General features: G+C 68.6%; 57 protein-coding genes and 5 tRNA genes (1 of these 62 only partly in view). 34 read left to right on the top strand and 28 right to left on the bottom strand.

Going from position 1 to position 56649, the window contains the following annotated elements:
• The coding region (locus tag RYH79_RS00005) for an MBL fold metallo-hydrolase (protein WP_370895110.1) at window positions 1-1242 on the top strand (1242 nt) is incomplete at its 5' end.
• 185 nt (window positions 1243-1427) lie between these two features.
• Here RYH79_RS00005 and RYH79_RS00010 read toward each other — a convergent pair.
• Window positions 1428-2156, bottom strand: coding sequence for an aspartate/glutamate racemase family protein (locus RYH79_RS00010; RefSeq protein ID WP_370895111.1), 729 nt, complete (start codon window positions 2154-2156; stop codon window positions 1428-1430).
• Window positions 2157-2253: 97 nt separating this feature from the next.
• Here RYH79_RS00010 and RYH79_RS00015 point away from each other — a divergent pair.
• Together RYH79_RS00015 and RYH79_RS00020 are read left to right on the top strand one after the other, a co-directional pair.
• A tRNA-Gln gene (locus RYH79_RS00015) sits at window positions 2254-2326 on the top strand.
• A gap of 44 nt (window positions 2327-2370) precedes the next feature.
• Window positions 2371-3519 (top strand): FtsZ/tubulin family protein, encoded by a 1149-nt coding sequence (locus RYH79_RS00020; RefSeq protein ID WP_370895112.1) that lies wholly within the window; start codon window positions 2371-2373, stop codon window positions 3517-3519.
• Window positions 3520-3675: 156 nt separating this feature from the next.
• Here RYH79_RS00020 and cgi121 read toward each other — a convergent pair whose 3' ends face one another.
• Window positions 3676-4239 (bottom strand): KEOPS complex subunit Cgi121, encoded by a 564-nt coding sequence (gene cgi121 / locus RYH79_RS00025; RefSeq protein WP_370895113.1) that lies wholly within the window; start codon window positions 4237-4239, stop codon window positions 3676-3678.
• A 5-nt stretch (window positions 4240-4244) separates the two neighbouring features.
• Entirely contained in the window at window positions 4245-6566 is a 2322-nt protein-coding gene (locus tag RYH79_RS00030; protein ID WP_370895114.1) for an ATP-dependent DNA helicase, read from the bottom strand.
• 187 nt (window positions 6567-6753) lie between these two features.
• On the opposite strand from RYH79_RS00030, the gene RYH79_RS00035 reads away from it, so the two are divergent.
• Complete coding sequence (locus RYH79_RS00035; RefSeq protein ID WP_370895115.1) at window positions 6754-7233, top strand: ASCH domain-containing protein; 480 nt, start codon at window positions 6754-6756, stop codon at window positions 7231-7233.
• A 2-nt stretch (window positions 7234-7235) separates the two neighbouring features.
• Here the strand turns inward: RYH79_RS00035 and RYH79_RS00040 are convergent, their stop codons facing one another.
• Entirely contained in the window at window positions 7236-8252 is a 1017-nt protein-coding gene (locus tag RYH79_RS00040; protein WP_370895116.1) for an amidohydrolase family protein, read from the bottom strand.
• 93 nt (window positions 8253-8345) lie between these two features.
• Here RYH79_RS00040 and RYH79_RS00045 point away from each other — a divergent pair, with 93 nt between their 5' ends.
• Entirely contained in the window at window positions 8346-9926 is a 1581-nt protein-coding gene (locus tag RYH79_RS00045) for a DNA-directed DNA polymerase II small subunit (protein ID WP_370895117.1), read from the top strand.
• Window positions 9927-9942: 16 nt separating this feature from the next.
• Here the strand turns inward: RYH79_RS00045 and RYH79_RS00050 are convergent, their stop codons facing one another.
• The 6 genes from RYH79_RS00050 to RYH79_RS00075 all read right to left on the bottom strand — a co-directional run bounded on the left by RYH79_RS00050 (window position 9943) and on the right by RYH79_RS00075 (window position 13266).
• Window positions 9943-10365 carry a DoxX family protein gene (locus tag RYH79_RS00050; RefSeq protein ID WP_370895118.1) on the bottom strand — a complete coding sequence of 141 codons (423 nt, stop codon included), beginning with the start codon at window positions 10363-10365 and terminating at the stop codon, window positions 9943-9945.
• Between the two features lie 75 nt (window positions 10366-10440).
• On the bottom strand, window positions 10441-10716 hold the full coding sequence (locus tag RYH79_RS00055) for a hypothetical protein (RefSeq protein WP_370895119.1): 276 nt from the start codon (window positions 10714-10716) through the stop codon (window positions 10441-10443).
• 373 nt (window positions 10717-11089) lie between these two features.
• Window positions 11090-11163: transfer RNA gene (locus tag RYH79_RS00060), tRNA-Phe, on the bottom strand.
• A 56-nt stretch (window positions 11164-11219) separates the two neighbouring features.
• Entirely contained in the window at window positions 11220-11918 is a 699-nt protein-coding gene (locus RYH79_RS00065; protein ID WP_370895120.1) for a hypothetical protein, read from the bottom strand.
• A 101-nt stretch (window positions 11919-12019) separates the two neighbouring features.
• The gene (locus tag RYH79_RS00070; protein WP_370895121.1) at window positions 12020-13000 is read right to left on the bottom strand and encodes an NAD(P)-dependent oxidoreductase; all 981 of its coding nucleotides are present in this window, start codon (window positions 12998-13000) and stop codon (window positions 12020-12022) included.
• 193 nt (window positions 13001-13193) lie between these two features.
• Window positions 13194-13266: transfer RNA gene (locus RYH79_RS00075), tRNA-Val, on the bottom strand.
• Between the two features lie 150 nt (window positions 13267-13416).
• Between RYH79_RS00075 and RYH79_RS00080 the strand changes: the two genes are divergently transcribed.
• Window positions 13417-13851: a DUF192 domain-containing protein gene (locus RYH79_RS00080; RefSeq protein ID WP_370900701.1), complete on the top strand. Its 435-nt coding sequence runs from the start codon at window positions 13417-13419 to the stop codon at window positions 13849-13851.
• Here RYH79_RS00080 and RYH79_RS00085 read toward each other — a convergent pair whose 3' ends face one another.
• Window positions 13852-14304 carry a DUF2237 family protein gene (locus tag RYH79_RS00085; protein ID WP_370895122.1) on the bottom strand — a complete coding sequence of 151 codons (453 nt, stop codon included), beginning with the start codon at window positions 14302-14304 and terminating at the stop codon, window positions 13852-13854.
• 134 nt (window positions 14305-14438) lie between these two features.
• Between RYH79_RS00085 and RYH79_RS00090 the strand changes: the two genes are divergently transcribed.
• The 5 genes from RYH79_RS00090 (at window position 14439) to RYH79_RS00110 (ending at window position 19848) form a co-directional block, all read left to right on the top strand.
• The gene (locus RYH79_RS00090) at window positions 14439-15734 is read left to right on the top strand and encodes a Single-stranded DNA binding protein (protein WP_370895123.1); all 1296 of its coding nucleotides are present in this window, start codon (window positions 14439-14441) and stop codon (window positions 15732-15734) included.
• On the top strand, window positions 15731-17533 hold the full coding sequence (locus RYH79_RS00095; protein ID WP_370895124.1) for a hypothetical protein: 1803 nt from the start codon (window positions 15731-15733) through the stop codon (window positions 17531-17533). The genes RYH79_RS00090 and RYH79_RS00095 overlap by 4 nt, the downstream gene beginning before the upstream one ends.
• The gene (locus tag RYH79_RS00100) at window positions 17533-18300 is read left to right on the top strand and encodes a metallophosphoesterase (RefSeq protein WP_370895125.1); all 768 of its coding nucleotides are present in this window, start codon (window positions 17533-17535) and stop codon (window positions 18298-18300) included. Before RYH79_RS00095 ends, RYH79_RS00100 begins: the two co-directional genes overlap by 1 nt.
• Before the next feature lie 215 nt (window positions 18301-18515).
• On the top strand, window positions 18516-19439 hold the full coding sequence (locus RYH79_RS00105; protein ID WP_370895126.1) for a coiled-coil protein: 924 nt from the start codon (window positions 18516-18518) through the stop codon (window positions 19437-19439).
• Window positions 19440-19698: 259 nt separating this feature from the next.
• The gene (locus tag RYH79_RS00110) at window positions 19699-19848 is read left to right on the top strand and encodes a PIN domain-containing protein (RefSeq protein WP_370895127.1); all 150 of its coding nucleotides are present in this window, start codon (window positions 19699-19701) and stop codon (window positions 19846-19848) included.
• A gap of 22 nt (window positions 19849-19870) precedes the next feature.
• Here RYH79_RS00110 and RYH79_RS00115 read toward each other — a convergent pair whose 3' ends face one another.
• The 3 genes from RYH79_RS00115 to RYH79_RS00125 form a co-directional block, all read right to left on the bottom strand.
• Window positions 19871-21217: an alkaline phosphatase family protein gene (locus tag RYH79_RS00115; RefSeq protein WP_370895128.1), complete on the bottom strand. Its 1347-nt coding sequence runs from the start codon at window positions 21215-21217 to the stop codon at window positions 19871-19873.
• A 288-nt stretch (window positions 21218-21505) separates the two neighbouring features.
• Window positions 21506-23464 (bottom strand): ABC transporter ATP-binding protein, encoded by a 1959-nt coding sequence (locus RYH79_RS00120; protein WP_370895129.1) that lies wholly within the window; start codon window positions 23462-23464, stop codon window positions 21506-21508.
• Window positions 23465-23564: 100 nt separating this feature from the next.
• Window positions 23565-24506 carry a D-2-hydroxyacid dehydrogenase gene (locus tag RYH79_RS00125; RefSeq protein ID WP_370895130.1) on the bottom strand — a complete coding sequence of 314 codons (942 nt, stop codon included), beginning with the start codon at window positions 24504-24506 and terminating at the stop codon, window positions 23565-23567.
• Between the two features lie 122 nt (window positions 24507-24628).
• On the opposite strand from RYH79_RS00125, the gene RYH79_RS00130 reads away from it, so the two are divergent.
• From RYH79_RS00130 to RYH79_RS00140, 3 genes are all read left to right on the top strand, one after another.
• On the top strand, window positions 24629-25918 hold the full coding sequence (locus tag RYH79_RS00130) for an MFS transporter (protein ID WP_370895131.1): 1290 nt from the start codon (window positions 24629-24631) through the stop codon (window positions 25916-25918).
• Window positions 25919-25967: 49 nt separating this feature from the next.
• Window positions 25968-27047 (top strand): ATP-NAD kinase family protein, encoded by a 1080-nt coding sequence (locus tag RYH79_RS00135; protein WP_370895132.1) that lies wholly within the window; start codon window positions 25968-25970, stop codon window positions 27045-27047.
• Window positions 27048-27170: 123 nt separating this feature from the next.
• On the top strand, window positions 27171-28226 hold the full coding sequence (locus tag RYH79_RS00140) for a PhoU domain-containing protein (protein ID WP_370895133.1): 1056 nt from the start codon (window positions 27171-27173) through the stop codon (window positions 28224-28226).
• Between the two features lie 200 nt (window positions 28227-28426).
• On the opposite strand, the gene RYH79_RS00145 is transcribed toward RYH79_RS00140, so the two are convergent.
• Window positions 28427-28798: a hypothetical protein gene (locus RYH79_RS00145; RefSeq protein WP_370895134.1), complete on the bottom strand. Its 372-nt coding sequence runs from the start codon at window positions 28796-28798 to the stop codon at window positions 28427-28429.
• Window positions 28799-28891: 93 nt separating this feature from the next.
• Window positions 28892-29914 (bottom strand): hypothetical protein, encoded by a 1023-nt coding sequence (locus RYH79_RS00150; RefSeq protein ID WP_370895135.1) that lies wholly within the window; start codon window positions 29912-29914, stop codon window positions 28892-28894.
• Between the two features lie 90 nt (window positions 29915-30004).
• Between RYH79_RS00150 and RYH79_RS00155 the strand changes: the two genes are divergently transcribed.
• Window positions 30005-30196, top strand: coding sequence for a hypothetical protein (locus RYH79_RS00155; protein ID WP_370895136.1), 192 nt, complete (start codon window positions 30005-30007; stop codon window positions 30194-30196).
• On the opposite strand, the gene RYH79_RS00160 is transcribed toward RYH79_RS00155, so the two are convergent.
• From RYH79_RS00160 to RYH79_RS00180, 5 genes are read right to left on the bottom strand one after another with little or no spacing between them, the layout of a single operon-like run.
• Window positions 30118-32265: an ArnT family glycosyltransferase gene (locus tag RYH79_RS00160; protein WP_370895137.1), complete on the bottom strand. Its 2148-nt coding sequence runs from the start codon at window positions 32263-32265 to the stop codon at window positions 30118-30120. The genes RYH79_RS00155 and RYH79_RS00160 overlap by 79 nt on opposite strands.
• Window positions 32265-33449: an ABC transporter ATP-binding protein gene (locus RYH79_RS00165; RefSeq protein WP_370895138.1), complete on the bottom strand. Its 1185-nt coding sequence runs from the start codon at window positions 33447-33449 to the stop codon at window positions 32265-32267. Before RYH79_RS00165 ends, RYH79_RS00160 begins: the two co-directional genes overlap by 1 nt.
• A gap of 23 nt (window positions 33450-33472) precedes the next feature.
• Window positions 33473-35113, bottom strand: a complete 1641-nt coding sequence (locus RYH79_RS00170) for an ABC transporter permease (protein WP_370895139.1) — start codon at window positions 35111-35113, stop codon at window positions 33473-33475.
• Window positions 35113-36450: an extracellular solute-binding protein gene (locus tag RYH79_RS00175; RefSeq protein WP_370895140.1), complete on the bottom strand. Its 1338-nt coding sequence runs from the start codon at window positions 36448-36450 to the stop codon at window positions 35113-35115. The genes RYH79_RS00170 and RYH79_RS00175 overlap by 1 nt, the downstream gene beginning before the upstream one ends.
• Before the next feature lie 2 nt (window positions 36451-36452).
• Window positions 36453-37691 (bottom strand): alpha-1 4-glucan-protein synthase, encoded by a 1239-nt coding sequence (locus RYH79_RS00180; protein ID WP_370895141.1) that lies wholly within the window; start codon window positions 37689-37691, stop codon window positions 36453-36455.
• Between the two features lie 215 nt (window positions 37692-37906).
• Here RYH79_RS00180 and RYH79_RS00185 point away from each other — a divergent pair, with 215 nt between their 5' ends.
• Complete coding sequence (locus tag RYH79_RS00185; protein WP_370895142.1) at window positions 37907-38206, top strand: hypothetical protein; 300 nt, start codon at window positions 37907-37909, stop codon at window positions 38204-38206.
• Here RYH79_RS00185 and RYH79_RS00190 read toward each other — a convergent pair whose 3' ends face one another.
• Genes RYH79_RS00190 through cca form a run of 4 tightly spaced genes read right to left on the bottom strand, consistent with a single transcriptional unit; the run spans window position 38207 to window position 41789 of the window.
• Window positions 38207-38863, bottom strand: coding sequence for a class I SAM-dependent methyltransferase (locus RYH79_RS00190; protein WP_370895143.1), 657 nt, complete (start codon window positions 38861-38863; stop codon window positions 38207-38209).
• Window positions 38860-39762 carry a thiamine-phosphate synthase family protein gene (locus RYH79_RS00195; RefSeq protein WP_370895144.1) on the bottom strand — a complete coding sequence of 301 codons (903 nt, stop codon included), beginning with the start codon at window positions 39760-39762 and terminating at the stop codon, window positions 38860-38862. Before RYH79_RS00195 ends, RYH79_RS00190 begins: the two co-directional genes overlap by 4 nt.
• A complete protein-coding gene (gene dcd, locus RYH79_RS00200; RefSeq protein WP_370895145.1) occupies window positions 39759-40352 on the bottom strand; it encodes a dCTP deaminase in 594 nt (197 codons plus the stop codon). Before dcd ends, RYH79_RS00195 begins: the two co-directional genes overlap by 4 nt.
• A gap of 39 nt (window positions 40353-40391) precedes the next feature.
• Window positions 40392-41789 carry a CCA tRNA nucleotidyltransferase gene (gene cca / locus RYH79_RS00205; RefSeq protein WP_370895146.1) on the bottom strand — a complete coding sequence of 466 codons (1398 nt, stop codon included), beginning with the start codon at window positions 41787-41789 and terminating at the stop codon, window positions 40392-40394.
• 117 nt (window positions 41790-41906) lie between these two features.
• Between cca and RYH79_RS00210 the strand changes: the two genes are divergently transcribed.
• The 6 genes from RYH79_RS00210 to ftsZ all read left to right on the top strand — a co-directional run bounded on the left by RYH79_RS00210 (window position 41907) and on the right by ftsZ (window position 45332).
• A tRNA-Asn gene (locus RYH79_RS00210) sits at window positions 41907-41979 on the top strand.
• A gap of 56 nt (window positions 41980-42035) precedes the next feature.
• Window positions 42036-42138: transfer RNA gene (locus tag RYH79_RS00215), tRNA-Ile, on the top strand.
• Between the two features lie 396 nt (window positions 42139-42534).
• The gene (locus RYH79_RS00220) at window positions 42535-42993 is read left to right on the top strand and encodes a hypothetical protein (RefSeq protein WP_370895147.1); all 459 of its coding nucleotides are present in this window, start codon (window positions 42535-42537) and stop codon (window positions 42991-42993) included.
• A gap of 67 nt (window positions 42994-43060) precedes the next feature.
• Window positions 43061-43258, top strand: a complete 198-nt coding sequence (locus RYH79_RS00225; RefSeq protein WP_370895148.1) for a hypothetical protein — start codon at window positions 43061-43063, stop codon at window positions 43256-43258.
• 54 nt (window positions 43259-43312) lie between these two features.
• Complete coding sequence (locus RYH79_RS00230) at window positions 43313-44131, top strand: S26 family signal peptidase (RefSeq protein ID WP_370895149.1); 819 nt, start codon at window positions 43313-43315, stop codon at window positions 44129-44131.
• 58 nt (window positions 44132-44189) lie between these two features.
• Window positions 44190-45332 carry a cell division protein FtsZ gene (ftsZ, locus tag RYH79_RS00235; protein WP_370895150.1) on the top strand — a complete coding sequence of 381 codons (1143 nt, stop codon included), beginning with the start codon at window positions 44190-44192 and terminating at the stop codon, window positions 45330-45332.
• Between the two features lie 81 nt (window positions 45333-45413).
• On the opposite strand, the gene RYH79_RS00240 is transcribed toward ftsZ, so the two are convergent.
• Window positions 45414-45770, bottom strand: a complete 357-nt coding sequence (locus RYH79_RS00240) for a DUF5802 family protein (protein WP_370895151.1) — start codon at window positions 45768-45770, stop codon at window positions 45414-45416.
• Between the two features lie 107 nt (window positions 45771-45877).
• Complete coding sequence (locus RYH79_RS00245) at window positions 45878-46192, bottom strand: EthD family reductase (RefSeq protein WP_370895152.1); 315 nt, start codon at window positions 46190-46192, stop codon at window positions 45878-45880.
• Window positions 46193-46364: 172 nt separating this feature from the next.
• On the opposite strand from RYH79_RS00245, the gene RYH79_RS00250 reads away from it, so the two are divergent.
• From RYH79_RS00250 to RYH79_RS00305, 12 genes are all read left to right on the top strand, one after another.
• Window positions 46365-47600, top strand: coding sequence for a hypothetical protein (locus RYH79_RS00250; RefSeq protein WP_370895153.1), 1236 nt, complete (start codon window positions 46365-46367; stop codon window positions 47598-47600).
• Between the two features lie 84 nt (window positions 47601-47684).
• Window positions 47685-48491, top strand: a complete 807-nt coding sequence (locus tag RYH79_RS00255) for an aldo/keto reductase (RefSeq protein ID WP_370895154.1) — start codon at window positions 47685-47687, stop codon at window positions 48489-48491.
• Between the two features lie 82 nt (window positions 48492-48573).
• Window positions 48574-49464 carry a ubiquinol-cytochrome c reductase iron-sulfur subunit gene (locus RYH79_RS00260; protein ID WP_370895155.1) on the top strand — a complete coding sequence of 297 codons (891 nt, stop codon included), beginning with the start codon at window positions 48574-48576 and terminating at the stop codon, window positions 49462-49464.
• Window positions 49465-49667: 203 nt separating this feature from the next.
• A complete protein-coding gene (locus tag RYH79_RS00265) occupies window positions 49668-50000 on the top strand; it encodes a DUF8113 family protein (RefSeq protein ID WP_370895156.1) in 333 nt (110 codons plus the stop codon).
• Window positions 50001-50033: 33 nt separating this feature from the next.
• Window positions 50034-50321 (top strand): hypothetical protein, encoded by a 288-nt coding sequence (locus RYH79_RS00270; protein ID WP_370895157.1) that lies wholly within the window; start codon window positions 50034-50036, stop codon window positions 50319-50321.
• Between the two features lie 8 nt (window positions 50322-50329).
• Window positions 50330-51568 carry a DUF7500 family protein gene (locus tag RYH79_RS00275; RefSeq protein ID WP_370895158.1) on the top strand — a complete coding sequence of 413 codons (1239 nt, stop codon included), beginning with the start codon at window positions 50330-50332 and terminating at the stop codon, window positions 51566-51568.
• A 77-nt stretch (window positions 51569-51645) separates the two neighbouring features.
• Window positions 51646-52008 (top strand): chemotaxis protein CheY, encoded by a 363-nt coding sequence (gene cheY / locus RYH79_RS00280; RefSeq protein WP_370895159.1) that lies wholly within the window; start codon window positions 51646-51648, stop codon window positions 52006-52008.
• Window positions 52009-52012: 4 nt separating this feature from the next.
• Complete coding sequence (locus RYH79_RS00285) at window positions 52013-53215, top strand: chemotaxis protein CheC (protein WP_370895160.1); 1203 nt, start codon at window positions 52013-52015, stop codon at window positions 53213-53215.
• A gap of 6 nt (window positions 53216-53221) precedes the next feature.
• Window positions 53222-53761: a chemotaxis protein CheD gene (locus RYH79_RS00290; RefSeq protein ID WP_370895161.1), complete on the top strand. Its 540-nt coding sequence runs from the start codon at window positions 53222-53224 to the stop codon at window positions 53759-53761.
• 45 nt (window positions 53762-53806) lie between these two features.
• On the top strand, window positions 53807-54964 hold the full coding sequence (locus RYH79_RS00295) for an outer membrane protein assembly factor BamB family protein (protein ID WP_370895162.1): 1158 nt from the start codon (window positions 53807-53809) through the stop codon (window positions 54962-54964).
• A gap of 41 nt (window positions 54965-55005) precedes the next feature.
• On the top strand, window positions 55006-55737 hold the full coding sequence (locus tag RYH79_RS00300; protein ID WP_370895163.1) for an SDR family NAD(P)-dependent oxidoreductase: 732 nt from the start codon (window positions 55006-55008) through the stop codon (window positions 55735-55737).
• Window positions 55738-55807: 70 nt separating this feature from the next.
• On the top strand, window positions 55808-56050 hold the full coding sequence (locus RYH79_RS00305) for a ferredoxin (RefSeq protein WP_370895164.1): 243 nt from the start codon (window positions 55808-55810) through the stop codon (window positions 56048-56050).
• Window positions 56051-56061: 11 nt separating this feature from the next.
• Here the strand turns inward: RYH79_RS00305 and RYH79_RS00310 are convergent, their stop codons facing one another.
• A protein-coding gene (locus RYH79_RS00310) for a bacteriorhodopsin (protein ID WP_370895165.1) crosses the window boundary here: on the bottom strand, window positions 56062-56649 show its 3' portion. Its footprint extends 159 nt past the window's final position; 588 of the gene's 747 nt are visible here — the last part of the coding sequence; the start codon falls outside the window, past its right edge; the stop codon is at window positions 56062-56064.

Consider the following 56649-nt stretch of genomic DNA (forward strand, 5'->3'; position numbering starts at 1 on the left):
ATGGAGATTCGGTTCCTCGGCGGCGCCCGCGAGGTCGGGCGGAGTGCGTTGTTGATCGACGACAGTCTCCTGCTCGACTACGGGTCGACGACGGACACGCCGCCGCGGCTCCCCGTCGGCGGCGCCCGCGGGCTCGACCCGGACGCGGTCGTCGTCTCGCACGGCCACCTCGACCACGTCGGCGCCGTACCGGCATTGTTGACCGGCCGGGACCGGCCGCCGATCCACTGGACGCCGCCGACCCGGGACCTGACGCGACGACTCGCCCGCGACACGCTGAAGCTCCACGGCCAGAGCCCGCAGTGTCCGTTCGACACGGAGGCGGTCAAGCGGCTCGGCGAGGTGTCGGTGACACACGGCTACCGGGAGTCGTTCGAGGCGGCCGGCTACGAGGTGACGCTGTTCGACGCCGGCCACATTCCCGGCTCGGCGCACGTCCTCGTCGACGACGGCGACACCCGACTGCTGTACACCGGCGACTTCCACACGGACGATCAACGGATCGTCGCCGGGACGACCGCCCGCCCGGACGCCGACGTGGTCGTGACGGAGAGCACCTACGCCGGCGTCAGTCACGACCCCCGGGCGTCCGTCGAACGGGCGTTCACCGAGGCGGTGCGCGAGACGCTCCAACGCGGCGGGACGACCGTCGTCCCGGCGTTCGCCATCGGTCGGACACAGGAGATGTTGTTGCTCTGTGCGGACGCCGACCTCCCGTGTTACGTCGACGGCATGGGGACGGAGGTGACGCGCACGTTCCGGCAGTACCCCGACTACGTCCGGGACTCGGACGCGTTGGACCGGGCGGCCGGCCACGCCCGCGAGGTGACCGGGCGCGACGGCCAGCGTCGCCGGATCGCCGACCAACCGACGACGATCGTCACCACCAGCGGGATGCTGTCTGGTGGCCCGGCGATGACGTACGTCCCGGCGATTCGGGGGACGCCGACGAACTTCGTCGCGCTCACGGGCTACCAGGTGGAGGGTACCCCCGGTCGGCGGCTGCTGGAGACCGGCAGTGCCGAACTCGACGGCCGACCGATGCGGGTGTCCGCCCGGGTCCGACAGTTCGACTTCTCCGCGCACGCCGACCACGACGGGCTCCGGTCGTTCCTGGCCGACTACCCCGACAGCGAACTGCTCGTGATCCACGGCGACGACTGCCAGGAGTTCGCGGCGGAACTGCGCGACGACGGCTACACGGCCAGCGCACCGGCGGTCGGCGACACCGTCTCCGTGTAGCTACGTCGTCAGGGCGGTCACGACGTCGTCGTCACAGTCGTCGAGCCACCTCTTAGAACGTCGCTGCCGACTGAACGTCTTCAGTCTAGTCGCGTTCAGACTGATCGTGTTCAGACTGAAGACGTTCAGTTTGTTCGCCTCCAGTCGACACGCGATCAGACTGGTCGCGTTCCGTCACGGTGTCGTCACTCGGGCAACGGTCGCTCCCCGAGACACAGTTCGACGGCGCGCTCGACGTGGTGTGCGGTGGTGTCGAACACCGGGGGCGACACGTCGTCGGGACCGATCAGCATCTCGATCTCCGTACAGCTGAGGACGACGGCCTGGGCTCCCTCCGCCCGGAGGTCGGCGACGACCTCGCGGTACAGCTCTCGGGAGTCGTCCCGAACCTCGCCGTGGACGAGTTCGTCGAAGATCACGCGGTCGACGGCTGCGCGGTCGTCGGCGCCCGGGACGACGGTGTCGAGCCCGTGGTCGGCGAAGCGGTCGCGGTAGAAGTCCGCTTCCATCGTCGTCTCCGTGCCGAGGACGCCGACGGTCTCGACGCCACGCTCCCGGATCGCCTCGGCCGTCGGGTCGACGATGTGGACGAACGGGACGGGCGCGGCGGCGACCCGGTCGGCGACCCGGTGCATCGTATTAGTCGCCAGGAACAACGCGTCCGCGCCGGCGTCGGCGATCGCCGTCGCCCGCTCGGCGAGGTACTCGCCCGCCTCGTCCCAGCGGTCGTCGTCGATCGCCGGGGCGACGGTGCCGAAGTCGACGCTGTAGACGACGAGCGGCGCGCTCGTGTGGCCGCCGCGTGCCTCGTTCACCCCCGCGACGATCCGTTCGTAGTAGTGGGTCGTCGAGGCGGGGCTCATGCCGCCGAGCACGCCGATCGTCCGGAGATCGGTCTGTGGGGCGTCGGTCACGCTCGCCGACTCGGCGCCCGGGCACCTGAGTCTGCCGACGGCGTCGGGGCGGTTCGCAAGATACAAGACGACGCCCCCGCTTCGTGCGAGTGTAGGCAGTCCCGTGGGGTAGTGGCCAATCCTGTTGCCTTCTGGGGGCAACGACGAAGGTTCGAATCCTTCCGGGACTACTCTCGGGGAACTGTTATACCGACTCGGAGTGTCGACTCTGGCAATGAGAGTCGGGCTCGTTGGCGTCGGCCGCGCCGGCGGCGCGGTCGTCGACGCGCTCGCGGCGACGGCCGAGCGGAGTCGCGTCGCGCCGGTCGACGCCGCGGTGGCAATCGACACGGACGAACAACACCTGGCAGCGCTGTCGGCGGTGCCGGAGGGGAACCGGGCCCTGGTCGGCCAGGTCGAGACGGCCGGTCGCGGGACGAACGGCGACCAGGAACGGGCCGTCGAGGTCGCCGGCGGTGCGACGGCGGAACTCCGCGCCGCGTTGGACGCGGTTCCGGCGTCGACGGACGCGGTGTTCCTGGTCGTCGGGCTCGCCGGCGGGACCGGCGGCGGGATCGGTCCGTGTGTCGCGGAACTGCTGTCGGAGACGCTCACACAGCCGTTGTACGGCGTCGGAGTGTTGCCGAGCGACGCCGAAGACGAGGCGGGTGAACACGCTGCCCGTGCGATGCGGGCGCTCCGGGCGCTGCGTGAGCCGGCGACGGACGTGTTGCTCGCGGATCTCGACCGGTGGCGGCGGACGGACGCCGACGTCGAGACGGCGTACGGTCCGGCCGACGGCGACCTCGCGGCCGCGCTGTGGTCGCTCGTCGCGGCCAGCGAGACGAGTGGGTCGGCGCCGACGCCGGAACGGACGCTGGACGCGAGCGAGGTGGTCAACACCCTCCAGGGTGGTGGAGTGGCGACGCTGGCGCGGGCGGAGAACGATCTCCCGACGGACGAGAGCGGGGGCGGCGGACTCGTGGACACGGTCAAGAACGTGTTCGGCGACGCCACCCCGGAGGTGGACGACGTGACGGCCGAACGGCTGGTCACGACGACCACGCGGGAGGCGCTCCACGCCGAGGCGTTCGTCGACGACGGCGTCGCCGGCGCGGCGCGCGCAGCCGTCGTCGTCGACGCTCCCGCTCACTACATCCTCCGAGAGGGAATCGAGCGCGCCACCGGGATCGTCGAAGACGAGACCGGCTCCGTCGCCGTCCGGGCCGGCGACCGCCCCCGCCCGAACAGCGACGTGCTCGGCGTCACCGTCTTACTGTCGGGCGTCACCGGGCTCCCACGACTGGACGAACTCGAAGCCCGCACCCGCGAGTACCTCGACGGCACCCCGGACGACCACGGCTCTGACCTCTCGGTCGACTGATCGATCCGGCGTCACGACCCCGGAGTGAAAGTGGTCGTGTGACACGCGCTCGCGCTCGGCACCACCAGAACCGCAAGACTGCACCGGGGGACGCACACCGTAGCCGTCGTGTCCAGTGGAAACCCGGGGGTCGCGTGACGGCGTCTCACTCCCGTGTCACTTCTCCACGTCGAGCAGGGCGACCCGTTCGTGGACCACCGCCGCGAGCGTTCCGTCCGTCGCGGCGAGTTCGCGGTCGGAGACGTCGAAGAACGACCGGAGTCGGTCGCTGTCCGGCGTCACCTCGCCGGGGGTGAACGACGACCGCTCGCGGAGTCGACGGACGGCCTCGTGCTCGCGTTCGGCGGTGCCGTCGTCTTCGTCGGCGGTGCCGTCGTCTCGGTCGGTCGAACCGTCGGCGTCTTCGTCGGTGCCGCGGGCGGCGACGAGGTAGACGACCGGTGTCTCGCCCTCGGAGAGCCCCATCTCCAGCGCGCGGTCGATCTGTCGGCGGCCGGCGGCGTACAGCAACACCTCGACCCCACGGTCGCGGGCGACGTTCTCCCCGCGGTCGAACGCGCGGTCCGCGAGCGTCAGTGCGCGCCGGAGGTGTGTCTCGTCGGCGACGTAGCGGGCGTCGAACCCCTGGACGGTGCAGTCCGTCGTGTCCGCGACCCTGTCGACGGCCGCGAGCGTGTCGTCCAAATCCTCGATCCGTTCGGTTCCGGTCAGTCGCTCCACGTCGATCACCCGAAGTCCCCGAACGTCGCCTGCGATCCGTCCTCGGACGCCTCCGGCTCGTCGCCGAACACCTCCGTGTCCGGCGCGCCGTCGTCCCCGGCCGTCTCGAACGTCGTCGGCTCCCCGCCGCCCGACTCTTCGGACACACCCTCCATCGACGGGTCGCGTCGACCGGCGTTCTCCAGGATCGACTCCGCCGTCCGTCGTCTGCCGTCCAGCGCCGCGAGCACGGCGGACTTGTCCGCCTCCCGGAGCTCCGCTCGGGTCTCCAGGCCCGCCTCGTACAGCTTCCTGGCGCGGACGCGACCGACGCCACGGATCCCAGTCAGCTCCAACAGTTCCTCTCGGACGCCGTCGGCCACCCGGCGTTTCGCCTCCCGGACGGACAGCGACACGCCCAGGTCCAACTCCGTCGCCAACTCCTCTGCGGCACCCAGCAGCCACTCTGCGGTGTCCACCTTCCCGCGGATGTCCCCCGGGCCGACGCCGTACCGCTCCGTGATCCGATCTTCGTCCAGTTCCGACGCCCAGTCTTCCAACAGCTTCGCCGTCTTCAGCGCCGACAGCCAGTCCTCGAAGGCCACGTCCTCGAACTCCGAGGGTGTCGAGCCCAGTAGCTCCGCCTCTCGCTCGTAGCAGATCTCCGAGAACGTCTCCCGGTCGCCGGACTTCAGGTACAGTTCGTACATGTCCGGGGTCCGGGAGACGAGGTGGTACAGCCCCAGCGCCGCCGGCTCCTCGTCGTCGTCCAGCCGACGGAGCCCGTCGATCATCTCCGCGGCCGACATCGGATCGAGGTAGAGCCGCGACACGGTGTGGCCGATCCCGGTCGCGGTCAGGGTGCCGTCGGACTCCTCCAAGAAGTCGTTGGCGAGGAGGTAGTCCACGACCGTGTCCGTCACCGCGCCGAGTCGGTCGTCGTCGTCCGTCTGGCTGGCGTACAGCGTCCGGTCCAAGAACTCCACGAGTCCCGCACGAGAGCCGGCGAAGCCGGACGCGACCGTCGACAGGACGTGTGTCCGGAGCGCCGGCTCCGCGGCCAGCTTCGACTCCACCGGCTCCGGATCCGCCCAGAGGTAGCGCTCGAACAGCTCGTCCATCGTGTCGCGGTCCTTCGCCAGCAGGACGGCCTCGCCGTACGGGTCCAGCCCCGGCCGACCGGCACGCCCCATCATCTGGTGGACCTCCAGCGTGTCCAACGGCTGCATCCCGCCGAACTCGCCGTCGTAGCGCCGCCAGTCCCGGACGATCACGCGGCGTGCGGGGGTGTTGACCCCGGCCGCGAGCGTCGGCGTCGCACAGATACACTTGACGAGTCGGTCGCGGAACGCCTCCTCCACGAGCGAGCGGTGGTCGCTCGCCAACCCGGCGTGGTGGAAGGCAGCGCCGTTCGCAACACAGTCCGCGAGGTCGTCGGAGGTGTCCGTGTCGGACACGTCCCGGATCTCGGCGGCGAGCTCTCTGAGGTCGTTGCGCTCGCCGGTCGTGAGCCGGCGGGCCGTCACCTCCGACAGCCGGCTCGCGGCCGTCTCCGCGTTTCGCCGGGAGTTGACGAACACCAGCGAGGATCCGCGATTGTCCGCCTCGTCCGTCTCGTCCAAGGCGTCGCCGACGAGCGCCGCCGTCGGCTTCTCACCGCTCCCGACCGGCACCTCCCGTTGGTCCCCGTCGGCGAAGTTGACGGCGTTGCCGTAGTGGACGCCCGTCCGGAGGTCGATCGGCCGCCAGTCCGACTCCACGAGCTCGGCGTCCAGCCACTCGGCCACCTCGCCGGCGTTGCCGACGGTCGCCGACAGCGCCACCACCTGGAGCCCGGGGTTGATCTTCCGGAGCTTCGCCAGCGTCACCTCCAGGGTCGGCCCCCTGCCGGGGTCGTCCACGAGGTGGACCTCGTCGGAGACGACACACGTCAGGTCGTCCAGCCACGGCGCGCCGTTCCGGATCAGCGAGTCCACCTTCTCCGAGGTGGCGACGATCACGTCACGCGAGCCCAGCCACTCCTCGTCGGAGTCGAAGTTGCCCGTCGACACCCCGACCTGCACGTCCAGGTCGTTCCAGCGCTCGAACTCCGCCTTCTTCTCCGCGGCCAGCGCCCGCAGCGGGACGACGTACAGCGCCGTCCCGCCGCGCCGGATCGCCGACAACATGGCGAGTTCGGCGATCAGCGTCTTCCCCGAGGCCGTCGGCACCGCGGCGACGACCGACTTCCCGTCTGCCACGCCCGCCTCGACGGCGGCAGCCTGCGGCGGGTAGAACTCCGTGACCCCCGCCGTCTCCAGCTTCTCGGCTGCCCCCTCCGGGAGCGTCGTTACGTCGGCTGGCTCCATCTACGTAGCGTTGGGCGGGTTCGTGGTTCAAATTGTCGGAGCGGATCGTGCCCTGGCGGGCGTCGTCGAACGGTGTGAAGTGACTTATGTACGGGTGGACACAGCGGGCGAGTGTGAGACTTCTCGTCGACAGGAACGCGTTCGTTCGGCACGCAGCAGACGAGACGCCGTCCGAACAGGTGCTCGAGTGGAACGACAGATGATCGCTCTCCTCGCAATCGAGCCCGAGTTTGCAGACCAGATCCTATCGGGCGAGAAGCGGTACGAGTTCAGACGGACCACGTTCGCCGATCACGATACTGTCGACTTCGTCTGTCTGTACGCCTCCAGCCCCGAGCAGCGAATCGTCGGCGGATTCACGACCGACAGAGCCGTCGAGGAGCGTCCCGGGGAACTGTGGGAACGCTTCGGCGCAGCGTCGGGAATCGCCGACAGAGCGCGGTTCCTCGACTACTTCGACGGCGCCGACACGGGGTACGCGATGCGCGTGACAGAGAGCTTCGAGTTCCCCGAGCCGATCGACCCGAACAGCCTGTTCGACGACTTCCACCCGCCGGTCTCGTTCAGGTATCTGGACGCCAACGAGGTGAGGGCGCTCAGTAACGAGATCTCGTCTGCCAGAGGAAACGGCGAGGAGATTCCGCTCCCCCGGTTCGCAGACGACTGACCTCACCCGACAACCCGCTTCACGTCCAGCCCACCGGCCCGCCGGACGACCGCCGAGACGGGTGAGTCCGTGCCGGCGAGGTTGTCGGAGTCGCCGTCCAAGACGAGCAACTGCGCCGGCCGGCCGGACTCGATCACGCCGGCGTCGGAGCCGATCGCGGCCGCGCCGTTGTGAGTCGCCATCCGCAACACCTCGCGGTCGGTCACGTCGAACCGGCGGGCGGTGTACGCCATCTCGCGGAACATCGACGGGTCGTTCACCATCACGTTGTCCGTGCCGAGCGCGACGGTCGTCGCGTCGACCAACTCCCGCAGCGACGGGGTGCCGACGCCCAACGCGAGGTTCGCCCGTGGACAGGCGACGATCGGTACGGACTGCTCGGACACGCGCTGGAGGTGCTCTCGTTCGGCGTGGACCATGTGGACGAGCAGGTCCGGCTCCAGATCCAGGGCGGGGTGGATGTCGGAGGCGTCCGGCTCGCCGGCGTGGATGGCGAACGGTCGGCCACGCTCCCGGACGGCCGCACGTCGCTCCCGGAAGTCCTCGTCCGTCGCGCCGCTGGCGCCGAAGCCGTCGGCCACGTCCAGCACCGCGGGGTCGTCACTCCCGAACACGAACGCCGACACTGCCTCCGTCGCGGCGGCCTCGTTCAGGATCTCTGCACCCGTCCGTCCGAACTCCCGGAAGTCGGCGAACGTCGCCGTCCCGGTCCGAGTCATCTGCCGACAGGTCCGGCGGATCGCCGCGACCTGTTCCTCCCGAGGGGTGTCGCGGAGCCGGCGGTGTTTCAGGCTGTCCGGGGGGACGACCGCCTCCTCCAACGACAGACCGACGGCGGCGTCTTTCGCCACCGAGTCGCCGACGTGGGTGTGGGCGTTGACGAACGCCGGCAGTATCAGGTCGGTCGAGTCGGTGGCCGTCTCCTCGACCGCGGTGATCTCTCCGTCCGCGACGACCACCCGTCCCGCCACCGGCTCGAACGACTCGCCGACGAGAATCGTCCCCTCTAGTGTCTCCATCGGGTCGTGACTCGTCGCCCGGGGCGGTAAGTGGTTTCGTCACCGGACGCCGGTGACGGCACGCTTTTGAGCGCGACCGCCCTCGTGACTGGCGTGCCACTGGAGACGCCGGTCCGTGTCGCTCGGGAACTGGCGGACCGCGGCTACGTCGCCGACCGCGGCGCCGTCACGCTGATCGCGGAGGCGGACGACCCCGCCGCGGCGCTGGAGACGGCCGTCGACGCCGCGCCCCCGGACGCCCTGAAGCTGACCGCCGACCACGTCCAACGAGCCCGCACGGACCAGCCGGCCCCGGATCCCGCCGCAGTCGACGACACACCCGCCGCTCCGACTAGATCCGACAGTGACGACCAGACGGACTCGAGTGACGCTCCACCCGAATCGGAGGGCGACTCGGAATCCCCCGACACGGAGTCGTCCGGGACGGGGTTGGAGGCGACGACCGCCGAGACGGTCGGCGACCGCGATCCGACGCCGCCGACGATCGACAACGACGTGACCGGCGACAGCACCGGCACGGGCGCGTACGAGGAGTTCGTCACGGTGTTCCGCGACCGCTACGAGCGACTCTCCGGCCAGCTCCGCGGGCGCGTCAACCACCGGCCGGCCGACACTATCGGCGACATGAGCCCCGGCAGCGAGGTGGCGATGGTCGGACTCGTCAACGACATCCGGTCGACTGCCTCCGGCCACTGGCTCGTCGAACTGGAAGACACCACCGGAACCTTCCCGGCGCTCGTGATGAAGGACCGCGAACTCGCGGACACCGTCGACGAACTCCTGTTGGACGAGTGTGTCGCCGTCGAGGGGTCGCTGTCGGACGACGCCGGCCTGATCTTCGCCGACGACATCCACTTCCCGGACGTGCCACGGACACACCGCCCGTCGACGGCCGACCGCGAGGTACAGGCGGCGTTGATCTCCGACGTCCACGTCGGCAGCCAGGAGTTCGTCGCCGACGCCTGGGAGCGGTTCGCCGACTGGCTCCACAGCCCCGCCGCCGAGAAGGTGGAGTACCTCCTGATCGCCGGCGACATGGTCGAGGGCGTCGGGGTCTACCCCGGCCAGGACGAGGAACTGGACATCGTCGACATCTACGACCAGTACCGGGAGTTCTCCGAACGGCTGAAGTCCGTCCCCGGCGACATCGAGATCGTCATGATCCCGGGCAACCACGACGCCGTCCGGCTGGCGGAGCCACAGCCCGCCTTCGACGAGGAACTACGCGACATCATGTCCGCCCACGACGCTCGGATCACCGGCAACCCCTCCACCGTGACGATCGAGGGTGTCTCCGTCCTGATGTACCACGGCGTCTCTCTGGACGAGCTGATCGCCGAACTCCCGGACGACGAGGCCAGCTACGACGACCCCCACCACGCGATGTATCAGCTTCTCAAGAAACGCCACGTCGCCCCGCAGTACGGCGGGAAGATGCGATTGGCCCCGGAGAACCACGACTACCTCGTCATCGACGACGTACCGGACGTGTTCCACACCGGTCACGTCCACAAGGTCGGCTGGGGGAAGTACCACAACGTCCTCTCGGTCAACACCGGCTGCTGGCAGGCACAGACCGACTTCCAGAAGTCCGTCAACATCGACCCCGACGTGGCTCACGCGCCGATTCTGGATCTCGACACGCTCGACATGACCGTCCGGAAGTTCGTGTAAACGGGCGCTCGGCGATTCACTCCTCTTCGTCGTCGCGGGCGTACCGCAGCGCCCACACCACGAGCGCGGCCTGCAACGGGAGCCGCCCCCACAGCGCCGCGTCCGACGGCTCTCCCACTGTGCCGGGGAGACCCAGATCCGGATCGCCGGCCGCCATGTAGACGTTGGCCGGGAACACTGCCGCCAGCAGGAGCGCGAGCCCGACCGCCGAGGCGCGTCTGGTCCGTGGGTGGAGCACGCCCAATCCGACCGCGACCTCTGCGGCCCCCGAGACGTACACCAGCGCCCGCGGCCGCGGCAGCCACGGCGGGACGATCCGCTCGAACGGCTCCGGGGCCAGGAAGTGCGCGACGCCGGCGACGAGGTAGAGGCTCGCCATCGCAACGAGCGACAACCGGTCGACGGTGTCGAGCTCGTCTGTGTCGAGTGGGAGTTGCATCCGTGTGCGAGTCGCAAGCCAATCTAAAGAGTATGCCTAACTCTACCGAGACTTGGCTTGGAGGAGGTAGCCAAATTATGAAGAGTTCACTTCGTATATGTCGGCATCTACCTCCTCAAACGCATCGTCGATCATAGGCTCAGTCGGTCCGTGTCCGATGACAGTACCCGTGTTATATATCACTAGAGTAATGTCCTCGTCGTACTTCCAGACTACCCCACCGAAGTCGTCTGGACTGTACACTTCTTGAAACTCTGAATTCACGACGTTGACGTTGACATCGTAGTCAATCTGATACACCTGCTGTATGTTGACGACATCTCCTCCGTCGGCGTTCTCATCTTCAGACATCAGTGTATCTGTTCTCGCTTGAACTACAAATATCACTAGCACTATGTAGTTGATCTACTGACACGAAAGCACGGCTTCGCTCACGCGCCTTGATACAACGGCACCCGCTCCAAGCCTGACAGGTCACATCAGAGAGTGGAAACTTGGCGATACAGTCAACCGATGTTAAATTGAGGGATGATATACCGTCTCCCCGATTCGAATTTTACCACTCTGCTCCCCGGTCCGCGGTTACACCGCGAACCCAGCGAAGGCGAAGCCCTCGCTCCGTTCGCAACCGAGACCTCCCTGCGGTCAGCCTCACGTCGCTCCCGATTCAAATCGGCTCGGCGTCTCCTCCGAAACTGCTCGCTGCGCTCGCGGTCTCGGAGTATGCCGCCTCCCCGATTTGAACGGGGGACAGCTCGATCTTCAGTCGAGTGCTCTCCCAGTCTGAGCTAAGGCGGCGCACCTGAGAGATGGCCACCTCACCTAAAGAGGGTTACGAAACCGACCGCCGTCCCTCACTCCAACACCTTCCGGCGCTCCTCCGTCCGCACTGTCTCGCCACCGCCCGTCACCACCGTGACGATCGTCACCCACCCGCCGGCGTTCTGCACCGCGACCGCCTCCGAGGCGGACAGCTCCACCTCCGTGTTCGTGACGACACTCTCGCCCGGCTGAAGCGTCCCGAGATCCCGCGTCTCCTGGAACACCTGTGCGCCGCTCGCGGTCGTGTTGCCGGCGTACAGCCGCGTCTCCGCCGTCGTCGCCGCCGCCGCCGACTGCCGGTTCTCCACCGTCGCCGTCACCGTCCGGCACGTCAGCCCACACTCGGTCACCTCGTCGATCCGGAAGGTGAACGCCGGCTGGGTCGCAGTCCCGGTCGTCGTCCGCGTCGTTGCTCCGGTCGCGGTCTCGCTCGCGGTCGCGGTCCGCGTCGACTCGTCGTCGGGCGTGTCACTGCTCGCAGCCGCCGTGGGCGTCGGTGTCGCGGTCCGCGTCGACCGTGCCGTCGGTGTCGCCTCGGTGGCCGTCTCCGTCGTGCCGACGAGCGACTCCCCCGCTCGTGGACCGTCGGCGACCCCGGCGAGCTCGTCGTCACCGACCGCGTCGTCGATAGTCTCGATCGGCTGTACGTCCGCGATCACGACCCCCGCGCCCAGAATCGCGCCGATCAGAATCCCGAGCGACACGGCGACTGCGTACTCTCGCGGACTCACACCTCTTCGCCTCCGTCTATCCCCCGTCCCATGCGTCCCTCTTCACCACACCTCGGTATAGATCTGGTGGAGAAACCGACCGCAAGCGTCGGCTCGTCCGTTCAGTCGGTGGTCACGTCGGCCGCCGACGGCACGACCGTCACCCGATCTGCCGGCGTCCCGCCGTCCGCGACGGCCCCGACCGCGTCCGCCACCGTCTCGACCAGATCCGTCTGCGCCTCCGCCGAGTACCACCCCGCGTGCGGCGTGACGAGCACGTCGTCGCGGCCGACCAGCGGAGAGTCCACCGGCGGCTCCGTCGGGAGCACGTCCAACCCCGCGGCCGTCACTGGACCGTCCGCCAGCGCCGCCGCCAGCGCGTCGCTGTCGACCACCGGCCCGCGACCGACGTTGACGACGACCGCGTCCTCTGGCAGTCGAGCGAGCGCCGCCTCGTCGACGAGTCCGCGAGTCTCCGGCGTCAACGGCGCGAAGACGACGAGTAGATCCGCCGACCGGGTCAGCGTCTCGAACCCGACCGTCTCGGCGCCGTGCGCCGCCGCCGTCTCCCGGTCGACGTACGGGTCGTACGCCAGAGTCTCGCCGACGAGCCCCTCCGCCATCGTCGCCGCCTCGCGAGCGATGGCACCGAAGCCGACACACCCCAGCGTCGTCTCGCTCAGTCGCCGTGGCGCCGCCGGTTCGGCCCAGTCCCAGTCACCGTCACGCGTCTGCCGGTCGTACGCTCCCAGCCGCCGGGTGCACGCGACCGCCAGCGAGACGGCGTGACTCGCCACCTCCTCGGTACAGTAGTCGGGCGCGTTCGTCACGAGCGTCCCCGTCTCCCGGGCCGTCTCCAGGTCGACGTTGTCGTAGCCGACTCCACCCCGCGCGACCAGCTCCAGCCCAGTCTCCAGCACCTCTGCCGTCACCGGAGTCAACCCTCCGGCGACGAGCGCGTCTGCCTCCACCTCCCGCAGCCGGGCCGCCAGTCGACCTACCTCCTCGATCGGTTCTCTCGTGACCTCTAGAGGGGTGTCCGTCGCCGCCTCCAGCGCCGACTCTACCCCACTCAACATCCCCATGTCGTCACTGACGAACACTCGGTACACGGACACGAGTAAGCGTTGGAACAACCTACTGGTTGTGGTGGTTCCCGGCGCGTGAGAGGGCTGTCGTTCGCTCCCCGTTCGAACGAGGGAGCGAATCGACCGAGTTCGAGTAGGGAACGGAGTGACCGTAGTTCGAACCCTTCGACGCCAGTCACTGCTGGCTCGCTGCGCTCGCCAGCAGGACTGGGCTCGGGCGGGTTCGAACCGCCGGCCTCTTCCTTGTAAGGGAAGCGTCATGACCACTAGACCACGAGCCCGTACCCGAAGAACCGACACCGCGACTCAAAAACGCACGGATTCTGGGCGACACGCTTTCCACCCGCCGTCTCCGAGTGTCCGCCGTGCCACCCAGCCGATCCGTGACCGTCGTCGCGCTCGCGCTCGTGTTGGCGCTCGTCGGCGGCGGCCTGCTGGCAGTCGACGCCGGCGTGTTCACCCCCAGCTCGTACGACGACGCGACCGTCACCGTCACCGACGAGGACGGCAGCCGCCTGGCGACCGTCGACGTGCGCGTCGCCGACACGTTCCAGAAGCGTTACACCGGACTCTCCGACACCGCCTCGCTGGCCGACGGCGAGGGGATGCTGTTCGTCCACGACCGCCCCGGCACTCACGCCTACGTCATGCGCGACATGGCGTTCCCGTTAGACATCCTGTTCGTCGACGAGAACGGCACCGTCACGACCGTCCACCACGCCGAACTCCCGTCGTCGGACACTGCCGACAGTGACCTGCGGCGCTACCGCGGCTACGGCGTCTACGTCTTGGAGGTTCCGCACGGCTACACGAACCGCACCGGAATCGACGCCGGCGACACCGTCACCGTCGACGGGCTCGACTGACTACGCCGTGTCGGCGTCGCCGCTGTTGCCGTCCTCGCCGTCGTCCCCGTCGACACGCTCCCCGCCCTCGTAGGCGTACGCGTCCAGCGTCTCGCGGTCGATCTCGTCCAACACGTCCTCGTTCGTCGCCGCCAACACCACCGGCGGCGCCACGCCGGCCTCGCGAGCCTCGACCCACCGCGGCACGCAGAGACACCACCGGTCCCCGTCGGACAGTCCGGGAAAGTCCAGGTGCTCGCGGGGCGTGATCAGGTCGTTCCCGCGCCGCTGGGAGAACTCCAGGAACTCCTCGGTGACGACGGCACACACCTCGTGCCGCCCGGGGTCGCGTTCGAGCGCTCGACAGTGCCCGTCGCGCAGAGCACCCGTCGCGGGGTCGGTACAGCAGGGCTCCAGCGGCTCGCCGAACACGTTGCGGTCGGCGGGGGCCGCGTCGTCGGTGTCGGTCGACACGGCCGCCGTTGTGGCTCCGTGTGTAAGTCCGTGTCGCGGCGCCGTCGTCGCTCTGTCAACTCCCGCCCCTGCTGGCCGCTCACCCTCCGGGCACTGGAGGAATCCTTTTGCCCGATGCGGAGGTAGTCTCGGGCATGGACGTCGACAGTCACGCCGAGGAACTCGCCTCCGACCTCGGTGTGGACAAACAGGAGGTCCGTGACGATCTGGAGAATCTACTGGAGTACAGCGTCCCGATCGACGAGGCGAAACAGTCCGTCCGGCGGAAACACGGCGACGGCGGTGGCGGCGACGCCAGCCCCTCGGCCGTCGACGTGAGCGAGGTGACGACGGACGCGGGCAACGTCACCGTCACCGGGCGTGTCCTGACGGTCGGCACCCGGACGATCCGCTACCAAGGTGAAGAGTCCACCATCCGCGAAGGGCAGATCGCCGACGACACCGGGCGGATCAGCTACACCGCCTGGCAGAACTTCGGCTTCGACCCCGGCGACACCGTCACCGTCGGCAACGCTGGGGTCCGCGAGTGGGAGGGTGAGCCGGAACTCAACCTCGGCGAGTCCACGACGGTCGCCCTGGAGTCCGAGCCGATGGAGGTGCCGTACCCCGTCGGCGGCGACCGGGATCTGATCGAGCTGGAGCCGGGCGACCGCGGCCGTGTCGTCGAGGCGGAGGTGCTCGAACTAGAGGAACGCACCATCGACGGCCGCGACGGCGAGACGGAGATCCTCTCGGGGGTCCTCGCGGACGACACCGCCCGGCTCCCGTTCACCGACTGGAAGCCCCGTCCGGAGGTGGCCGAGGGGGCCGAGATCCGGCTGGAGGACGTGTACGTCCGGGAGTTCCGTGGCGTCCCCTCTGTCAACCTCACGGAGTTCACGACGGTCGCGCCCGCGTCCGTCTCCGTCTCCGACGACGCCCCGCGCGTGTCGGTCCGAGAGGCGGTCGACACCGGCGGAATGTACGACGTCGAGGTCGTCGGCAACGTTCTGGAAGTCCGCGACGGGTCGGGGCTGATCCAACGCTGCCCGGAGTGTGGCCGACTCGTCCAGAACGACCAGTGTCGTAGCCACGGCCAGGTGGATCCGGAAGACGACCTCCGCGTGAAGGCCATCGTCGACGACGGGACGGACACGGTGACGGCCATCCTCGGGACGGACCTGACGAAGGAGGTGTACGGCGGCACACTCGACGACGCGCTGTCGGCCGCCAGGGACGCGATGAACCGCGAGGTCGTCGCCGACGACATCGCCCGGAAGCTGGAGGGGCGACGGTTCCGCGTCCGCGGCCACCTCTCCGTCGACGACTACGGCGCGAACTTGGACGCCAGCGAGTTCACCGAGGCGGACGACGACCCGGCGGACCGTGCCCGGTCGTTGCTCGCGGCCGTCGGCGACGACGTCGCGGCCGACGGGGGTGACCGCCGGTGAGCGCCGACGACGACGGCGGCGACGGCGGACCGGGGGAACGCGAGGTCGCCTACCGTCTGTTCGCGGCGGAGTTCGAGGACGCCAGCCTGGAGTACTCCGAGAGCGACGAGGACCGCGCACCCAACTACGTGGTGACGCCCACCGGCGCCCGTGTGAACCGGTTGTTCGTCGCCGGCGTCCTCACCGAGGTGGAGACGGTCAACGAGAACACCCTCCGTGGTCGTGTCGTCGACCCGACCGGAGCGTTCGTCACCTACGCCGGTCAGTACCAGCCCGACGAGGTGGCGTTCTTGGACCGGGCGAGTCCGCCGGCGTTCGTCTCTCTCACGGGGAAGGCCCGGACGTTCCAGCCGGACGACAGCGACGTGGTGTACACCTCCGTCCGACCGGAGCGACTGAGCGAGGTGACGGCCGACACCCGCGACGACTGGGCCGTGGACGCCGCGGAGGCGACGCTCCGACGCGTCGCCGTCGTCGCCGCCGCTCTGGAGATGGACGAGCGGGGTGACGCGCTCCACGACCGGCTGGTCGCGGCCGGCGTCGACGACAGCCTCGCCACGGGCGTCCCGTTGGCGTTGGACCACTACGGCACCACGGAGACGTACCTGGAGGGGCTCCGTGCCGTCGCCCGCGAGGCGCTGGCGGTCGTCGCGGACGAACGCCAGGAGGTGTCGGCGACGACACCCGCTCCGGACGCCGACGACGGAGCGACCCTCGGCCCGCTCCCGGACGAGTTCGGTCTCGGAGACACGGTGACCTCGCTGTCGACGCCCGAGACGGACGCCGTGACCGAGCCGGGAGACGACGTAGACACGGCGACGGACACGGCGGACGCGACTGAGACGACCGAGGCGACCGACGCGACTGAGACGACTGAGACGACCGACGCGACTGAAGCGACCGAGGTGACGGACGCGACCGAAGCTACCCCGACGGCAGAGACGACGAACCGGACGGAGACGGCTACCGAGTCGTCGTCGGGCGGGACCTCCGACGAACCGGCGACGAGCACGGACGACACGGCCGTCACCGACACTGGTGGATCGACGACGACGGAGCTGGGCGACGAGTCGAGTGGGTTCGACGACACCGACGAGCCGACGGCGGAGTCGGACGACGGTCTCGGCAGCCCGACGGAGACGGACGACGAGTTGGGCGGGTTCGACGACAGCGGTAGCCCGACGGAGACGGACGACGAGTTGGGCGGGTTCGACGACAGCGGCAGCCCGACGGAGACGGACGACGAGTTGGGCGGGTTCGACGACAGCGGTGAATCGGAGGCGACAGATCCGGAGGACTTCGACGAGGACGACTTAGACGACGCCCTGACCGACGAGGAACGCGAGGAGGTGCTGTCGGAACACGACGTCGGGTTCTCCTCGGGGACGGAGGTGCCGGACCCGGAGGAGTCGGACCTGGACGCGCCGGACCCGGAGGAGATCACCCCGACGGACTCCGCCGACGCAGACGCCGCGACCGACGACACGGCGTCGACCGACGGCGACGTGGAAGCGTCGACGCCGTCGTCGAGCGCACCGACGGGCGAGTCCGGCCAGCCGGCGTCGGAGCCGTCTGCGTCGTCGGAGTCGTCGGGCGACCCGGCCGACGTGGACTTAGAGTCGACCGTCGTCGAGATCATGGACGAACTGGACGGCGGTGGCGGCGCGGACAGAGAGGAGGTGATGGCCGTCGCGGTCGACCGTCACGGAGTCACTCCCGACGCCGCGGAGGAGGCGATCCAAGAGGCACTGATGAGCGGCCAGTGCTACGAGGCCGGCGACGGGCTCAAGTCGATCTGATGGCCCGCCGTGGGACACGCGACGCGCCGCTCGTCGAGCCCGTTCCGGACGCGCCGGCGGCGACGGCGCGACTCGGCACGGAACGGGCACTCGTCGTCGCCGACTACCACGCCGGTATCGAGGTCGGCCTCCGCTACGAGCGCGGGGTGGAGCTGGACAGCGCCGCGCCGCGCCGGCGCGACCGCCTGATCGAACTCGTCTCCCGGACGGACGCCGACCGGGTCGTCGTGGTGGGCGACCTCGGACACCAGGTGTCCGGGGCGGGCGACACGGAACGCGAGGAGGTGACGGCGTTGTTGGACGCGCTCTCGGTGCCGGTGACGCTCGTCGTGGGGAACCACGACCCCGGGCTGGCGGACGCCGTCGACGACCTCCAGACCGAGCCGGCCGGAGGGGTCCGGTTCGGTCCTGTCGGGTTCGTCCACGGCCACACCTGGCCGGATCCGGACGTGCTCGCGGCCGACGTGGTCTGTGTCGGCCACGAACACCCGGCGGTGAAGCTCGCCGACGAGGTGGGCCGTGCCCGGGCAGAACGGGCGTGGCTCCGCGGCCCGCTCGTCCGCGAGCCGTTCGCGGACGCGGGCGTCGACGACGACTGGAACGCGCCGGAACTGGTCGTCGTGCCTGCGTTCAACGACCGGTCCAGCGGGACGTGGGTGAACGTGGACGGGCAGGGGTTCCTCGCGCCGTTCCTCCCCGAGGCGCTGCCGTCGGCACAGGCGTACCTCACCGACGGGACGCGGCTGGGCGACTACCCGTCCGTGTAGCCGCCGTGTCGTGTGGAGGTGTGTCACCTCTTTTCACCCGAACGACCACCGAAGTCTTTATATACGATACCGCAGTAGGTAGGAGTACCAGAGCGCCTTCGGGCGTGGTGTACCGTGCGCGGAACGAAACAGCGTTCTCGACCCAGTACGACCGGACGCGACTCTTCCGTAGCAACTGCCACGCCCGGAGCGGTGATGGTGTCGAGGTACTAACTATGGCAACGGAATCGGAAGTACTCGAGAGTCACGATCTCGACCCGATGGACGAATCGCGGAACGTACAGCTCGAAGACGACAAGCTGGAGAACGGCTCCAAGGGCGAACTCATCAAGCTCGCCGGTCAGCTTCGAGATCGACGAAACGAACTCAACCAGATGGCCTCCGAGCGCGCCTCCACACGCGACGACCTGAACGCCGAGACACGCGAGAAGGTCGACGAGGCGCAGGAGCACCGAGAGCAGCGCGACGAGCTCAACGAGCAGGTGCAGGAGCACAAGGAGAACCGCAACGAGCTCAACGCCGAGGCCAACGAGCTGTTCGACCAGGTCGAGGACATGAAACAGGACCTCGAACTGGACGACGGCAAGTCGATCGAGGAGCTGGAAGAGGAGATCGAGGAGCTGGAGTTCAAACAACAGACGGAGGTACTCGACGCCGAAGACGAGCGCGAACTGATCGAGAAGATCGAGAACAAGCGCGAACAGCTCCAGGAACGCGAGGAGAAGGTGGAGCAGAGCGACGAGCTGGAGGACCTGATCGAGGAGGCAGAGGAGGTCCGCAGCGAGGCGTCCCAGCACCACCAGAAGGTGACGGAGCTGGCCGACGAGGCCCAGGAGCACCACAACGAGATGATCGAGGCCTACCGCGAGGCGGACGAGATCCGCGACGAGGCCGACATCGTCCACGAGAAGTTCGTGGAGGCCCAGGAGGCCGCCGACCAGCACCACGAGGACTTCGTCCGCGTCCAGAAGCGCCTGCGCGAACTGGACAAGAAGGAGGAAGAAGAGAAGAAGGAGGAACGCGAGAAGAAGGCCGAAGAGGAGCGCGAGGAGGCCGAGGAGATCTACCAGAAGTTCAAGGACGGCGAGACCCTCGACACCGAGGACCTGATGAAGCTCCAGAAGACGGGGCTGCTGTAGTCGCCGCCACCTCCCCGGCGTGACGCCGGGACTTCTCTCGTGAGACGGTCGCGGAGTGGCGACACTGGCGCCAGGTCGACAGTGAGACGACGCAGACGGGGACAGTACTGATCACCGTCGGCTGTCAACACTGTCAACGTGTCACAACAGATCCGTCTCGAAGAGGAACAACAGCAGTTAGAGGCTATCCTCAACTCGTACCCACTGGTCGAGATGACACCGACCATCGCGCGGCGTGGGTCGGATACTCGGGGAGCGGATGGCGGAGACACCGCCCGGAGACGGTCCTGGCATCGGTAAAGGGGACGCAGCAATCGCAGCGACCGCGCTGGAGCGTGACGAGCCCGTTCTCACCGCAGACGAACAGTTCGAGGCGGTTCCAGGTCTCGTCGTCGAGACGTATCGGTAAGAGGAAGACGCGACTCCCGCCGTCAGGCCAGCGACTCGCCGTCGAACGCGCCGCCCTCGTAGTCGACCTCCATCAGGTCGAGAATCGTCGGCGCGATGTCGTACAGGTCCGTCCCCTCGGGCACGGACACGTCCGGGTCGTCGACGAGCAGCGTCGCGTTCTCGAAGCTGTGCATCCCGTTGCGGGGGCCGTGGTAGAACACCCCGTCGTCGTGGGGCTTGAACTTCGCCTTCAGGTCGAACCCCTCGTTGGGGATGACGACCAGGTCCGGGGCGATGTCGTCGTGGGCGCCGTCGAACACGTCGTCGCCGACGACGACGCGCTTGGCCACCGGCTCACCGTCGGGACCGGTCATCGACTCTAGGTCGGACTTCAGTTCCGCCCGGGTGGCCTCGAACTCCGACTCCGGAACGGACCCGCGGGGCTCGCGGCCCTCCAAGTTGACGTAGAATCGACCGGGGATCAGCGAGTATGCCCGGCTGTCGTCGGCGATGTCCGCCAGTTCCTCGTGGTCGTCCTCGAAGGAGAGCCACCCTTCGTTCGCCAGCCACCGGTTGCAGTCCACCTCGTACTCCTCGGTCATGAAGCCGTGGTCGGAGGCGACGACGAGCGTCACGTCCTCGGGCAGGGCGTCTCGGATCTGGCCGAGGTAGTCGTCCACCTTCCGGTAGAACTCCAGGAACTCCTCGGCGTTCTCGCCGTCTTCGGCGTAGTCTTCGAACAGGAAGTGGTTGACCCGGTCGGTGGTCATGAACACGCCGAAGAAGAGGTCCCAGTCGTCTTCTGCGATGTAGTTCTCGAACGCGTCGAACCGCCGGTCGAGCGTCTCGTGGGCGTTCTCCATGAACTCCGACTTGTCGTCCTGGTGACCGAGCTTGGCGTTGGCGTCGATTCGGTAGCCCATCCCGTCGAGGTAGTTGGCGAGCTCGTCCGGGTACGCCGCCTTCTCGATGGACGGGGAGAGGAAGCCGGAGACCATCCGTTGGACGTTGCGCTGTGGGGGGAACGTGACGGGAACGTTGAACACGGTGGCGTCACGGCCGTCCTCGGCGACCCGGTCCCACAGCCGGGTGGCCTGCACGTCGCGCCCCATCGGGACGTACGTGTCGTACGAGCCGGTCTCGCGGTCCTGGAAGCCGTAGACGCCGGTCTCGCCGGGGTTGACGCCCGTCGTGAGTGCCGGCCAGCAGGCCGACGACTCCGGCGGGACGATGCTGTCGATGGCGCCGCCGTCGCCGTTCTCGACGATCTCCGTGACGTTCGGGAACTCCTCGGGGTTGTCTGCGAGCAGACTGAACGGAACGCCGTCGATACCGACGAAAGCGACGCGCGGGTCGTCGTCGCCTCTGATCCGGTCGAACAGACCCATACACCCCCTTCTCCCGGTCGGACTAAAGCCCTTTACAACTGTCTCCACTCGCCTCTACGTCTCACGTCCGCGAGCGACGGCTCCGTCCGACGTGTGACCGGACCCACAGATTCGGCGGTGGTGGGGCGGCGGCGGTGCGGTGGCAGTGCGGTTCGGCACTAGCACACTGAACTGCGGACCGAGGGCCGGCGGCCCGAACGGAGCGGCCGCTCCGATCGAGCTCTCTTCGTTGGCTGGGGGCGCACAGTCCGCTCGGCCGAGGAGTGAGAACGGTCGTAGCGTCGGTCCCTAGTCGTCGTCGCCGGCCTCCGCACTCGTCCGGGAGGCGCGTTTGCTCGCGCGTTCGACGAACTCCTCGGGCAGTTCGTCGATCTCTCCGGCCTGGACGCCCCAGAGGTGAGCGTACAGGCCGTCGTGTGTCAACAGTTCGTCGTGGGTGCCCCGCTCGACGATCTTCCCGTCCTCCAAGACGACGATCTGGTCGGCGTCCTTGATCGTGGACAGCCGGTGGGCGATGGCGAACGTCGTGCGGTCGGCGGTGAGCTCGTCCAGCGAGCGCTGGATCAGCATCTCCGTCTCCGTGTCCACGTCGGAGGTGGCCTCGTCTAAGACGAGGATCTCAGGGTCCTTCAGGACGGCCCGAGCGATGGAGAGGCGTTGCCGTTGGCCGCCGGACAGCTTCACGCCGCGTTCACCGATCTCCGTGTCGTACCCGTCCGGAAGGTTGGTGATGAAGTCGTGTGCCTCGGCGGCCTTCGCGGCCTCGACCACGTCCTCGTGGTCGGCGTCGAAGGTGCCGTACTCGATGTTCTCCTCGACGGTGCCGTAGAACATGAAGCTCTCCTGGGAGACGTACCCCAGCGACTGACGGAGACTCGGGATCGTCACGTTCCGGAGGTCCTCACCGTCGATCCGGATCCCTCCCTCGTCGACGTCGTACATCCGGAGCAACAGCTTGAGCACGGTCGACTTCCCGGCGCCGGTGGGACCGACGAGCGCGACCGTCTCGCCGCCGTCGACGTCGAAGCTCACGTCCTCGACGATCACCTCCTCGTCGTCGTAGCCGAACGTCACGTCGTCGTACTCGATCCGGCCGTCAGTCACCGACAGCGGCTGGGCGTCCGGGTCCTCGACGATCCGGGAGGGCTCGTCCATGAGGCCGAAGATCCGCGCCGACGACGCCCGAGCGCGCTGGTACATGTTGATGATCTGGCCGAACTGCGCCATCGGCCAGATGAACCGTTGGGTGAACAGGATGAACGTCGTGAACTCGCCGACACGCAGCGACCCGGTGAAGGGGCCGGGGGCGCCCTGGAACACCCAGAAGCCGCCGACGCCGAAGGTGGCGACGAAGCCGACGCCTGCGATGACTCGGAGGGCGGGGAAGAACTTGATCCGCGTCGAGATGGCGTCCCAGTTGGCGTCGAAGTACTCCATCGACACGTCGTCCACGCGGTCGGACTCGAACCGCTCCGTGTTGGAGGTCTTGATGACCTGGACGCCGCCGAGGTTGTTCTCCAACCGGGAGTTGAGCTGGCCGACCGACGACCGCACGTCGGCGTACTTCGGTTGGATCGTCGAGATGAACTTCCAGGTGAACAGGGCGATGACCGGCACCGGCAACAACGCGACCAAGGCGAGCTGTGCGTTCAGCGAGAACATGATCGCCGCGATGGCGATCACCATCACCGACAGCCGGAAGAAGGCGTTCATCCCGTCGTTGAGGAACCGCTCCAAGCGGTTCACGTCGTTCGACAGGATCGACATCATCTCGCCGGTCTGTTTGTCGGCGAAGAAGTCCATGTTCAGCCGCTGCATCTTGTCGTAGGTGTCCGTCCGGATGGAGTGTTGGATGTTCTGCGCGAAGGAGTTCCACCCCCAGTTGCGCGACCAGTGGAACCCGGCGCCACCGAAGAAGCCGACGCCGATCAGGCCGATGGACAGCCAGAACTGTCCGGCTCTGGCCTCGGGTATCACGCTCGTCAGCGCCGCCTCCGGCAGGAACCACAGCAGCTCGCCGACCGCCTGGGCGTAGCTCACTTCCTCTACGATCACTGCGTCGATGGCGATTCCGAGGATCAACGGCGGGAGGAGGTCCAGGATCCGGGCGATCACGCTCGCGGCGAGCCCGACCAGGAACTGTGGCGTGTTCTCGGTGCCGTACTCCGTGAACAACCGCCACATAGGGTTGTCCGTCTTCTCGCGGACGTCCTCGAACGGATCGTCCTCTTCTGCGGGGTGACTCATTCGGGTGTGGGCAAGACGTGTTCCACCGTCTAAACGGTTCGCTTCGTCTCGAAATAGGCGGGTTCTCGGGGATACCACCGGCCGAGTGGCGTGCGCGCGATCACGTCACCTCGTTGCGGAGCGGCTCGCCACGGGCGAGTCGGTCGACGTTGTCGGCCAGAATCTCTGCCGTCCGCTCGTAGTAGTCGGGTGTGTGACCGGCGTTGTGTGGAGTGATTCGCACGTCGTCGAACGACCACAACGGGTGGTCCGGCGGCAACGGCTCCGGCTCCGTCACGTCGAGGAACGCGCCGTCGATCCGCCCCCGTCGGACGGCACGGACGAGCGCGTCCGTGTCGACGACGGCGCCGCGTGCGACGTTGACGAGACTCGCGTGCGGCGGGAGCGTCTGGAACGCGTCCCCGTCGATCAGTTCCTCCGTCTCGTCCGTGAGCGGGCAGGCCAACACGAGGTGGTCGGCGCCCGCGAGCGCCTCGTGGATCTCGTCGAAGCCGTAGACGGCCTCGACCGGCCCACCCTTCGAGGGGGTGTGGCGAACCCCGACCCGTTCGACGCCGAACGGCGCGAGTCGTTCGGCGACGGCCGTTCCGATAGCACCGAGGCCGACGACACAGACCGTGCTGTCGTGGAGCTCGCGGCAGGAGTAGCTGACCCACTCCCGACGGTCCTGTTGGCGTGTGGCTCGCCGGAAGTCACGCGCCAGCGACACGAGCGCACCGACGACGTACTCCGAGACGTTCGGGGCGTGGACGCCGCTGGCGTTCGTCACCGCGACGCCGGCCTCCCGGAACGGGTCCAGGTCCAGGTGGCTCGTCCCGGCGTACACACACGCGAGCAGTTCCAGGTCCGTCGCCGACTCCAGGTGAGCCGCCGTCCGGCGGCCGGGTCCGCTCACGACCTCGGCGCGGGCCAGCGCCGTCGCCTCCGCGGCCGGCGTGTCCGCGAGTGTCACCTCGTGGTCCGGCAGTCGGCGACGCAGCGCGTCGGCGTACTCGCTCGCGGGAATCCCGTGGATCGACTGGCGCGTGACGACGATCTCCATGCGCCCGGCTTCGGCAGGGGGTCACTCGAAGCTGCCGCCCTCGGTCCGCGTTGCCGCTCCGCACACCGGCACCTTCGGCCGGCTCCGCCCGGCTTTACCGCGTCCCGCCGCTACCGACGGCAGTGAGTCGAGACCGGTTCGTCGTCGCCGTCGCCGCCGCCAGTCGCTTCGCCGCCGGGATTCTGATGGGCACCGGGCTCGCGTTCTACGTCGGGGAGGCTGGTGGCTCCGCGTCGCTCGTCGGGGCGGTGACGACGGCGTACTTCCTCGGGATGATGCTGCTGTCCCCGTTCTGGGGCGCCGTCGCGGACGTGACCGGTCGACGCCGGGCGGTGCTCGTCGTCACCGGACTCGCAGCTACTCTCGCCGTGTTGCCGCTCCTGATCGTCCCCGGCGTCGAGACGACAGTGAGCGTCGGCCCGGTGACGATCCCCGGGGTGTACCTCCCGATCGGCGTCAGAGGGGTGTACGCCCTCTTCGCCGTCGGCTTCTCCCCGGTGATGCTGACAGTCGCCAGCGCTCGCGGCGGCGACGAGGGGCGCGGCCGGGCGCTGGGTTTCTTCAACTCTGCGCGCGCGGCCGGCTTCACCGGCGGGCAGTTGGCGGTCGGGTTCCTGTTGGGCGTGTTGGCGCCCGACGGGCTGTACGTCGTGATCGCGGCCGCGTCGCTCCTGTCGACGGTCGCCGTCGTGTTCGTCACGGACCCGACGCCGACGCCGGAGACGGCGCCGACTGCGGGCGAGGTGGCCGCGGAGGTGCGGCGACGGCTGTTGCCGGCGGCGGCAGACCGACGACACTTCTCTCGTAACGGGCTCGGGTGGCTGTACGTGGCGCTGGCGCTGCGGAACACGACGGTGATCGGCGTGATGGGGCTGATGCCGGTGTACCTCCCCGGCCGGCTCGGGCTGACGGAGTTCCAGATGGGGGCGTTGCTGGCGCTCAACCCGGCCGGCCAGGCGGCGTTCATGCTGTTGTTCGGCCGGCTCTCCGACCGGGTGGGCCGCAAGCCGTTGGTCGTGGGCGGGATGGCCGGCTCCGGGCTGTTCGCGTTGCTGGCGGCCGCAGCGGCGCTCGTCCCCGGCACGACCGCGCGCTTGCTCGTCGCCGGGCTCGCGTTCGTCGTGATCGCGGCCGCCTTCTCCGCGATGACGACCGGCGCGCTCGCGTTCATCGGCGACGTGGCACCCGACGACCGGGAGTCGGAGCTGATGGGACTGCGGTCGACCGCCAAGGGTGTCGGCGGCGTCGTCGGCCCGTTGTTGCTGGGCGGGCTGGCGACGCTCGCCAGCTACGAGGCCGCGTTCGCCCTCGGCAGTGGGTTGGCGTTGGTCGCGGCCGGACTCGCGTACGTCGCCCTGACGGAGAGCCGGCCGGCGGGCGCCCGGTCGCCGACGGTCGTCGTCGACGACTGACCGGTCCGTCGCGGTCGGCTTTTCGGTGCCCGGCACGAACGGACGTGTGATGCGTCTGGGCTTCCTCACGAACCCCATCGCCGGGATGGGTGGTCGGGTCGGACTGAAGGGGACGGACGGCAAACTCGCGGCGGCCCGCGAGCGGGGAGCACAGCCGCGGGCCCCCGACCGAGCCCGCCGGGCGCTGACGGCGCTGGCGGACGCAGACGCGGATCCCGACCTCCTCGTCTGGGGCGGTCCGATGGGTGGTGACGCCGCGCGGGCCGTCGGCTTCGACCCGAGAGTCCTCGGTGAGCCCGAAGCGGACGATCTCGGCGACACCACGGCCGAGGACACCCGTCGGGCCGCCCGGGCGTTCCACGACGCGGGCGTCGACCTGGTCCTGTTCGTCGGCGGCGACGGCACCGCCGCCGACGTTGCGGAGACGCTGTCGGGCACGGAGACGCCGATGCTGGGCGTGCCGGCCGGGGTGAAGGTGTACTCGTCGGTGTTCGCCGTCTCCCCGGAGGACGCCGCCGCGGTGGTGACGAGCTTCGACCGGACGGAGCGGCGCGAGGTGACGGACATCGACGAGGACAGCTACCGCGAGGGGGAGGTCCAGCCGGAGCTTCGCGCCGTCGCGTTCGTCCCCGTCACCGACCGACTCCAGTCGTCGAAACAGACGGGCGGCGGCACGGTAGAGTCACTGGCCGCCGGCGTAGCCGACGAGGCGCGCGCTCACCCGGAGCGGACGTACGTCCTCGGGCCCGGGTCGACGCTGGCGGCGGTGAAGACGGAACTCGGCTTCGACGGCTCCCCCATCGGGGTCGACGTCTGGCGGGACGGCGAACTGCTGGCCCGCGACGCCGACGAGGCGACGCTGCTGGAGCTGTTGGACCCGGACGGCGACAACGAGATCGTCGTCACCCCGATCGGCGGCCAGGGGTTCGTGTTCGGCCGCGGCAACCCACAGCTGTCGCCGGCGGTGATCCGACGGTGCTCCGTGTCCGTCGTCGCCTCCCGCGACAAGCTGGATGACCTCCACGTCCTCCGGGCGGACACGGACGACCCGGCGCTAGACGAGGAGCTGGCCGGCTGGCTGAAGGTCCGAGTCGGCCGCTTCGAGACCCGGATGACGAAGATCGTCTGACTGCTTGTACCTCTGTGAAACTAATACCACCCGACCGTATCGCGCGCATCTAACCTATAACGTCTTGGAACTGTATAATCATGCGGAGCCAAGTTTAAGGACGGTGCCGGCATCCAGACAGCCATGGAGACGAGGAAAGTCCAACGGCTGGGCCCGTCGACGCTGGCGATGACGCTCCCGGCCGAGTGGACTCACGAACACGACGTGGAGAAGGGGCAGGAAGTCTCGCTGCGGATGGGCGGCAAGGGGACGCTCACGGTGTTGCCGGAGTCGGCCACGACCGAGGACACGGAGGCGACGCTGTGGGCGGACAACCTGGACGCCGACGCGCTGGAGCGGGCAGTGTTGGCCCAGTACGTCCTCGGGCGGCGCGTCATCAACGTCGAGACGGACGACGGCCCGCTGAGCTCGGAACACATCAACGCCGTCTACCGAGCGGAAGGCCAGCTGATGGGGCTGGGTGTGATCGAGGAGACGCCGGAGAGCATCGCCATCCGGTGTTCCGTCGACCCGGAGGACTTCACCCTGGACAACCTCCTCCGCCGGCTGGAGTCCACCGGCTCCACGATGCGGGGTGAGGCCGCGAAGGCGCTGGCCCACGGCAACCACGACCTCGCACAGCGGGCGCTCAACCGGGAACGACAGGCGAACAAGATCTTCGTCCTCCTCCTCCGGCTGATCTTCACCGCGTTCCAGAACCCGAACCTCGCGCGGGCCGTCGGGCTCCAGTCCGGCTTCCCGTTGATCGGCTACCGCTCCGTCGCCAAGAACCTGGAGCTGATCGCGGACAACGCCGAGGACATCGCCGAGACCGTGCTGGAGGCAGAGGGTGAACACCTCGGTGTCGACTCCGCCATCGTCCGGCGCATCCGGGAGTTCACCGACCAGGTGGACGAACTCACCGCGCTGGCGGTCGACGCCGTCGTCCAACGCGACTACGCTTGCACGATCGAGGTGCGTGAACGGTTCGCCGAGCTGAAAGACCGCGAGGCGGACATCCTCTCGGATCTCCCGGAGATGGACAACGAGTCGTTGCTCCGGATCCGGGAGCTGCTCGTCAGTCTCCAGGAGACCGCCCAGTACGCCATGCGGATCGGCGAGGTGGCCGCCAACCTCGCGCTCAACCAGGACAACGAGTACGTCACCATCTCGTCGGGCGACGACGAGACCGGGCTGTAACGGCTCGTCACCCGTCTTTCGACGGCTAGTGGACTTGGCGAGCTGGTGTAAGGATAAAAAAGAAGGTGCTTTGTGAGTTGTTTGCCAACCGGAGGACGAGACCCCGAGACGGTAGCAACGAGAAGTTGCGCGGATGGATCAAGACGCGGGTTGGTCGCTTTGAGACGCGGATACTCGACCGTCTACTGCGAGAACACCGGTCATGTGGGGAGAAAAGAACCGAACCTGAGTCTATGCTCAATGCTGCCAGCGGCGAGTGCGACGGCGAGGTACACCGGTGACGTGAGCACCACGAACACGACATCGGGTGCGTCTCCCTGCGGCGTCAACACTGTCCAAAACAGGATGGCAACCGCCACGACGATCACCGGAGCGACAAGCCGGTATCCGACAAACAACGCGGCTGGAAGACCCGTGACGAGGAGCGATCCGACGACCACAGTCCCGAGAAACAACACGAACACAGACGGCGATCGTAAGACCGAGAACGGGTCCTCGTAACTAGCCAACACTACAAGCAACATCGGCAGCCCGGCGAGTACGCCGACAACCAGTAGCGTCTGTCCGTTCATATCGGGTAGTCGATTATCACTCATCTTCGTTTCACCCCGTCGAGTGCTCTTTTTATGATTAGAACTTTTGATAGAAATAAGAACGAAGTAGTGTCAGTTGTCGAAGAATGCCCACGTACCGCTGTGGGAGGGGTAGTCGTTGGTAGTGTTTCCGACGTACGGCTTGTCGGTGTGGTGTCCGTGTCCGTCCTCCCAGAAGTTGGTCACTGCACCCCTCGCCTGGTCGATTTTCCAGTTGGTGGCCGCGTCGGGGTTGATGATCGGAATTTCTGGAGCCTTTCCGTGGTAACAGGGGTCCCGATGAGCCTGTCCAACTGCTTTGACTCCAGATGCCGGAACGTCGTACAGTCTGATGTGATACTGCTTCGTCTGCAGTGGACACAGATCCGGTATTATCTTCATTACGTGCTTGTCTGTACTTCGTGTGCCTCCGTCAGGAAGATTCACATGGAGATTTATCTGTGGGAAGGGGCTCGTACCGTTGAGCCACACTGGACCGTTCTGTCCGGTCTCCATCTTCCCTTGGATCTTCTTCGAGTCTCTCGACTCCCACGCAACGTTCAGAGGTGACGTGCGGTCCTGTTTACTCCCGCCGGCAGCGTCCGACTCGGATTCGTAGCTGTACAACGGAACCTCGTTACTGAGGGCCGGAACGTCCTGCGTCTTCGCTTCCTGCGCCCAGACCTGTTTTTCCGCTTGTCGTTGTTCGGACTGGGTCCCGATCACTCGTTGAGCCCGCTTACGGTACCGAGACCGTTCACCGCTTCGAACTGCGTCCGGAACAAGTCTCTCGGAGACAGTGAGCGAATCGTAATTGAATCTCCTGTCGCCGTACCGCTCAAACAGGTCGTCGCTCTCGAACGTCCGGTCGATGACGTACTGATCCTCCGAACCCCCTCGTTCGTCGGCTGAGACCGTCTTCTTGGAGTACTCTATTACGAGAACCCCGTCTGCGAAAACGGGTAGTCCGCGGTCGTTCCCTGCTGTTCCAGCACCAACAGGTGGGTCGCCGTCACTCTGCTGTGCACTGCTAATTCCGGCTGCGCCGACGACGGCGGCGCTAACCGCTGCCGACTTCAGAACCTCTCTCCTTCCTGGGGTCTTCTCATTTCCCATCCCGTCTCTACAGAGCGCATAACTTATAAAAACCGGTAACGATTATCTGCTGCTGAAATCATCTAGTGGTATTGGGGCTGCATTATCAGGGTGCGCGAACGGTTCGCGGAGCTGAAGGACCGCGAGGCGGAGATCCTCGCCGACCTCCCGGAGACGGACAGCGAGTCGTTGCTCCGGATTCGGGAACTGCTCGTCACCGACCGTCAGGCCGCGACGCTCTCGTTGCCGGCCGCCAGCCGCGCGTCGATTCGGACGCCCGGCTCCGTCGCCCGCGGGACGTAGCCCGCCTCCTCCCCACACTCCGTCGGTCGTGTACACGCCGACAGCGCCGGCGTCACCGCCCGCACCCGGTCGTCGGCGACGGCGACCGGGAGCCGGAGTCGGTAGCTGACCCCGGAGCCGGTGCCGTAGTCTACGAAGACGGTGAGCGTCACCGTCTCGCGGCCGTCGACGGCGACGACGCCCTCGCCGACACGCTCTACCGGACCGGCGAGGCCGACGGTCGCGTCGTCGCCTTCGCCGTCGGCGGTCACGGTCACGGTGAGGTTCAGTGCCCCGTCGGCGGGCGTCGCCGCGTAGTACGCCTGGCCGTCGGCACCCGCGAGCCGGACGGAGACGGACGACGGCGCCCGTGGGACGCCCAGTTCGGCGGTCAGGTTCACCCGTTCGCCGGTCCGTTCGTGGACACGCTGGAGCCGCGCCGCGACCCGGTCGCCGATCTGTGGCTCCCACGCCCCGCGGGAGACGTAGCGGTACAGCGTCCGGCCCGGGAACGCGTCCGCGACCGCGAACGGCTCGTCGTCCAACGCGTACAGTGTCGGCGCGTCGAACCCGGGATCGTTGCGTAGCGGCTGGTACGGGTGCGCGAGCCAGTCGCCGAACGGCCGCGGGACGAGGACGACCGCGTCCGCAGGCGTCGTCAGCGCCGGGCGGCCGACGCGGTCGAACGGCGCGACGCCGTCCGTGTTCGCCGTCTCGACACCGGTGGCCCAGTCGCCGACGGCGTCACCGTCGCCGGCGTCCGTGAACGGCACGTACGCCGACCGGTACGTCTGGGTCGCGTCGGCGTTCCGGGCGACCGGCGGCGCGGCCGCGGCGGCGCCGGCGACGACGACCGCGACGGCCAACAGCCCCGCGACCGCCTGCCGTCCCCGAGGGCCGGCGTCGGCGACGGCGGCCGCCCGGTTCCGCAGTCCGACGAGCCCGACGGCCGCGAACACGGCCGTCGGGACGATCAGGTCGTAGTGGTAGTACGGCCCCAGCGACGCGATCAGCCCGTCGGCCGGCAAGGCGAGGTCACCCAGGAGGTTGAGGTTGCCCCAGAAGGCGACGTTCGCGGCGACGACACTCGGGACGGTGGCGGCCAACAGCCGTCTGTGGGTGCCGACGCGGTCGCGGTCCCCTCGGAGCTGCCAGAGCCCGGCGACGGCCGCGAGCGTGCCGACGGCGCCCGCCGGCACCCACCGGGTGAACAACCGCCACACAACCTCCGCGTTCGCCCGGAGGGCCAACGCCGGCGTGTACGTCCGGTCGTACCCCAGGATCTCGCGGTGGCCGAAGCCGATCCCGTCTGCGGGCGCGAACGCCTGGTACGGGAACACGAGCGGCGACCCCGTCGCGGCGGCGTTGTAGCCGAGCGCGGCCGCGACGCCGAGGAGTCCGCCGACGGCCGTCAGCGTCTGTCTCCCGACGGTCGGACGGTGGAGTGGGGCGCCGTCGGCCCGCGCCCGGAGACTCCAGACGGCGTGGACGACGAACGGCGCGGCGAACGCCACCGCGGTGTACGGCCGCGAGAAGAACGCGACGCCGACGGCGACGCCGGCGACTGCCGCCAGCCGCGGGCTCCGGTCCCGGTCCGCCCGGACGTAGGCGTACGCGAACAGGAGGTTCCAGACGGTCGTCGGCGCGTACGGCAGGAACACCCCGGAGTGGAGGAGGAACAACGGGGACGCGAACAGGAGGAGCGCGGCGACGACGCCCCGCCGGCGGTCGAACAACGTCGCCGCCAGCGCGTACGTCCCGACCGCGACGGCGACCGTGACGCCGACCAGCCCCAGTCGTGGGGAGCCGGCGAGCCAGCCGAGCGCGAACGTCGCCGCCGGCACTGGCGCGTACTTCGGGTAGAGGAGTCCGTCCGGACGTTCGACGAAGAACCACGGTCGGAACAGGTCCGGGAGCGGGGGGTCGAGGAACAACTGCCCTTCCAACAGCATCGCGGCTTGGGCGAGGTACACCCCTTCGTCGTGGTTGACGGAGTGGAACGGGAACAGCCAGACGCCGACGGCAGTCGCGGTGACGCCGGCGGCGACGGCGACGCCCCCGGCGAACAGCCACCCACGACGCCGGTCCATCAGTCCGCGGGGTACCACGCCAGCGTGTGGTCGGCGACCAGATCCACCCGGACGCGCCGGTCGAGACCGAACTCGCTGGCGTGGTTGTGTTCACACCGGACCAGGTCGCCGCTGTCCAGTTCCACGTCGTAGACGAACGACGGACCGGTGTACTCCCGACCGACGACCGTCCCGTCGCCGCCGTTCGACTCCTCGACCGGACTCGCCCGGAGGTCGTCCGGCCGGACCAGCACGTCGACCTCCGCGCCGTCGTAGTCGTCCGTGAGCCCCTGGAGCATGTCCGCGCGGAACGTCCCGAGGCCGGTCGCCACGCGTCCCTCGGAGAAGGTGCCGGTGAGGAAGCTGGCCTGGCCGATGAACTCCGCGACGAACCGGGACTCCGGGTGCTCGAACACCGTCTCCGGCCGGCCCACCTGTTCGATCTGGCCGCCGTCGACGACCGCGACCCGGTCGGAGATCGACAACGCCTCCTCCTGATCGTGGGTGACGGAGACGGCCGTCACGCCCGCCGACTTCAGGATGCGTCGGACCTCCTCGCGCATCCGGGTGCGGAGCCGCACGTCCAGGTTGGAGAACGGCTCGTCCAGGAGGAGCACGTCCGGCTCGGGTGCCAGCGACCGTGCCAACGCCACCCGTTGGCGCTGGCCGCCCGAGAGATCGGTCGGGCTCCGGTCGCCGTACTCCTCCAGCCCGACGAGCTCCAGCAGCTCCTCCACTCGTCGCTCGCGGTCCTCGGCCGGCCAGTCGTCGATCCCGAACGCGACGTTCTCGGCGACGGTGAGGTGGGGGAACAACGCGAACTCCTGGAACACCATCCCGACGTCGCGTTCCTCCGGCGGGACCGGCTCGCCGGCGCCGGCGACGGTCTCGCCTGCCACCTGGACGGTGCCGTCCGTCGGCACGTCCAGCCCGGCGATCAGCCGCAGCGTCGTCGTCTTCCCGCAGCCGGAGGGACCGAGCAGCGTGAGCAGCTCCCCCTCCCGGACGACCAAGTCCACGCCGTCGACGGCGGTCTCGGGGCCGTACTCCTGACGGACACCCGACAGCTCCAACACCGGCTCCGCGTCGGCGTACGCCGACACTGCCGTTCCCTCCCGGTGGTCGTGGCCGTCGTACCGGAGGCCGAGGGTGTCGTCGTCGGTCGTCTCGTCGCGTCCGTCGTCCGTTGGGTCGATCGTGGTCATGGTCTGGTCTGATCTGGTCGGTGTCACAGGTCCGTGTCTTCGCCGCGGAGGATCACGAGCATCGAGACGCTGGAGATCACCACCAACACGAGCGCGGGCAGAGCGGCCTGGCCGTAGTAGCCGGCCTCCTGGACGCGCCAGATGTAGGTGACGAGGGTGTTGAACCCGGCGGGTTGGAGGATCAGCGTCGCCGGCAGCTCCTTCATCGTCGTGAGGAACACGAGCGCGGCGCCGGCGACGAGCCCGGGGGCGATCAACGGCAGCGTCACCCGCCGGAACGCCCGCCGTGGCGACTCGCCGAGCGTCCGGGCGGCGCCGACGAGCGCCCGGTCGACCCCCAGGACGGACGACCGTGTCGCCCCGATGGCCTGCGGGAGGAACCGGACGACGTACGCGAAGATCAACAACGGCAGCGTCTGGTACAGCCCGGGAACGTACCGGGTGCCGAAGAAGACGAGCGCCAGCCCGAGCACGACCCCCGGCATCGCGTAGCCGACGTACGTCGGTCGCTCGATCAGCGACCCCAGCCAGGAGCTCGTCCGGCCGGAGTAGTACGCCACCGGCACCGCAGCCAGGGTCGTGACGACGGCCGCGGCGGCGGCGACGACGGCGGAGTTGAGCCCGAACTGCCACTCGAACCCGAGCCCACCGGCGGCGTACCCCGGGCCCGAACGGACGAGCCACAGCCCGAGGATGCCGACCGGCAGCCCCAGCGTGACGATCACGACGGCCGCGAGCAACAGCGTCGCCGGAATCGCCCAGTAGCCGAGTTCGACGACGGTGTCCGTCGAGCTGCTCGCTCCGTAGCCGTCCGCCTCCCCCGGCCCGACTCGAGACTCCAACGCCAGGATCACGGCCGTCACGCCGAGCAGCTGCAGCGACAGGAGCGTCGCGTTGCTCCGGGCGAACGTGTTCAGCTCCACGAAGATCGTCCGGGTGAACGTGTCGAAGTGCATGATCGCGGGCGTCCCGAAGTCCGAGAGGGTGTACAACGCGACGAGGAGCGCCCCGGCGGTGACCCCGGGCGCGATCTGCGGGAGCACGACACGCTCGAACGCCGCCCAGTACCCCGTGTCGAGGGTGCGGGCAGCCTCCAACTGCGTGGTGTCGAACGACAGCAGCGACGCCCGGGTCGTCAGGAACACGTACGGGTAGACGAACGACGTGAGCACGAGCGCGGCACCGCCGAAGCCGTACACCGTCGGCACGCTCACCCCCAGCGGGGCGAGCACGCCCGAGAGCACGCCCCGCGGGCCGAACGCCGACACGAACGCGAACGCGCCGACGTAGCTGGGGACGACGAGCGGCAGAGCGACCGCGACGGTCCAGAACCGCCGGAACGGGAGGTCCGTCTGGACGGTCAACACTGCGAGCGGCACGCCCAACGCCACGCTCGCACCCGTGACGACGGCCACCAGCGCGACACTGTTCGTCAGGACGGTGAACGTGTTGCCGGCGGTGACCAGCGAGACGGCCTCTGCGAGCCCCACCTCGGCGGCGCGCAAGAAGAGCCAGACGACCGGCGACAACACGGCGGCAGAGACGGCGGCGGCCAACAGGCCGACGGCGACCGACGGCTCACCCTCCTCCCCCTCGCGGAGGAGACTGCGGAGCCGAGCGAGTCTGCCGGGGCCCGACGCGGGCTCGCCGCCGTCGCCTGCCATCAGAGCACACCCACGTCGCGCATCAGTTCCAGGGTCGGTTCGAGGTCCGACAGCCGCGAGAGGTTCAGCGACGGCGGGTCCAGCTCCCCGATCCCCGGCAGTCCGCCGACCGGCGGCACACCCTCCACGGTGGGGTAGCCGAACGTTCGGGTGGCGAAGAACTCCTGTGCCTCCGCCGACAGGAGGTGTCGGACGAACGTCTCCGCCAGCTCCGTCTGGTCACTCGGCTCCAGCAGTGCCGCGCCGGCGACGTTGATCAGCGCGCCGGCGCCACCGCGGGTGAAGGCGAGATCCAACGGTGCGTCCGGACGGGCGTCCCGCACCCGCAGCGCGTAGTAGTGGTTGGCGAAGCCGGCCGCGATCTCGCCGTCCGCGACGGCGTTTGAGGTGAGGAACTCGTCCGGGTACTCCGTGGCGGTCGACTGCATCTGGCCGAGCCACTCTCGGGTGGCCGAGTCACCCTCCAACAGCCGCATCGCGGTGACGAACGCCTGGAAGGCGCCGTACGTCGGCGCCCAGCCGAACCCGCTCGCGACCGCCGGCGAGTCGGGGAAGTCCATCACGGAGTCGGGAATCTCGTCGGCCGACACCTGGTCGGTGTTGTACGGCACCGCCCGGGCGCGACCGGCCGTCCCGACCCACTGGTTGTCCGGGCGGAACTCCGAGGGCACGTCCGCGACGGCCTCGCTCGACAGCGCCGTCGTCAGCCCCTCGTCGGCGACGACGGACAGCGAGCCGGCGTCCACCGACCAGAACACGTCCGCCGGGGTGTTCTCCTGCTCGGTGAGCAGCTTGTTCGCCTGTTCGGCGGTGCCGCCGGCACTGGGGACGGCGGTGAAGTCGTCGTAGATCCGCTCGAACAGCTCCATCAGGCTGCGGTAGAGCCCACCTTCACCCCCGCCGAGGTAGACGGTCAGCTCCCCGGACAGGTCCGGGAGATCGGCGATCCGCGGGGCGTCGATCTCCGGGCGCGACCGGACGAGCCGACCGGAGCCACGGAAGTCGGAGAAGGCGACCTGCCCGCTCGCCCCGCTCTCCTGCGTCCCGAGTCCAGCACAGCCCGCCAGTCCGACTGTCGCGGCGCTGCCGGCCGCAGCGAGGAACCGCCGGCGGCTCCGCGACGTCTCGTCTCGGTTCACACCCGATTTAGGCGAACCTAAGAGATTTAACCCCTGTGGTCTCGTCTGATCTCCGTCCGTCGTCTCGCCGTCTGTGTCGCGTGTCTCCTCGGCCGTGTCGTCGTGTGCGTCGTGTGTGTCGTGCATATTAGGTGTCTCCTCGGTGGTCTCGTCGTGCGCGCCGTCTACGGTCCCGTCCGTCGTGTGGTCGTGTGCCACGGTCAGTCGTCGGTCGCGGCGGCCGTCGCGTCGCGCGCGGTCACGGGTCGGCCGTCCGCCCCGTCCAACGCGGCCAGACAGTCCAGCCAGTCACGGAGGTACTCCCCGCAGTAGTTGAGGAACTCCCCGTTCTCCCAGTCGTCGAAGGAGCCGTCCGCCAGCGCGTCGGCGACGGCGCCGGCGACGGCGCGGTACGCCGCCGTCGTGTCCGTGGGGATCGTCTCCGGCTCGGCGTCGTCGATCACCTCCCAGACGTGTTCGTTCAGCTCCAGCCCCGGCACCTCGTTCGTGAGGTCGCCGAACGTCGACCGGGGGGCCTTGTCGTGGCGGCACAACGGGTCGCCGTTGTAGATCCGGCGGTCGAGCAGGTCCGCGGCCCGCTTGAGCAGGAGCCCCGACCAGATGTCGTCGAACCGCCCCACGTCCCAGGGGTTGTCGTCCATCGGGAACTGGTAGAACGCGGGGACGATCTCCCGGCGGAAGGCGAGGTTCATCGAACAGACGGTGAGGTAGTTCCCCCGGGCCGCCAGGAAGTCCTCGCCGTAGTCGTCGGCGGTCGTCCTGGTCTCGGCCTGGCCCTGGAGGTCACCGTCCATCAGGATGCGGACGGCGTCCAGGTCCGGGACGTTCGTCCACAGCCCCTGTGAGGCGACGACGGAGCCTCGCTCCACGTCGACAGTCGTCTCCGTGCGTTCCTCGTCCATCGCGCTGTACGGGTACCCGCGGGGGTACAGGCCGTGGTCGTCGACCTCCTGACCGAGGACGTTCACCCACTGCTCGTCGGAGGCGTACGCCGGCAGCTCCCCGCCAGCGGCGAGATTCCGGGCGTGGGTGCCGAAGAAGTCCGTCTCCTCGTGGGGCCGAGTGTCGTCGTCGAGGAACACCCCGAACTCGTACCCCTCCGCCCAGAGGTACAGGAGTCCGAAGGAGGTCTGTGCGTGGCTCGCGGCCGGCACGAGGTGGTCGTACGCCCCCAGGCCGCGGTCCGCGAACCACGCCTCGCGGGCCTCGCCGTCGAACACCCGGCCGGACACGCCCAACTCTGCCAGCATCTCCCGCATCGCCGCCGTGTCACAGAAGTCCTCCGTCACGAGGACGAAGTGGAGACGGTCGGTGTCGAAGTCGTGCTCCCGCGCGTTGGCCACGTACTCCCGAACACACTCCCACTCGCGGATCGTCGGCACGATCACGCAGTACTCGGCGTCCGGGTCGGTCGGTCTGGTCTCCGTCCGCTGACTCATCACCTCTCCGTTGTTTAGGTAGACCTAAAGCCACTTTCGATATTAGGCGAGCCTAAGACGCCGCACCGGGAGGGCGGAAGGGGTAGTGGGCGCGGGAACGGCCGCGTGTGCGGACAGTCGACCGTCACCGTCCCGCGCTCGCGGCTCTCACGACAGGGTGTTACAGCCTGTTACACTCCGTAACGCACAAGTGGGCGGCGGCCGTCGTCGTCGGTGTGTCCGAGACAGTTCGCGTACGTGACGAGGACTACGAGGCGTTGGCGGCCGCACAGGACGTGTTGGGGCTGCCGTTCCCGGAGGTGGTCCACCTCGCGCTCAACACGACCCTCCTGGACGGGAGCCCGGCCCAGAACGCCCGGCGGGCGATCCAGAACTACTACACGTTCGTCCTCCGGGAGTACGACGACCCGTTCGAGGTGCCCGTCGACGAACTCGGCTTCGACAGCGCCGACCAGGCGAAGACGGCGACCACCATCGGCGCGGAGAAGCGTGCGAACTGGGCCGACGAGCAGTAGCTACCACTCCGACTCCGGCCGGACGGTGCCGGCAGTGAGTCGGTAGAAGCCGAGCGCCCCGCGGTCGGCGACGGTCGCGGTCGACAGCCGGCGGAGTTGGCCGTGGGCGGCCCGGACGCGCCGCTCCAGCCGCTCGACCGCCGGCTCGTCGCTCCGGGCACCCGGCGGCGACCCCAGCCGCACGGCCAGCCGGAAGAGGGGGTTCAGCGGCGCGGCGACGCGCGCCGGGCTCCGTTCTAGGTTCAGCAACGCGAGCCGACCGCCAGGGCCGACGAGTCGCGCCCACGCCCGGACGGCTCCGGCGGGGTCGGCCAACATTCCGACGAGGAACGTCGCACACGCGGCGTCGGCGCGACAGACCGGCGGCCGGGTCGCGTCCCCGCGGAGGAACGCCGTCCGCGGGCCGGCGGCACGGTCGCGGGCGATCCGCAGGACACCGGACGCGTAGTCCACCCCGAGGTACGTCCCCTCGGGGCCGACCTGCTCGCGGACGGCGTCGTGGTTGCCGCCGGTGCCGCAGCCGAAGTCGACGACCGTGTCCCCCGGCGCCGGCGCGAGTGCTCGAGCGACCCGCCGTCGGACGCGGCTGACGCCCGGGAGACGGGCGACTCGGTCGTACAGTCGGGCGAAGGCGGTGTAGAACTGCTGCCCGTTCACAGCGTCTCGCGGGCGGTCTCGACGACCGAGGGGGCGTCCGGCCCGAGCACGTACACGATTGGCTCGATCCCGTAGCCGCCGGCCTGGTAGACGACGACCGTCTCGGCCGTCGGCTCGTGGTCGTCCAGCGCCTCCCGGACCGCGTCGGGGCCGCCCTCGGCCGCGAACTCGACGGTCGGGTGGCCGGCCGCCGCCAACCGCTCTACCGTCTCTTCGGTGTACGCGACGTCGACCGCGGCGTCGACGCTCACTCCGGCCTCCCGGGCCGTGAGCAGGATGCCGGCGACGTGTTCGCTCACGCCGAACTCCGGGTCCGCCGGCACCGCCGCCCGCCCCTTCACGTCGAAGATCCGCCCGGGCACCGCGGCCACCTCCTCGACGCTGTCGGCGTCCGGCAGCGCCTCCACGAGGTTCGACCCGACGTTCGGGACGAGCGTGGCGAACCCGGAGGTGTTCTGGACGAGCCGGAGCCCGCGCCGGACGGATCCGAGCGTCCGTTCGCGGGCCCGCGCCTCGCTGTCCGGGTCGTGGACGGTGAAGTCGTACTCCGTGTCGGCCAACTCCGGCATCGCCGTCTCGTGGAGCTCCGCGAGCAGATCACCCGCCTCCAGCTCCCGGATCAACACCTCCAGTTCGATCAGGGCGGCGACGCGACTCGTGTCGCCGGCCGCGAGCCCCCCGGCCACCTCCGCGACCGTCTCTCGAACCCGCTCGTCGGTGACGATCTCCTCGGTCCGGCTCACGTCGCCGTGGGCGTACTTCGACACCGCAGACTGACTGATCCCCAGCGCCTCTGCCACCTCCCGCTGTGTGAACCCGCGGTCCCGCAGCTCCTCGGCCAACATCGACCGCACGGTGGGGAGGAACTGCTCGACTGCCACCTCCTCGATGAACTTCACGACTCCTCACCTCCGGCGAACTCCGGGTCGTCGCCGATCAGCGACGCCTGCGGCCCCTCCTGGCCCTGGTACTTCGACTCGCGGTCCTCGCCGTACGGCCGCTCGGCCGGGCTCGTCAGCCGTGTGAACGTGAGCTGCGAGATCCGCATCCCCGGTGTGAGCGCCACCGGCGCGTTGCCCAGGTTCGACAGCTCCAGCGTGATCTGGCCCTCGTAGCCGGGGTCCGCCAGTCCGGCCGTGGCGTGGACGACGATCGCCAGCCGGCCCAGCGACGACCGGCCCTCGACGTGTGCGACCAGATCCGGCGGAATCTCGACGCGCTCGCGGGTCGTCCCGAGGACGAAGTCCCCGGGGTGGAGGACGAACTCGTCGCCCTCGGGGACGTGTGACTCTCTGACGTACTCGTCGACCTCACCCGCCTCGTCCGGGTGGATACACGGAATGTTGGTGCGGCGAAACTCCAGGAACTCCGAGCCGAGCCGGAGGTCGACACTGGCGGGCTGGACCTGGGTGTCGATATCCGCCAACGGCTCGATCACGAGGTCACCCTCGCCGAGCCGTGCGAGGATGTCGGCGTCCGAGAGGATCATCGTTCGAGGGGAGTCGGCGTAGGAACCTAAGTCGCCCGGTCACACCCGCGGTCGGAAGTGTCGCGCCAGCGCCTCGTCGAACCTCTCGGCCAGAGCCGCCACGTCGTCGCCCGCGACCACGCTGTAGCCGTCCGCGAGCGCGGTCTCGACCTGTGTGCCCAGCGCCACCTCCTCGAACCCCGTCTCGCGGAGGAACCGGACGGCGTCGTGGTACTCGCGGTCACGCTCCACGACGTAGCGGTCGCCGTCGAGAAACGGGCCGTAGGCGTCGCCGTCGGCGTACTTCTCGTAGAAGCCGGCCGCGTGGGCGCCGACGTGGACCGGCGGGCCCTCGTGGCGCTCGACGGCCGGAATCTCCGTGTCTGCCAGCTCGAACAACAACACCGCCCCTCGCCGCCCGTCACTGTCCGCGTGGTCGGCCGCGAACGTGCTCGTTCGGACGGCGTCGAACCCGCGGCCGTCGAGTTCTCGTTCGACCCCGTTCAGCGACCGGCGGAGCTGGGGGTACAGCTGGTCGTCGACGACGTTCGGGGCGTCGAAGACGACGGCCACGGGGGCGGTCTCGCGCTGGCGGAGGTGGTCGCGAACGGTCGCGGGGGTCACCGACGGCGTCGGGCGCGGGCGGAACCGGTCGGGGTCGGGGTCCGCCAGGAGCCGACGGGCGTGGTGTTGGAGCCGGGCGACGTTCTCGGCGGCACAGACGGCCGCGACGTTGCGCTCGGGATCCGTCGGGTCGATCACGACGAGCGGGTCGTCGAACGTCTCCTGTCCGTGGTCCTCGGGGTCGAACCGGACCGGCGGCGTCCAGTCGGTGGCCGCTCGCAGCAACGGCACGACGCCGTCGTGTTCGGCCACCAACAGCTCCGCGAGGTAGCCGGAGAACCCACGGGTCCGGAGGTCGCTGCCGTAGGCACCGACGGCGGTGAGGAACCGCTTGAACACACGCACGTCGGCCGCGAGGTCGTCGTCGAGTCGGGCTTCGAGGTAGGCGGTGTGGAACGGTGTGCGGTCGACGGCGGTCCGGGCGGCCGTCGCGTTCGGCACGTCGAAACACGGGACCAAGTCCACGTCGAAGCCGTCGTGCTCGCCGCGGACGTACGGGTGTTCGGCGAACTCCTCGACGCCCTCGGGAAGCACCGTGTGGCCGACCCGGAGACCGAACTGCTCCAGCTCGTCGCGGTCGAGCGCGGTCGGGAACCGGACGAACAGGTCCACGTCGCGGTCGCCCGGGAGCCAGGTCCCGCGGGCGGTCGAGCCCACTTGGAGCACCGACGCCTCGTCTGCCGGCGCCGGGAGGTCGGCGACGGCTGCCGTCGCCCGTTCGCGCAGGTCGGCGACGACACGGCGCATCCGCTCGCGCTCGTCGGTCTCGGGGGTGGTCGCCTCGCGGGCCGCCGCGAGCGCCGTCGAGAGGTCGTCGCCGTCCGACTCGGTCATACCGATCCGTTCTCGCGGCGGTGTCACGACCCTTTCGGTCGCCGACCGTCGGTCGACGCGGGCGGCGACGAAACGAAACGCACTTCAGGCGAACCACAGTACGTGGGACTGTCGCGTGCCGAAGTAGCTCAGCTGGTAGAGCGCCTCGCTGTTAACGAGGTGGTCCCAGGTTCGAGTCCTGGCTTCGGCGTCGCTTCGTCGTAACACGGTACGTTGAATAGTCTCGACTGTGTTCTCGGCGGACGAGGGCCCTTAGCTTAGTCTGGTATAGCACCCGGCTCATATCACTCGCCGGTCTCGGTGGGTGTGGGACACCGGGCGGTCGCTGGTTCGAATCCGGCAGGGCCCAGTTCTCCCCCACGGCCGCGAGCGAGGGAGCGGAGCGACCGAGCGAGCGACAGGGGGGAGAACTGGGCCCGACTCCGGATTCGACCGAGGGAACGGAGCGAACGCAGTGAGCGGAGTGACCGTAGTTCGAATCCGGCAGGGCCTCGAAAGAGTTCTCGATAAGAAGAAGACAGCAAGAGAGCGGAGCGACCGAGCGAGCGACGGGGGAGAGAACTGGGTCCGACTCCGGATTCGAACACGGTCGCTCACTCCGTTCGCTCCCTGCTCGAATCGCGCCTGACGGCGAGATTCGAGCGAGGAAACGACCGACACGAGCGACGTGACGAACAGCGCCGCCGGCACTCCCGGCGAGTCCCGGAGCCACAAGAGGTACACCACACCCGCGAGGAGGCTCACTGTGGACAGACGGCGACTCTGTGCCGCACTCGCCGGCTCACTCACGCCGATCGCGGGGTGTCTCGACGGCAGCCAGAGTGACGGCTCGCTCGACGACGACTCGGGACGGACCGACACGGCCACCGCAGCCGACGGGCAGCCACGGACGCCCACCGGGACGGAGACGATCCCGCCGTACGACAGGTCACTACACGACCTCCGCGTCGAGAACGGGCGCGAAGAGTCCGTGACGGTACGGGTGGTGATCCGACGCCGCGACACCGACGACGAACGGACACTGCGTCTACAGCTCGACCCGGGCGACAGTCGGACCTACGAGGAACTCGACGTGCTCTCCGAGCCGGTCGAGGTGCAGGTGACCGTCGGCGACGAGACGGCGGCGTACACGCCACAGTCGGACGGTACCGTCGTCGTCACCGTTACCCCGGACGGAATCGAGTTCGAGGAGGTCGTCACCTGACCGCACGAGGCGACACGTTCGAGCGCGTTCCGCAAGTTTGTTACAGTTCCGTGGCACCGTTTCGGCAGTGTCGACGACGAACCCGAAGCTGTTCTACTATCTCCGTGCGCTCACGACAGCAGTCCTCTCGACCACGTTTGGGGCCGTGGTGTCGCCGCTCGTGAACGAAGGGGGCCTCGGGTTCACCGCACTGATCCTCTCACTCGTCTTCGCCACGTACTCCTGTCACTGTCTGCTCGCCGCCGGTCGCCGGGACGCCGAGTGAACGACCCTCCACCGAACCGACAGTTTCGAGACCCGAGCGGTCTACCAACGGGCGATGGGCTCACCCGAGGGGCTGGCGCGTACGCTGCTGTGGGACGCCGTCCGCGTGGTCGCGGCCGTCGCCGTGTTCGCGGCCGCGCTGTCGCTCGCGACCGGCGTCTGGCCGCCGTTGGTCGCCGTCGAGAGCGGGAGCATGGAGCCGGCGCTGTCCGCCGGAGACCTGGTCATCGTGACGGAGCCGGGACGGTTCGCGGCGGCCGCGGCGACGGCAGACGGCGTCGTCACCGCCCGCCAGGGGCGCGACCGGGGCCACCGGTCGTTCGGCGCGCCGGGCTCCGTCGTCGTCTACAGCCCGCCCGGTCGGACGGGACCGCCGGTGGTCCACCGCGTGCAGTTCAGGGTGGCAGCGGGCGAGAACTGGTACGACCGCGCGGACCCGTCGGCGGTGACGGCCGAGGACTGTGCGGAACTGCGACACTGCCCGGCGCCACACGACGGGTTCGTGACGAAGGGAGACGACAACCGCCGGTACGACCAGGCGACGGGGCTGGCGCCCCCGGTCCGGGCGTCGTGGCTCCGCGGGGTCGCCCGAGGGAGCGTGCCGTACCTGGGCTGTCTCCGGCTGGCGCTCGCGGGCGACAGCTGTCTCCGACCGGAACGACCGGCACACCAGACGAGCAGCCGAGCGACCGTCCCCTCCCCCCGCGCGGGCGTCGGCTCCGTGGACGGCGCCGTGCCCGGCGGCCCGAACACGCGGGCGACCCAGAGGCACGCACTCTCCGCCACCGTCGGCGACGGACCGAGGCGGAACGCGGCTCGCGGCGCGTGTGCGCTCGTGACGGGAGCCGCCGATTTCCGGCCCGCAGGCGTCTGACACGAGTCTGACGAGAGGGGAAAGGTAATTAGTCTCCGTAGATAACGGGAGCCTATAAATGGACTCGATCGTGGAGGACGCAATCGACGAAGCCGAAGGTGACGCTCCGACGGACGGCCAGGACGGCCCCGTCGACGACGCTGGTGGGGGCCAGCCGACGGGGGAGATGACGGACGACGAGCTCCAGGACGTGCTCCAGGAGCTCCAGACGAACATCACGGTCGTCGGCTGCGGCGGCGCGGGCGGCAACACGGTCGACCGGATGGCCGAAGAGGGGATCCACGGCGCCAACCTCGTCGCCGCCAACACGGACGTGCAACACCTCGTCAACATCGAGGCGGACACGAAGATCCTGATGGGCAAAGAGAAGACACAGGGACGCGGCGCCGGCTCGCTCCCGCAGGTGGGCGAGGAGGCCGCCATCGAGTCCCAAGAAGAGATCCACAACTCGATCAGCGGGTCGGACATGGTGTTCGTCACCGCCGGACTGGGCGGCGGCACCGGGACCGGCTCCGCGCCCGTCGTGGCGAAGGCCGCCCGCGAGATCGGCGCGCTCACCATCGCCATCGTCACCACGCCGTTCACCGCAGAGGGTGAGGTCCGCCGGACCAACGCCGAGGCCGGCCTCGAACGCCTCCGTGACGTGGCCGACACCGTCATCGTCGTCCCGAACGACCGGCTGCTCGACGCGGTCGGCAAACTCCCCGTCCGCCAGGCGTTCAAGGTGTCCGACGAGGTGCTCATGCGCTCCGTCAAAGGGATCACGGAGCTCATCACCAAGCCCGGGCTCGTCAACCTGGACTTCGCGGACGTGCGGACCGTGATGGAGAAGGGCGGCGTCGCCATGATCGGACTCGGCGAAGCCGAGAACGACGCCAAAGCCAGCGAGTCCGTCCAGTCTGCGCTCCGGTCGCCGTTGCTCGACGTCGACATCTCCGGCGCCAACTCCGCGCTGGTCAACGTCACCGGCGGCTCCGACATGTCCATCGAAGAGGCCGAGGGCGTGGTCGAGGAGATCTACGATCGGATCGACCCGGACGCCCGCATCATCTGGGGGACCTCCATCGACGAGGAACTGGAGGGCCAGATGCGGACCATGATCGTCGTCACCGGCGTCGAGTCGCCGCAGATCTACGGTCGTAACGAGACGACACAGGAAGAGGCCCGCGAGCGCGTCCGCGACATCGACTACGTCGAGTGACCTCCCTCGAGAAGTAACACGCGTTCGCTCTACGGCCCGAGTCCACCTTCCGCACGCCGTCAGACCTCCGACGAGCCCCGGCTACACCGGCGGCTCGCCGCTCCAGCCCGCGTACTCCAACAGCTCTCCCGTCCGGTCTGCGTCCGCCAGGAACACCTCCGTCCGGCCGGGCACCTCGAACTTCATGTCCTCGGGCACGGACTCCGTCGGCACCGTGAGCGTCCCCGAAGGGAGGTCTTCGTCCCCGATCACGGGGAAGTGTCGCGTTCCCAGCTTCATCACGAGCGGCGTGTCGAGCCGTGTGAGTCCCGACTCGTCGCCGAACAACTGCTCGTTCACCCGCTCGTGGTCGGCCCGCTTGATCGCGGCCCGATCCGTCTCTCTGGGCTGGACGTACAGTTCGCCCAGATAGTACCCGGCCGAGAACTGTTCGAACATCGTTCCACCACACCGCAGCCGGTGTGTGGTGTTAAGCCTTACCACGAAATTTTATATCGAACCGCTCTCGTCTCCCCCCGGTTCTCACGCCGCGAGAACTGGACGGCTCACTCCAGCAGCGACTCCGTCTCGCCGACGACCTGCACCATGCTGTCCGTGTCGGCGAACGCCGCCGCGTCCGCCTCCATCGCCGCCGCCGCCTCCGTGTCCATCGCCTCGCTCATCGCCTCCCCGTCCGGGAACCGCAGCCGTGCGATCCCGTCGTACGGCGACCGCTCCGGGTCGGACGGGAACGTCACCTCGTAGCCGACCAGATTCGGTAGCTCGCGGACCAACGGGACGTGTTCTGCGTGGTAGTAGTCGCGCAGTTCCTCCGTCGTGAGGTCGTCGCGCTTCTGGAAGGCGACCGTGAGTTCGTGCACTCTCTGTACTTTTCTCTCTCTGTAAATAATTTCTCTGGGTTGTGTCCCTGACCCTCCGGCACATTTATAAGAATTTGCAATAAGTTGAACTTGTGAACCACCGAGATTTGTCTTGCCGTGAGAGGTGGCCCCCAACTGGTATAGCCTACTCCTCTTTCCCGCCCCGCTTTATATGACGAGCAGTGAGTCCCACCCGAGCGAGGAGAACAGCGAGATATTCAACTATGTTAAGCAAGTCGCTACCAGTCGTATCGACCAATTCGGACCTTGGCCGGCCAATCTGTTCAAACTGGAACTTGAGCAGTACGGCGTCTACCAGAACTTCTCCGGCCGAATACTGATACAGTTGCAAAACCAGGAGAAGATAGAGAAAGACACGTTCGGTAATCGTCCTTACATGATGTTTCCGAACGGTAGTACGGAGCCCCGACAAACTGTGCGCAGGCACACGGAAACATTCTACTCGTTTATTCACGAATCTGCCCCATTTGCCGAACTCTGTGTCTACGCGGCCCTTTGTGATCGGTTTGACACTCTCGGCCGGTCCTCCGACTTTGAGATCTTCCCTAAAGGAGAGTACCCATTCAAGATATCGCATTACAACGAAGTTGACGCAGTAATCTCCATCCCTCACGAGTACTTCCCGATCGAAGTGTACAATGGAACCAATCTCGTGGATGGGGGTCTGAGTAAGAAAAAGTCACAGATTAGGAAGAACTCTACCGAAGAACCTTCAGATGTTAACCCCGTTCTCGTCTCCCGGCTAGCTGCTTCGGATTTCCGAAATTTTACTAGACGACAAAACGGAGTTGTCGCCGATACTGGATTAATTCTTGGTTGTGAAGAGAACCACCCGAACCTGCAGACCTCAATAGAATTTCTACATCTCAACCCACTCGTGGAGCTCATCCCGCCAGTCGAAACTGACGACGGTGACGAGCTGACTGGCCCAGTGTACGATCAACTCGTCACAGACGATCCGACGAAGATTCACTGGCGAAATATGACTTCCGCTGGGGCTTCGCTCCCAGACCAGTTCTGTGATATCATCGCTGGCATGTTCAATCTCGTCTACGTCAACTCATTTTATCGCCGTGCCGACACACCGACGCGGCGAGAGGCTGCGCTCGTCCTCCAAAATCTAATCCACCCCATGATGCGGCAAGGCGGCGGGTTCGACACTGACGAACTGATCGAAATAGGGTGGGAGAGGCTCCAAGACAACTATCGACAGATCGAGAAAGCCACCCAGCGTGAGTCGGAAATCCGCTCCACGACCAGGTCCTACATCGAAGACCTCCGTACCTCCGGGATTATCCTACGCAGATCGGGCGGCCTGTACGCCCGCTCGTGTACACACCCACACGCCTCGCTTCAGTTCCCAGATGGATTCAAACGCGAATTGTAAAGACGCACCATTCCAGCCGATTACCCTACTCAGAGGTTACGATCGTTCCGACAGTCTCACTTCACTCCCACCCCACCCACTCTCGTGACTCAGTTCCACCGCTTCGGCCTCGGCACGTACGAACTCGACGGACAGCAGTGTGTCGACAGCGTGGCGACCGCACTCGACGCGGGCTACCGCCACGTCGACACCGCCCAGGGGTACGACAACGAACGCCAGGTCGCGGCCGGGATCGACCAGTCGGGCGTCGACCGCAAGGACGTGTTCCTCGCCACGAAGCTGTCGACGGACAACCTCTCTCACGACGACGCCGTCGAGACGGCCCGGGCGTCGGCCGACCGACTCGGCGTCGACACGATCGACCTGTTGTACGTCCACTGGCCCATCGACAGCTACGACCCGGCCGACACCTGTCGCGCCTTGGACGATCTCCGGGCCGAGGGAACGATCCGAGGTGTCGGGCTGTCGAACTTCCGGCCGGACCAACTCGACGAGGCGCGCGAGCGGTTGGACGCGCCGATCTTCGCCCACCAGGTCGAGTGCCACCCGTTGTTCCCGCAGCCGGAACTGCGCGAGTACGCCCGCGAGGACGACCACTGGCTCGTCGCCTACTCCCCCATCGCCCGCAACCGCGTCGCCGACGTGCCCGCCGTCCAGGCGGTCGCCGACGACCACGACGCGACCCCGGCGCAGGTCGCGCTGGCGTGGCTGCTGTCGAAAGACTCCGTCGCCCCTATCCCGAAGGCGACGAGCGAGACGCACATCCGCGAGAACCTGGCGGCACGAGACCTGACGCTGTCGCCGTCGGCACTGGCCCGGCTCGACGACCTCGACCGCCGGGAGCGACTCGTCGACTTCGAGCGTGCCCCCTGGAACGCGGCCGACGACTGAGCCGACCCCTCCGACGCCGTCTGCGGGGACTCACCCGGGGACCTTCGTCAGCCTTTTGCGTGCCGGAACCCGATCCGGGTTTATGAGCGCGGACGAGGACAAGTACCCCGGTGACTCGGGTCGTCGCCGGTTCGTCAAGGGTGTCGTCGGCGGTGCGACGCTAGCCGGCGTCGGAGCGACCGGCTCTGCCGCGATCAACAGCGTCACCTCGTCGACCGGCGCCGGCGGTGGCCCGACAGAGTCGATGGTGATCGAGAACACGGACGGTCCGGCACCCCGTGGGATGCCACAGGTCCCCATCGAGATCGACGGCGACGAACTGAAAGGGGTCTGGCCCGAGGTGAAGGAGAAGACCCAGGGTGGTGTCACCTACGAGGTGGCCGAGACGGACATCGGCGGGATGTCCTACTCCTCGGAGTGGTTCCACTTCTGTGGCATGGAGACGTACGAGGCGATTCGCCCGAGCCACGAGCCGGCCGAAGGAAACTACTTCGTCACCGGTTCGAACCCCACCTACGAGTGGCAGTCGGAGTTCGGCGAGACGGACCGCCTCACCGTCGACATGTTCTCCGACTACGAGGAGTGGGGCAACGGAATCGGCGTCTCCGGGCTCGGTAAGCCCGCCAGCGCCAACTGGCGCTCGATGGAGACGGAGAAGAGCCTGGTCGTCAACGTCATCCGCTCGCCGGTGATCGAACAGCTCGTCGAGAACGGCGAAGCGCAGGGCGCCGACGGCCAGACGTACTCGGTCGACGACAGCACACAGTCGTGGCTGCAAGCCACCGCCCCGAAGGGGTTCGTCGCCTGGCTCAACAAGTGTACCCACTTCTGTTGTGTGCCGAAGTACAAGGGCCTGGGCGGCTCCGCGAAGTTCGACGCCGCAGACGAGGTGTACTGTCCGTGTCACCAGTCCGTCTACGAGCCGTTCAGCATCGTCCCGACGTTGTTCACCGCCCGACCACGTCCGAAGTAGCCGATCACGCCGCAGTCGGCACCGTCCACTTATCACCGCCGGAGTCGGCACCGTCCACTTATCACCGCCGCAGTCGGCACCGTCCACTTATCACCGCCGGAGTCGGCACCGTCCACTTATCACCGCCGCAGTCGGCACCGTCCACTTATCACCGCCGCAGTCGGCACCGTCCACTTATCACCGCCGCAGTCGACGTTCTGAGCGTGACCGACGACAGCGACGACACCACCGAGACGGACGACACGGCGTTCCACCGCGAGCTCGCGGCCGCCAGTGACCTCCTGGACAGTGACGGCGTCTCTGCGTTCCACGTCGGCGTCGTCCACGACGACCGCGTCGACACCGCCTTCGCGCAACACCCTGCCGGCGACCGCGACGAGGAGCTCCAAGCGCTGACGCTCCTGGCGACCCACCTCCGCTTGGTCGCACAGGAGGCGAACGCCGACTACGACGTCGTCGCCGCCAACGCCGCACAGATCGCCGGCCAGATCGAGGAGAATCGTCCACTCTCCCCGCCCGACGACGACTCGGAGTGAGCACTCTGCTTCTCGGAAGCGACAGCTACCCGAGTGGACTCGTGTACCACGACCGATACTCACCGGAGGGACGACGAACCCCCGGACGAGGTCGACCGACCGGTCCGGCGGTGGCTCGCCACCAGACACGTCGACGTGGTCGACGCCGCGGCGGTCGGGCGCCACCTCGCCGACGCCGCCGCCAACACCGTGTTTCGGGACACCGTCTACCGGCACGCGGGCGACGACGAGCCGGCCACGGCCGCCCGACGGTGTCGGCGGGGACAGCCGGGGATACGGGCGACTGACGGCGCCTACCTTTTTTTGCTCGCGGCCGTCTAGCGTGACCCATGAGTAGAGACCCCGCGGACGGTCCGGTGTTGGACCCCGACGAGTTCGACATCTCGGAGAACGAGCGGGTCGCAGAGATCGGAGACGACCGGTACGTCGTCTCCGCGTCCGGCGATCCACCCGACGCCGGCGACCACGATCGCGGGGGTCCAGACGAGCAACGACCGGCACGCGAGGAGGACCGACGCGAGTCGGAGTCGCCGGCGCGTCGGGACGAACGGGTCCGCAGCCCGGACACGGACGGCGGGACCGCGGCGCGCGACCCGGCGCCGCGGCAGGGGAGTCGACAACAACGAGGCGGCGAGGACCGCCGCGAGCCGGAGCCGACCCGTGGGACGACTCCCGGCGGCGACGGTGGCACCCCGCGCGGTCGGCAGGGCGGTGACGCGGGCGCCGGCCGCCGCGGCGGCGGCGGTCAGCCACAGGGAGGCGGTCAGCCACAGGGAGGCGGTCAGCCACAGGGAGGCGGTCAACCCCAGAGTGGTGGTCAGCCACAGGGAGGTGGTCAGCCACAGGGAGGTGGTCAACCCCAGGGAGGTGGTCAACCACAGGGAGGTGGCCAGCCACAGGGAGGTGGCCAGCCACAGGGAGGTGGCCAGCCACAGGGTGGCGGTCGATCGCAGACCAACAGCCAACTCCAGGGCGGCGGCACCGCGGGCGGACGGTCGCGGGGAGGCGGCCAGCCCCAGAGTGCCGGCAGACCGCAGGGCGACAGTCGCACACGGAACGACGGGCGTGCGGCCGACGCCGGCGGACGGCCCCAGAGCGGCGACGGGTTCCAGTCGGACGACGGGGGTGGTCGGGGCGGCAGCCGCGACCCGCCGTCGCGGGAACGCACCGGGAGCAGCGACGACGTGGTCCGGGGTGCCCCGGGCGGCGACGACGTGGACGCCGCGGCCGTCCGACGGTACCTCGCGGAGTCGCTGGCCCACAACGAGTTCGACTACGGCTTCGACGCGACGCTGTCCGTCGACGGGGAGCCAACCCGCCACCGGATGGTCTCGGACGACCTCCCGACGACGTTCGAGACGCTCGTCACCTGGTTCGCCGACGCGACCGGCGGCGACACTCCGCCGGAGCGAGTGCTGGGACTCCTCCTGACGAAGTCGGACGTGGCGGTGGAGCTCCCGCCGGACCTGATCCGGAAGGCGGCCGTCGACAACGACCTGTCGGCCGACGACACCATCGGCGACCTCCTGCGGGCGGCCAAGGAGGACGGCTCCATCACGATGGAGTGAACCGCCACCCGCAGAGAATTCTCACTGCTGATACAGCAGGGGGAGTGTTTTTACGTGTCCGGAAAGTTCCATCCCGCATGGCGACTCGGGTACTCATTGCCGACGACTCGGAGTTCATGCGGAACCTGTTGCGTGAGATCCTCGAAGAGGAGTTCGAAATCGTCGGCGAGGCCGAGAACGGGGTCGAGGCGGTGGACATGTACCGCGACGACGACCCGGACATCGTGATGATGGACATCGTGATGCCGATCAGGAACGGAATCGAGGCGACCGAGGAGATCATGGAGGAGAACCCGGACGCCACGGTCATCATGTGCACCTCCGTCGGCCAGGAGGAGAAGATGAAGGAGGCGATCAAGGCCGGCGCGGAGGGGTACATCACGAAGCCGTTCCAGAAGCCGAACGTGCTCGAGGCGATCAACGACGCGGTGCCCGCGTAGCCGGATGTACGTCGACATCCAGTCTCTAGAGACGTTCAGCCGGCTCGCCAGCCGAGGGGCGAGCACTGCCGCCGACTCGTTGGGACAGCTCACCGGGACGAACGTCTACGTCAACGTGACGGACGTGACGCTGATGGCCGCCGGCGACCTCCGAGACACGTTCGCCGGCCGGGAGTTCGTCGGTGTCACGGTCGGCCTGGAGGGGGGAATCGCCGGCCAAACCGTGATGGCGTTCGAGACGGACGCCGCCGAGGTGTTGTTGGAGAAGCTGATGCCCGGCGACGGCTCGGTCGACGACGAGGCGTTCGCCCGCAGCGGCGTCCAGGAGGCCGGCAACATCATGACCAGCGGCTTCATCGACGGCTGGGCCGACCACCTCGGCGTCGGAATCGACATGACGCCGCCGGAGTACGTCCGAGCCAGCGGGACGGACATCCTCCCGGACGGCGCCTTCGAGGACGACCGCTCCGGCGTGTTCATGTTCGAGTCGCGGATCAGATCGTTGGACGACGAACTGGAGTTCACGATCTACATGCTGCCGGAGTACTCCGGCTTCACCGACATGCTCCGCCGCACCGGCGGCGGTTCCAGCCCCGCCATCCCCGTCGACAAACTACCCGAGTTCAACCAGATGACGAAACAGGGCGCCACGAGCGCCGCCGACAACATCACGATGATGACCGGGACGGAGACGGACGTGGAGGTGTCGCGGCTCCGTTTCGTCCCGATCCAAGACGTCCCCTCGGAGGTGGGCGACACGACCGTCGCCGGCACCATCTTCGAGCTCCACGGCCAGCCCAGCGGCTACCTCGCCATCCTGTTCGACGAGTCGTCCGCCGAAGAGGTAGCCCAGGGGATGATCCCGACGGAGACGGAGCCCGGAATCGGCGAGATGGAGCGTGGCGCGCTCCGCGAGCTAGGCAACATCATGACCAGCGGCTTCATCGACGGCTGGGCGAACGTCCTCGGGACGAGCATCGAGCACACCCCGCCACAGTTCATCCACGACATGGGCTCTGCGGTGATGGACCCCCTCGTCTCTCGACTGGGCCGGACACAGGAACACGCCTTCATCATCGACTCCACCGTCCGGACTCCCGACGGCGACGTGCGGTGTGACATCTACGCGCTGCCGGACCAACACGAACTGGCGGAGGCGCTGGACCAGATCGACGACAGCGCCTCCGCCGGCGTCGGTGGACCCTGAGGTCGCATGGACTCGTCAGACTCCGGACTCGGCGGTCGCTCGGAGACGAGTGTCGACCGTTCCGCGTCCGGAGACAAGGAACGTGTCAAGGTGGGTGTCTCCGACGCCGAGGTGACGACCGACGACGTGAAGCTGGTCACGAGCGGCCTCGGCTCCTGTCTGGGCGTCGCGCTGTACGATCCGACGAGCGGGGTCGGTGGCCTCCTCCACGCGATGCTGCCGGAGTCGGCCGACCACCCCGGCCCGCCGGAGAAGTTCGTCGTCGACGGGATCGACCAGATGCTGGAGGAGTTGGACCGCGCGGGCGCCTCCCGGCGGTCGGTCCAGGCGAAGCTCGCGGGCGCGAGTTCGATGCTCGACCTGGAGACGGAGAGCGCATCCGTCGGCGAGCAGAACGTCGACGCCGCCCGACGCGCGCTGGACGCTCGGAACGTCTCTGTCGAGGGGAGTGACACCGGCGGCAGCAACGGCCGGTCGCTCCGATTCGAGCCGGCCAACGGGCGGCTCGTCGTCTCCAGCGCCGACGGCGACCGCCGCGTCCTCTGAGACGCGTCGAAACACTGACACCCCTGTGGCCTCACCCGTCGTCTCGTGTCTCGCCGCCGCCAGTTCCTCGCCGCGACGACTGCCGCGACGCTGTCCCTGTCGAGCGCCGGCTGTCTCGGCTGGTCTAGTTCGACCGCCGACGACACTCCCCGAACCTGGCCGCAGTTCGGCCGTGGAGCGCCACACGCCGCCGTCGCCCCGACCCACCAGATGCCACAGACACTCGAGGACCGGACGACACACCCACTCGACGGCGATCTCGCAACCTCGCCGGTCGTCGGCCGCGACGCCGGGTTCGCGGCCGACAACCGGGGGCTGTTCGTTCGCCCGTTCGACGACCGGTCGCCCGGCCACCTCACGTTGCCGGGGGAGACGGCCAGGGTGCCGGCCGTCGACACGGACGGGCGTGTCGTCACGACCCGGTCGGGGTCCTCGGGACCGGTCGTCGTCGCCGTCTACCCGAGCGGTCGAGAGGTGGCCTGGAGCCGAGCGCTCGACGGCCAGGTCGTGACTGCGCCGGCGGTCGCCGACGGTGTCGTCTACGTCGGGACGGACGCGGGCGCAGTCGCGCTGTCGGCCGACGACGGAGAGCGACGCTGGCGAGTCGACGCCGGCGTGACGCGCCCGGACTGGAACCGACTGGCGACGGCGAACCTCGCGCCCGCCGTGGGCGACGAGACGGTCGTGTTCCCGACCGGCGACGGACTGTGTGGCGTCGCCCGTCGTGGACGAGTCCGTTGGCGTGTGGACGGCGAACGGATCGTCTCGTCGCCGGCGATCCGTGGCGACACCGTGTACGCCGCGGACCTGGGCACCGGCCTCCGGGCGTTCGGGCTCTCGGCGGGTCGAGAGCGCTGGCGCCACGCCGACCCGGGGACGTGGGCGACCCCGGCCCTCGGCGAACGGTACGTGTTCGCCGGCACCGCGGGCGGGTTGGCCGTCCTCCACCGCCGGGACGGCAGCCTCGAACGGCTCGTCGACTACAACTTCGGGCTGATCCCGGCCGCGGTCGCGCGGGTCGGAGACACGATCGTCACCTCGACCCGCAACACGGGGCTGGTGGTCGTCCTCGACTCCACCAAGCGAGCGGCACCGTTGTTCTCTCGCGGCGAGGGCGGGTTCGGCGCCCCCGCGGTCGCCGGCGGCCGGTGTCTGTTCACGGAGTTCCGCGAGGACAGCTTCCGGCTGGTCGTCGTGGAGTGAGACCGCCCAAGCCTCTTGCCGCCGCGGGCCGACGACCGGCCGTGAGTGACACCGTCCTGCTGGCCGGCGTCGGCGAACGGCTCGGTACCGGCCTGGCCCGCGCGTTCACCGGCACCGGACAGCCCGACCGGACGACCGACGACCGCTCGCTGCCGGGGCCCGACGCCCGCGTCGCGTTGTTGGCCCGTTCGCCGTCCACGGTGGAGTCGCTGGCCGAGGAGATCGAGGCGGACGGCGGGACGGCGACGGTCGTCACCGCCGACCTCACGGACCGAACGGCGGTCGCCGACGCCGTCGACGCCGTCCGCGACCGACTCGGCCCGGTGGACGTGGCAGTCCACAACGCGAACGCGACCGGCGGGGAGCTCGACGACGAGTCGTCGTTCGTCCAGCCGATCCGGACCCGAATCGAGGGGGGTGGCAACCTCGCGGCGACACTGCTGCCGGCGATGCGAGAACGCGGCGCGGGGACGCTCCTGTTCGCGGGGACGACACACGCCCACGACGGCAGCGAGCGACTCCCCGGGTGGGGGGCGGCCGCGTTCGGCACCCGCGGGCTCGCCCGGTCGCTGGCCCGACGCGCCGGCCCGGACGGCGTCCACGTCTGTTACGTCGCCGTCGGCGGGACGATCCCGCCGGCCGACGCCCGAGTCGGGTCGGCGACGGCGATGGACCCACACGAGGTCGGCGCGGCGTTCCGCCGACTCGCCGCCCAGCCGCCGACCGCGTGGTCACACGAGGTGGACCTCCGGCCGGACGGCGCCCCGCCGTAGCCCCGCGTCGGTCTCGCCGAGGGCGCCGTCGTCGGGCAAGGACTTTGCCGCTGGCGCTCCCACAGTCGGTATGCGCCTCGAGTTCGACCGGGACACCTGCGTCGGGATGTACCAGTGTGTCGCGGAGTGGGACGCCTTCGAGGAGAACCGCGACGACGGGAAGGCCGACCTCCCGGACGCAGAGGAGATCGACGAGGAGCTGTTCTCGCTGACGGTGCCCGAGGGAGCGGAGCTGGACGCCAAGTTCGCCGCCCGGGCGTGTCCCGTCGACGCGATCGCCGTCTACGACGACGACGGCGAACAGATCGTCTGAACGCGAGGCGGTCAGTCGTCGGCCGGCGCCGCCGAGCCGGCGGCGTCCGACGCCCACACCTCCCGGCTCCGCAGGAGGAGCGCACCGAAGCCCACCTTCGCGGCCACGTCCAAGACGGCGAACAACGCCGTCTCCACGCCGAGTCCGAACAGTTCGACCCCCCCTTCCGTCCCGAGAATCCAGATCACGGGGTACAACAGCCACAGTCCGATGACGAGGTTGCGCAGCCGGCCGAACAACGACGCCCGATCGGCCGACAGCCGGCTGGCCTGTTCCGACAGCGTCTCGAACAGGAGGTACAACAACACGAGCAACGCCCCGGTCGAGATCGCCCACCAGACGACACGGATCGTCTGGCCCTCGCGGGCGAGGGCGCCGGCGACGCCCGTCCCGATCATGAACACGTCCAGCCCGACCAGCGTGTAGATCGTGTTCCGGTCGGCCTCCGCCAACAGACACAGGTCCAACAGGAGCAACGGCGTCGTGAACAGCCAGTCGGCGTACCGCGCCCAGTAGATCACCGTCTCACCCATCCCCGGGCCGGCGTCGAAGCTGACGACCCCGAAGCCGGTGGCCATCGAGAAGTACGACACGGCCGC

Origin of the sequence: Halobaculum sp. MBLA0143, from assembly GCF_041361465.1 — an archaeon.
In the GTDB taxonomy this organism is placed as follows: domain Archaea; phylum Halobacteriota; class Halobacteria; order Halobacteriales; family Haloferacaceae; genus JAHENP01.

Bases quoted from the DNA above. Each gene is read 5' to 3' on its own strand.
- RYH79_RS00020 (WP_370895112.1), top strand. From the start codon at position 2,371: ATGAGAGTCGGGCTCGTTGGCGTCGGCCGCGCCGGCGGCGCGGTCGTC.
- cca (WP_370895146.1), bottom strand. From the start codon at position 41,789: ATGACCGAGTCGGACGGCGACGACCTCTCGACGGCGCTCGCGGCGGCC.
- RYH79_RS00260 (WP_370895155.1), top strand. From the start codon at position 48,574: ATGAGCGCGGACGAGGACAAGTACCCCGGTGACTCGGGTCGTCGCCGG.
- RYH79_RS00250 (WP_370895153.1), top strand. From the start codon at position 46,365: ATGACGAGCAGTGAGTCCCACCCGAGCGAGGAGAACAGCGAGATATTC.
- RYH79_RS00285 (WP_370895160.1), top strand. From the start codon at position 52,013: ATGTACGTCGACATCCAGTCTCTAGAGACGTTCAGCCGGCTCGCCAGC.
- RYH79_RS00290 (WP_370895161.1), top strand. From the start codon at position 53,222: ATGGACTCGTCAGACTCCGGACTCGGCGGTCGCTCGGAGACGAGTGTC.
- RYH79_RS00305 (WP_370895164.1), top strand. From the start codon at position 55,808: ATGCGCCTCGAGTTCGACCGGGACACCTGCGTCGGGATGTACCAGTGT.
- RYH79_RS00180 (WP_370895141.1), bottom strand. From the start codon at position 37,691: ATGAGTCAGCGGACGGAGACCAGACCGACCGACCCGGACGCCGAGTAC.
- RYH79_RS00170 (WP_370895139.1), bottom strand. From the start codon at position 35,113: ATGGCAGGCGACGGCGGCGAGCCCGCGTCGGGCCCCGGCAGACTCGCT.
- RYH79_RS00050 (WP_370895118.1), bottom strand. From the start codon at position 10,365: ATGCAACTCCCACTCGACACAGACGAGCTCGACACCGTCGACCGGTTG.
- RYH79_RS00140 (WP_370895133.1), top strand. From the start codon at position 27,171: ATGGAGACGAGGAAAGTCCAACGGCTGGGCCCGTCGACGCTGGCGATG.
- RYH79_RS00040 (WP_370895116.1), bottom strand. From the start codon at position 8,252: ATGGAGACACTAGAGGGGACGATTCTCGTCGGCGAGTCGTTCGAGCCG.
- RYH79_RS00100 (WP_370895125.1), top strand. From the start codon at position 17,533: ATGGCCCGCCGTGGGACACGCGACGCGCCGCTCGTCGAGCCCGTTCCG.
- ftsZ (WP_370895150.1), top strand. From the start codon at position 44,190: ATGGACTCGATCGTGGAGGACGCAATCGACGAAGCCGAAGGTGACGCT.
- RYH79_RS00165 (WP_370895138.1), bottom strand. From the start codon at position 33,449: ATGACCACGATCGACCCAACGGACGACGGACGCGACGAGACGACCGAC.
- RYH79_RS00150 (WP_370895135.1), bottom strand. From the start codon at position 29,914: ATGGGAAATGAGAAGACCCCAGGAAGGAGAGAGGTTCTGAAGTCGGCA.
- RYH79_RS00090 (WP_370895123.1), top strand. From the start codon at position 14,439: ATGGACGTCGACAGTCACGCCGAGGAACTCGCCTCCGACCTCGGTGTG.
- cheY (WP_370895159.1), top strand. From the start codon at position 51,646: ATGGCGACTCGGGTACTCATTGCCGACGACTCGGAGTTCATGCGGAAC.
- RYH79_RS00145 (WP_370895134.1), bottom strand. From the start codon at position 28,798: ATGAACGGACAGACGCTACTGGTTGTCGGCGTACTCGCCGGGCTGCCG.
- RYH79_RS00055 (WP_370895119.1), bottom strand. From the start codon at position 10,716: ATGTCTGAAGATGAGAACGCCGACGGAGGAGATGTCGTCAACATACAG.
- RYH79_RS00275 (WP_370895158.1), top strand. From the start codon at position 50,330: ATGAGTAGAGACCCCGCGGACGGTCCGGTGTTGGACCCCGACGAGTTC.
- dcd (WP_370895145.1), bottom strand. From the start codon at position 40,352: ATGATCCTCTCGGACGCCGACATCCTCGCACGGCTCGGCGAGGGTGAC.
- RYH79_RS00105 (WP_370895126.1), top strand. From the start codon at position 18,516: ATGGCAACGGAATCGGAAGTACTCGAGAGTCACGATCTCGACCCGATG.
- RYH79_RS00115 (WP_370895128.1), bottom strand. From the start codon at position 21,217: ATGGGTCTGTTCGACCGGATCAGAGGCGACGACGACCCGCGCGTCGCT.
- RYH79_RS00240 (WP_370895151.1), bottom strand. From the start codon at position 45,770: ATGTTCGAACAGTTCTCGGCCGGGTACTATCTGGGCGAACTGTACGTC.
- RYH79_RS00160 (WP_370895137.1), bottom strand. From the start codon at position 32,265: ATGGACCGGCGTCGTGGGTGGCTGTTCGCCGGGGGCGTCGCCGTCGCC.
- RYH79_RS00135 (WP_370895132.1), top strand. From the start codon at position 25,968: ATGCGTCTGGGCTTCCTCACGAACCCCATCGCCGGGATGGGTGGTCGG.
- RYH79_RS00230 (WP_370895149.1), top strand. From the start codon at position 43,313: ATGGGCTCACCCGAGGGGCTGGCGCGTACGCTGCTGTGGGACGCCGTC.
- RYH79_RS00120 (WP_370895129.1), bottom strand. From the start codon at position 23,464: ATGAGTCACCCCGCAGAAGAGGACGATCCGTTCGAGGACGTCCGCGAG.
- RYH79_RS00110 (WP_370895127.1), top strand. From the start codon at position 19,699: ATGGCGGAGACACCGCCCGGAGACGGTCCTGGCATCGGTAAAGGGGAC.
- RYH79_RS00030 (WP_370895114.1), bottom strand. From the start codon at position 6,566: ATGGAGCCAGCCGACGTAACGACGCTCCCGGAGGGGGCAGCCGAGAAG.
- RYH79_RS00125 (WP_370895130.1), bottom strand. From the start codon at position 24,506: ATGGAGATCGTCGTCACGCGCCAGTCGATCCACGGGATTCCCGCGAGC.